Source organism: Arthrobacter sp. R1-13 (genome assembly GCF_054161475.1).
Window position 1 is genome coordinate 4,292,149 of sequence record NZ_CP096420.1, and the last position, 57,671, is coordinate 4,349,819.

Sequence of the window (57,671 nt, forward strand, 5' to 3'; positions counted from 1 at the left end):
GCTTCTGCGTTATTGAGGAAGCCGGTGATCCGCCCTTCGCACATAACGGCGATCCGGTGGGACAGGCGGAGGACTTCGGGCAGTTCCGAGGAGATCATGATGATCGCCTTGCCTTCGGCCGCAAGTTCGTTGAGGAGTTTGTAGATCTCGTCTTTGGCTCCGACATCGATGCCCCTGGTGGGCTCATCGAAGATGAGGATGTCACAGTCCTTCACGAGCCATTTGGCGATAACTACCTTCTGCTGGTTGCCGCCCGAGAGGTTGCGGGCCAGCTGCCTGATGGACGGCGTTTTGATCCGGAGCTTGCGGGCGTATTCGTCGGCGGTGCGGCGCAAAGCAGCGTCCTTGATAAAGCCGCCCGCCGAGTTCTCCACAAGCGAGGAGAGCATGATGTTTTCCTTCACATCGCGCTCCAGCATGAGACCCAGATGCTTTCGGTCCTCCGAGAGGTAACCGATGCCCAGCTTCGCCGCTACGGCCGGGTTGGGAATCTGGACGTCGGCCCCGTTCACTTTAAGGTGTTCGAAGCTGGCCTTGTCCGCGCCCACCAGTGCCCTCGCAACTTCGGTTCGTCCGGCGCCCATGAGTCCGGCAAATCCCAGGATCTCGCCCCTGCGGAGCGCGAAGCTGACACTCTTCAGGAGGGAAGAGGTAGTGAGCCCTTCAACGGAAAGTACGACGTCGTCCGCGTGGTCTGCAGCGTCGGCCGGCGGGCGCTGGTCACCGGAAATCGAACGTCCCACCATCAGCGAGATGACCTCCTGCATGCTGGTTTTTTCGGTGTCCACAGTGTCCACGTACTCGCCGTCGCGGATAACGGTAACGCGCTGGGAAATCTGCTTGAGTTCATCCATTCGGTGCGAAATGTAGATGACTCCCGTCTCCGGCGAGACAAATCCGCGGATCAGTTCATGCAGGGTGGCCACTTCGGCATCGTTCAGGGCCGCGGTGGGCTCGTCCATGATGATCACCTTGGAGTCATGACTCAAGGCCTTGGCGATCTCCACCATTTGCTGTTTGGCCACCGTCAGATCACCGCAGCGCTCCCTTGGATCCAGCTTGAGGCTCATCCGGTCGAACAGGTCCTGGGTCTTCCGGTTCAGTGCCCGCTCACTGAGCATCCCAAAGCGGCGGGGTTCCCGGCCGATGTAGATGTTCTGGGCGACGGTCAGGTCGGCCATCAGGTTGAACTCCTGATGGATGATGCTGATGCCCAGCTCCTGGGCATGCTTAGGTCCGGTAGGCGTAAAGGCCACACCGTTGAGTTCAAACGTTCCCTCATCCGGGACGTAGATGCCGGAAAGCAGCTTCATCAAGGTGGATTTGCCTGCACCGTTTTCGCCCACAAGAGCCAGCACTTCACCGCGCCGAAGGTCCAAATGCATGTTGTGCAGTGCCCTGACCCCGGGGAAGCTCTTCTCCACGCCGTGCACGGACAACAGTGGTGTCTGATTCGCCGTCATGCTTTCACCTCGTCCTGCCTGGTTAATGTTGATTCCGTTTCCGGGGTGGTTGCTTCCACTGACGATGCAGGCAGCCCGGAGTTTTCCAGTCCATAAGTACGGGCCGCGGTGCCTTCGAGGAAAGCGTGCCGCTCGGCGGGGCCCAGGTCGGCAGCCAGTTCGAGCAGTACCTCCACTGTGCGGCGGTAGGGCGCTCCGAGCGTGCTGACCGGCCAATCCATGCCGATCATCAGCCTCTCGGGTCCAAAAGCTACGAGCGCCTCTTCCCAAAGGGGACGTAATGCCTTGGCCGTGTATTCCAGTCCTGGCAAGTGCAGCCCCGAGACCTTGGCTACCGTGTTGGGCAACTCAGCCAGAGCCCGGAACTCGCGGCGCCAGCGCTCCAACTCACCGCATGACCCGTTGCCTCCGGAGGTGACGGTGCCCGAGAGCGGCGGTTTGCCTAGGTGATCCAGGACCACGGTGAGTTCAGGAAGGTCCCTGGCAAGGTCAACGGCACGCTGCAGGTGCCGGGGATAGGCGTCCGGGACGTCCAGGGTCAGTCCCTTGGCGGACAGCAGCTTCAGCGATTCCCTCACCTCAGGCAACTCCAGGAAGTCATCCCGCGGGTCGTTGTGGACGAGGTGGCGGACTCCACGGAACTTCGGGTTCTGGCCCAGCCGTTCCAGCGCGGCCTCCGCCTGCTCAGGCTGTTCCAAAGGGATCCAGCCGACGACGGCGAGCACCCAGTCGTTGCGGTCAGCTGCGGCCAGCATAAATTCTGTATCAGAGATGGCGTCGTCTGCCTGCACCAGCACCGCTCCGCTGACACCGGCGTCAACCAGTGTTTCCTGTGCCTCCGCTTCGCCGTAGCTGCGGAAGAGGGAACCATGCTGAGGACCGAGCCATGAGTACGGGCGCCGCGGCGCCCCTGGCTCGACCGGCTGGTCGGCGGCAGGTGGCAGTTCCCAGAGATGAAGATGCGAATCGATCATGCCGGGATCAACCTCCGCTGTGAAAGTTCCGCCCAAAGTTCCTCCGGGACCTCTTCTTCCATCCGATTGGCACTGTCTCGGATCTGTTCAGGCGACGTTGCCCCGACCGTCACATTGACAACGGCGGGGTGGCGCAGGCCGAACTGGAGGGCCGCCGTCGGCAGTTCCACTCCATAGCTGGCGCAGATGACTGCCAGTTGGCGAGCGCGTTCCAGCAGCTCGTGCGGTGCCTGCCCGTAGTTGTAATGGGCGTCAGCGGGAATATCCTGCCGGGCCAGTATCCCGGAGTTGTAGGCTCCGACGTTGACTACTCCGGTGCTCTTCTCTACGCATCGCTCCAAGAGGGGCACCTGGGGCTGCTCCAGAAGGGTGTACCGGCCGGCCAGCATCACGAGGTCCAGATCGGCAGCCTCCACGCATTCAAGGGCGGCTTCAGCCGAGTTGATCCCCACACCGATGGCGCGTACCAGCCCTTCAGAACGGAGCTTTTCAAGAGCAGGAAGTCCATCGCTGATTCCTCCGGCGAGGTCATGGATATCGGCATCGTGAAGGTAGGCGATGTCCACGTAGTCCAAGCCCAGACGTTCCAGCGATTCCTCGATGCTCCGCCGGATACCACGCTCAGTGAAGTCCCAGACACGCCGGCTCGCTGCGGGTACGTCAAAGCCCTCCGGGTCGCGTGGCACGGCCGCGTCGGTCTCACCGGCGGTCACACCCTGCTTTGGTACAAGGAGGCGCCCGACCTTGGTGGAGATGACGAATTCCTGCCTGGGCTTACCTTGGAGGAAAGCCCCGAGACGGTGTTCGGACAAGCCCAGGCCGTAGTGCGGGGCCGTATCGAAGTATCTGATGCCGGCGTCCCAGGCTGCCTGTGTGATCGCCCCGGCAGTGTTGTCGGACATTGCACGGTAGAGATTGCCAAGCCCGGCGGCCCCATAGCCCAGCCTGCCGAGTTGCAGGGGGCCGGCTTGCGGCCTGCCGGCTGCGGAAGAAAGGTTCGCGCTCATGGCAGCTCCCAGACCAGCGGAACACCTGAATCGTTGCCGGTGTAATCGTCTTCGATCTCCAGCAACTCAGCCATGCGGGCTTGCCACGCGAGGTTGACAGGGTGCTGGGCAAGGGCTTTACGCATGGCCTTGTAGTCCTCTACTTCCACCACATGAATCAGTTCCAGGCCGCTGCGCCAGATGCGCCAATTGGCGACGCCTGCATCCTTCAAGGCAGTGACCAGCTCTGCCGGGATGGCAGCGTGCGCGCCAGCATAGGCCTGTGCTGCTCCCGGCTTCAGCCTGGTGTGCAGAACGATAGTCTCAGGCATCAGCCGCGGCCTCTTTGAGAGCCAGCTCCCGCTCGGGGGGCAAGTGATCGGTCGGGTGGTGACCGGCAGGCTGGTGACCGTCCGCGGCGTTGCCGCTCCAGGTGGCGCCGTCGGGAAAGCTGAACGTAGTCAATGTTTGCCGGTGCATTTCCGCGCCGGCGCCGGGTGCTGAGGGCGGCCAGTAGCAGCCTCCGCGGACATCCACGGGGGTGATGAAATGCTCGTGGAGGTGGTCCACAAATTCAATCATACGGTCGCCCTTTTCTCCGGAGACAGCAATGAAATCGAACATTGAAATATGCTGAACGGCCTCGCAAAGGCCAACCCCGCCTGCATGCGGACAGACCCGGATACCGAACTTCGCGGCCAGCAGCAGGATGGCGATGTTCTCGTTCACTCCCGCCACCCGTGCAGCGTCAAGCTGGAGCACTTCGATGGCACCGGCCTGCAGAAGCTGCTTGAACATGACCCGATTCTGCACGTGTTCACCGGTGGCAACCGGGATTGGTGCAACACCCCGGGCTATGGCGGCGTGTCCCAGAATGTCGTCCGGGCTGGTGGGTTCCTCAATCCACGCGATGTCATAGGGTGCCAAATGTGCCATCCAGTCAATGGCTTCCTGAACGTCCCACCGCTGGTTGGCGTCGACGGCAATCTTGATGTCAGAACCCACGGCCTCGCGGGCTACACGCACACGTCGGATGTCATCCTCCAGCGAGGCACCCACTTTGAGCTTAATTTGGGTGAAGCCGTCAGCAACAGCTTCCTTGGCCAGGCGTGAAAGCTTCTCGTCGCTGTACCCCAGCCATCCCGGTGTTGTGGTGTAGCCGGCGTAGCCCTCGGCAAGGAGCCTGGCGTGCCGTTCAGCCCTGCCCGGCTCGGCACGGCGCAATATCTCCAGCGCTTCCTCCGGCGTCAGCGCATCACTGAGGTAACGGAAGTCAACCAGGGCTACGATCTCCTCCGGGCTCAAGGATGCCAGCAACTCCCAGAGCGGAAGCCCCGCACGCTTGGCCTTAAGGTCCCACAGGGCGTTCACCACGGCGCCGATCGCCATGTGCATCACGCCTTTTTCCGGGCCCAGCCACCGCAGTTGGGAGTCGTGGACCAGGAGGTTCCAGGTCCCGCCCATGTCCGCGAGCAATTCCTCGGCGTTCCGGCCCAGAATGTGGGGACGCAACGCGTCGATGGCTGCGGCCTCGACTTCATTGCCGCGCCCGATGGTGAACACGAAGCCGTGTCCCTCCAGGCCATCGCCGGCATCTGTGCTGATGATCAGGTAGGCCGCTGAGTAATCGGGATCCGGGTTCATGGCGTCGGAGCCGTCCAGTTCCTGGGACGTGGGGAAGCGGATATCAAAGGTTTCTACCGCCGTTATGACGCTCATAATGCTCCTGACTGTACAGCGGCCGGAAGGGGCGCTTCGTGGCCGACCGGGCACATCACCAAGCTGCCGGGTCGGGGATCTGGAATTAACCTAAACATCCGATGTTTCACTTGTCAATGGGTAACTATTGCGTAGTATTAGGGAAGGGCCGGAGCAAAAGCTCGGATGTTAGCGGCACACCTTGCGCCAAAAGTCAGAGGAGATTATGAATATCAAGCTGGTCCGTTTGGGCGAACCCGGCAAAGAAGAGCCGGCGGTGGTCACCACTGACGCCAACGGGGACGAAAAATACTTCAGCCTGGCGCCACTGACCCAGGACGTCGACGGCGTCTTCCTGGCAAACGAGGGCATCTCCCGCACTCGGCACGCCCTCGCTGCCGGGACTCTGCCTGAGATTTCCGCAGCGGGCCTTCGGGTCGGAGCACCGGTCGCCCGCCCCGGCGCCATCGTCTGCATAGGCATGAACTACGCTGCCCACGCTGCCGAATCAGGTGCGGCGCCGCCGGAGATTCCAGTGGTGTTCCTCAAACCGTCAAACACCATCAGCGGACCATTCGACGCTGCCCCCATCCCGCCGTCGTCCGCAAAATACGACTGGGAAGTTGAACTCGGAGTGGTTATCGGGCGGGCGGCCAGCTACCTTGCTGACCCCGCCGATGCCATGGATTACGTCGCAGGATATGTCGTCGCCAATGATCTCTCCGAGCGCGATTACCAGTTGCCCGGCGCGGCCGGTCAATGGACCAAGGGCAAATCCCTGCCAGCCTCCACACCACTGGGTCCCTGGCTTGTTCCTGCGGATGAGATCGATCCCGGCCGGCTGAGGCTGCGGTCCCTGGTCAATGGTGACGTCCGTCAGGATTCTTCAACCGCGGATCTGATCTTTGACGTGGCTACCCTGGTGCACCATCTCAGCCAGTACATGCTCCTGGAGCCGGGCGACGTGATCCTCACCGGTACCCCGGAGGGAGTGGCGTTGTCGGGCCGCTTCCCGTTCCTCCAGCCAGGGGATGTAGTAGAGCTCGACATAGAAGGACTGGGCCGGCAGCGCCAGGAGTTTTACCGGCAGGGTGCAGGGCAGTGACTACGTTAGGAAACAGTGCAGTGAACAGCGAATTTGAAGGCCTGGTGGCCCTCGTCACCGGAGGAGCGTCGGGGATCGGGGCGGCAGTCGCGGACAGGCTCGCGGCTGGCGGCGCCCAGGTAGCAGTCCTGGATCTGAATCCTGACGCCACGCCGCATTTCGGAATTGAATGCAATGTTGCGGACGACGCTTCGGTGCGGACCGCCGTCGAAAGCGTCACCGCCCGCTTCGGCAGGCTGGATATCGTGGTCAACAACGCGGGCATCGGAGCCATGGGTGACATTGCCGCGAACGGCGACGACGAATGGGCGCGGGTGCTGGACATCAACGTGGTGGGGGTCGCCAGGGTGACCCGCGCGGCCCTCCCCCACCTGCGCCAATCGCCTGCAGCAGCCATCGTCAACACCTGTTCCATCGCCGCCACCGCAGGGCTCCCCCAGCGGGCCCTCTATTCGGCATCGAAAGGCGCAGTCCTGTCCTTGACACTGGCCATGGCTGCCGATCACATCCGTGAAGGCATCCGCGTGAACTGCGTGAACCCTGGGACAGTGGACACACCTTGGGTCTCCCGGCTGCTAAGCCAGGCTGCCGATCCTGACGCCGAGCGGGCCGCTCTCAACGCACGCCAGCCGCATGGCAGGCTCGTGGCCGCGGAGGAAGTGGCTGAGGCTGTGGCTTACCTGGCAAGCCCCCGCTCGGGGTCAACCTCCGGCACGGCCCTGGCGGTCGACGGCGGCATGCAGGGACTGCGGCTCAGGCCGCTCAGCTGATCTTGCGACGATAGATGGTGGCCGCGAAGGTGTAGGCGACCACGAGAATCCCGACGAGCTACAGGGAGCAGCAGCCTCCGGACGCACTTTCCGCAGCGTCAGCCCACGTGCACCCAAGGTCGCTTGCTAACGTCAGGCTCCGCTTCGCGCAACACCTCGCGCGTGACGGGGGCAATCTCACCCTCGCCCAGGAACAGGAAGCGCAGCAGGTTCGCAACGGGGTTTCCTTCAGTCCAACGGAAGTAGACGTGCGGCATCAAACCTGTTGCGTCGCGGATATGGAAGAGTACGGAGGCGATGGTGTTGGGGACCACCGGGCCGTGGACCTCCAGGATGCGGTAGCCGTGACGGACAATCCCGCGGACGTGGAGTTCTGTTTCAAAGTCGGAGGAATCGTCAACGATCACTTCCAAGAAGAGGGCCTCGTGTGCCAGGGGAAGGTGGCTGACCTCGATAGCGGACCTGAGCTTGTCCCTGTACGCCTCGGCGGATGTCCGGAGCGGCTCGTGGGCGATGATCGTTATGGGCCCGTCCAGGTTGGAGGACATAAACTCCAGTGCCTCCTGGTCAAGGTGGACACGGGTGGCGTGCAGCTCGAAGGAACGACGGACACGCGATAGCAGGGACACAACGATGATGCCCAGGATGAACACCCCGGCGATCCTGATGCCTTCAGGCCGTTCAATAATGTTCGCCACGGTTGTGTACGTAAACACCACAGCGATGGTCCCGAAGCCGATCGTTTGTTTGCGCTCCTTCCGCCGCCGGGCGGAAAGGGTGACGGCCACTGCTGCCGAGGTCATCAGCACCAGCACACCGGTGGCGTAGGCGCCGCCTTGGGCGTCGACGTCGGCCTCAAAGAGGTAGGTGATCAGGAAGCCGACCAACGTGAACACCAGCACCAGTGGACGGACTGCTTTTGCCCACTCAGGTGCCATGCCATACCGCGGCAGGTACCTGGGGACCAGATTCAGCAGCCCGGCCATCGCCGAGGCGCCTGCGAACCACAGAATCGCGATCGTACTGATGTCGTAGACGGTACCGAATCCGAGGCCGAGATATTGGTGCGCGAGGTAGGCCAAGGCCCGGCCGTTCGCCTGGCCGCCGTCCTGGAATTCCTGCTCCGGGATGAGCACCACCGTGATGAAGCTGGTGGTGATGAGGAACGTGCTCATGATCACCGCGGCGGTGGTCAGCATCCGCCGCGTTCCCCGGATGCGCCCGGTTGGGTTCTCCTCGGTGTCATCCACATCTCCCCGGACCTGGGGCATGACGGCCACCCCGGTTTCGAAGCCGGATAGCCCGAGTGCCAGCTTCGGAAACACAATCAGTGCGACGGCGACGGCCATCAGCGGGTTGCCATGGGACGTCCACAGGGTTGCCCACCAGTCACCGACGGCGACGGGATGGTTGATGACGCCAACAATCGTTACTGCCACGACCACTGCATTGAGGCCCAGATAGATGATGACGAGGACGACGGCGACGTTGATGGCTTCCTTGAATCCGCGCAGGAACACCGCTGCCAGCAGAGCGAGCAGGAAGAGCGTGACGAGGACGTTCTGTCCATGAAGCCAGTCAGGGACGATCGGGTTCTCAATCAGGTGAGCGCTGGCATCAGCGGCCGAGAGCGTCATGGTGATCATGAAATCGGTGGCAGCAAACCCCAGGAGAACAAGGACGAAGAGCTTGCCGCCCCAGCGTGGCAGCAGGCGCTCAAGCATCGCGATGGACCCCTCCCCGCGAGGGCTTTCTCCGGCGACGCGACGGTAGACAGGTAATGCGCCGAAGAGGGTGACCGCTACCAGCACGAGTGTGGCGAGCGGAGAGATAACACCGGCAGCTAGGGCAGCAATGGCCGGCTGATAGCCAAGGGTGGAGAAGTAGTCCACACCTGTCAGGCACATCACCTGCCACCAGGGATGCTTCTTTTCCTGGCGCGAGGTCACCCCGCCTGGACCCTGGTGGCTGCCTTTACTGTCCTGGAGCCCGAACAGCAGCCAACTTTTCACTGCTGCTTTGCCCACCTGCCTGGAGGGCGAGGGGTCCGCCGGAGGCCTGCTCAAAGTGGTCACTGGTTTCCTTTCCGTGCGGCGCACAACGGCACCGCGACCGGAGCCGAAACTACCAGCGGCTTGGAACCGAAATTCCGGAAAGGGGATTTTTTTGATGAATCCTTTACGCCTGCATAATCAGAACACCGGTAGCCCGGTCAGGGCTCGAAGCGGTATCCCATGCCGGCCTCGGTGAGCAGGTGCGTGGGCCGGGCGGGATCGTCTTCCAGCTTGCGGCGGAGTTGTCCCATATAGACGCGCAAGTACTGGGTTTCACTCCCATACGCGGGACCCCAGATCTTTTTCAGCATCTGCTGCTGGGTGATAAGGCGGCCAGGGTTGCGGACCAGGAGCTGGAGAATTGCCCACTCCCGCGGAGTCAGCCGCACCAGTTCGCCGTCGCGGGTGACCTTCTGGTTAATCAGGTCAACACTGAAACCGCCGGCGTCAACGACGCTGACCTGTTCACCGCCGTCGGAGGCCGTGAGGCGCCGTTCCGCGACGCGCAGCCGTGCGAGGAGTTCGTCGAGGCCGAAGGGTTTGGTGACATAGTCATCCGCCCCGGCGTCGAGGGCTCGTACTTTGTCCTCGGATCCATGCCTGGCGGACAGCACGATGATGGGTGTGCCGGACGTGCGGCGGACCTTGGTGATGATGTCCACGCCGTTGATATCGGGCAGTCCCAGGTCAAGGACGATGAGGTCAGGATGGTGGTTTTCCGCATGCTGGAGGGCTGTCATTCCGTCCAGGGCAACCAGCACCTGATATCCCTCCGCCTGCAGGTTGACCTGGAGTGCGCGGAGCAATTGCGGTTCGTCATCCACCACAAGGACTGTTCTCATCAGGCACCTCCGGATTCGTGGGCGGTTGGTCCCATCGTCCCTGGCCCGGCAGAGGTTCCGGCCCCGGCAGAGAGGGGGAGGCGGATGATCATGGTGAGCCCGCCTCCCGGCGTTGGTTCTGCCGTTAATGTTCCGCCCATCGCTTCGGTGAAACCTTTGGCAACGGCCAAACCGAGTCCGATTCCGAGGCCTTCCGGTGCGTCGTCGAGGCGCTGGAAAGGCTGGAACATGGCAATGACGTCTGTGGCCGGGACGCCCTGGCCGTGGTCCACAATCCGCAGCTCACCGCACGGCCGGCCATCGACCGTGCCAACCACGGAAGCGCTCGAGGGTCCCAGGATGACGACGTCGGAGTCGGGCGCGTATTTGAGGGCGTTCTCCACGATGTTGGCGACGACCCGCTCCAGCATGCCCAGATCGGCGTCAACCGCCGGCATGTTCGGGGCCAGTTCCACCCGCAAGCGTCCCGCGGATATTCCCCGCAGTGAGTCTTCGATGGCGTCGCGCCAAGTGACTGGAGCGGTGTGGGGCGCGATCGCGTCGCTGGATATCCTGGACATGTCCAGTAGATTGCCGATGAGGGCATCCAAGCGGTCCGAGTACGAGTCGATCGTCTGCAGCATCTCGGCCTGGACCTCCTCGGGCAGCCGGGCGTGCTGCCGCTGGAGGGCGGTGACTGCCAGTTTGATTCCTGCCAGCGGTGTCCGCAGGTCATGGCTGACGGCACGCAGGATGGCAGTCCTGATCTTGTTTCCCTCGGCAAGCTTCGTCGTCTGCTCAAGGCTGCGCTTAAGCGCCTGCCGCTGTTGCAGCAGGAGAAGGTGGGCCCCGTGGGCTGACAGCAGGCGGCGCTCTCCCGCTGTGAGCGTTCGGCCGGAGACGACGACGGCGGTCAACGGATCAGCCAGTTCGGTAGTGTCAGTACTGGAATCCGGCGTTCCTGGAGGGAGGGGCGGGGACTCGCCTGCATAGGCCTTCAACTCCCACCCCTCCTGGCCCGCAGCGGCCCGTCTCGTGAAGAGCCCAGCGGACCGGACACGGAAGGTTTCCCGGACTTTTTCAAGGAATGCCCCGACGGTGTCGTCGGCAAGGAGGGCACCGCGCGCCAAATCAGCAAGAGTGGCGGCCTCCGCACGGGCGAGGGCAGCCTCACGCGAGCGTTTCGCGGAGATGCCCACCACCAGGGACACCGCCACTGCCACCCCCAGGAACACCCCAAGGGCAAAGAGGTTCTGGGGATCATCGATGCTGAACGTGCCTACGGGACCCGTCTCAAAGTAGTTGATCAAGAGAGAATCCAGAATGGCGGCAACCACTGCCGGCCACAGGCCTCCGATGAACGCCACGGCAATAACGCCCGTCAGATGGACCAGAACGTGTGTGGCAAGGTTCAGCTCCGGACCAAGGGACATCAACGCGGTGGCCAGGACCGGCAGAAGAACCGCCAGCACAAAACCCAGACCCGTTCTGGTCCGGCCCAGTAGTCCGGGCACCCGCCGTGGCAGCGACCGCGGAGCCCAGGGATGCGACACCATGTGGACATCAATGTCACCTGAGTCCCGGACCACCTTGGCCGCCACGCCGCCGCCCAGGAACCTTTTGAAACCGCGGGAAACGCCCACCACGATCTGGGTGGCGTTCACGTCTCGGGCAAACTCAAGCAACCCGTCGGCCGGGTCATCAACGGCCAGGGTGTGGTAGCTTCCGCCGAGTTCTGTCACCAGGCGGTGCTGGATCTCCAAGTCATGCAAAGATGCTGTGGCAGCACCGTCAGCACGGCGGGCATGAACCGCCAGCAGATCGCCGCCGCTGACCCTGGACAGGATTCTGGATGCGCGGCGGATAAGTACTTCCCCCTCGGGGCCTCCGCTGAGTCCGACAACCACGCGTTCGCGTGCGGGCCAGCTGGTGCGGATGCCCTCCACCTCCCGGTACTTCGCGAGTCCTTCATCCACCCTGTCGGCAAGCCAGATGAGGGCGATCTCCCGCAGGGCCGAGAGGTTTCCGAGCCTGAACTCGTTAGCGAGCGCAGTGTCGATCATGTCCGGCGGATAGACGTTTCCTTCAGTCAACCGCTGCCGCAACAACTCGGGTGAAACATCAACCAGCTCGATCTGGTCGGCCCTCCGCACCACCTCATCGGGCACCGTTTCCGGCCGGGGAACCTCGGTTATGGCGGCCACCACATCACCTAGCGACGTCAGCTGCTGGATATCCACGGTCGAAAGGACATCGATGCCGGCGGCCAGGAGCTCCTCCACGTCCTGCCAGCGCTTTTCGTTACGGCTGCCGGGCGCGTTGTTATGACCGTACTCATCAACGATTGCGACCTCCGGATGGCGGGCCAGGACGCCGTCGACGTCCATTTCCGCGAAGTCCGCATCCTGTTGCACACCCCCTGATCCGGCAGCGGCCGGTATGACTTCCAGTCCGGACAAAAGCTTTTGCGTCTGCGGCCGGCCCTTGTCATACGCGATGGCCACCACAACATCCCGTCCGGCTGCCAGGAGCTGGTGGGCTTCCTGCAACATGGCATACGTTTTGCCGGCACCTGGAGCTGCGCCCAGGAAAATGCGAAGAGAGCCCCGTGACATCCTCACATTCTGTCAGCCTTGACCAGGGGACGTGTCCGTTTCTACGGCCTGAGGAGGTTGCAGGGCCATGGTCTCAGCACCGAAGCTGCCGAGCAGTTGAAGGGAATCGGCCGACGCCGACCCCGGCTTTGCGGAAAACACCCGCAGCACCTGATCCGGATCGTCCAGGCGTGCCAAATCTTCGAAGTTCAGTTCCAGGTCGCCAACGATCGGGTGGTGGAGGCGCACTACGCCGGCCGATCCTTTGGCGACCCGGTGCCCTGCCCACCACTGGCGGAAGTGCTCGCTGCGTACTGCGAGTTCGCCCACGAGCTGATTGGCCCGGGGATCGTTGGGATGGCGTCCGACATCCGAGCGGAGAGTTCCCACGGCTTCGGACGCGACCGCCTTCCAATCCCGGAATAGCTCCCGGGCGGCGGGCGCGAGAATGAGCCAGCGGGTGAGGTTCCGCTCCGTTTCCGGCATGGCAGGGAAGTCGGCAAGCAACAGGAACGCAAGAGGATTTCCGGCCAGAACATCGGTCCGGCGCCCCAGGACCAGGGCGGGCACATTCCCCACGGCATCGAGAAGCTGCAGCAGCGCAGGCCGAACGCCCTGTGCCGGTATCGGCGAAGACTCCTCACAGTTCTCGAGAAGGTCAAGCATGTGCGCGTGTTCGCTGGGATTCAGCCTCAGTGCCCGGGCTACCGAATCCAGCACCGCCCGGGAGGGATGAATATTCCTGCCCTGTTCCAGCCGGGTGTAGTAGTCAGTGCTGACATCGGCCAACCGCGCGATCTCCTCACGCCGCAGGCCAGGCACACGGCGGGCTCCGGACGTCGTGCTGATTCCGGCTTGCTCCGGACTCATCCGTGAGCGCATCGCCTTCAGGAACTTTCCAAACTCTACGCTCTGACCCATGGTTTCCATTGTCCATGGTCGGATCCGTGATGCGTGTAGTTACAGGAGGAGGCAGGGCGACCGATTTGGTCACCCTGCCTCCCCTTGCATGCTGCGCTGTCCGCGCGCCCGTCCTTCGGGCTACCTGTTGCGATGGAGTGCGGGAACGGCAGCACGCGCACCGGACCACGAGTCCGGCAGCAGTGGCGCCGGTCAGAGTTTGTCAGACCGGACTGCGAGTACCGGGCAAGTGGCGTCCAGCAATATGCGCTGAACAGTGCTTCCCAGGATGAGCTTGCCGACCATCGACCGGTGCCTCAGGCCGATGACAATCATTTCGGCGCTGCGGTCTTGTGCGATCTGGATGACCGCGTCCCCCGGATCTGCGAGGACCGAGGATTCGATGGTCAGGGCCAGCCCGGCCTCGGTCAGTCGGCCGTCCAACTCCTGCAGTTCCTGCTCATCCAGGTCGTGGTGGCCACGGCCTACATTGACGATGAGCAGGTCTGACTTCCGCAGATGGGCTTCCTTGATCCCCTCCGTCAGCGCCTCCCTGCCTTCGGGAGCGGGTGCATAGGCTACGAGTACGGTCATTTTTTATTCTCCAATGGCTTTCGATGTGCCGTGCGTCGGATGCTAGACGAATGTGTTCAGCCATCCCTGCGGAAGGTCTATTGGCAGCAGAGAGGGTAGTGCCAGGAGTACGACGTACAGCACCAGGGTATAAACGACGGCGGTCTTGACGCGGGCTCGCGCCACGGTCAGCAGGAACGCGGGGATGAAGATCGTGACTGCAACCAGGTATCCGAAGGCGGCGGTGAGAGCCAGGAAGCCTGTCATCCATAGGAAGGTCTTCAACGCGAACTTTGCGTCAAGGGTCCAACCTGCCTTCGTGGTCTGTGTGTCAAGGATCCCCTCTGGCTCCGCAGCAAGGGTCGCATCTGCCTTCGGGGTTCTGTCGCGAAGCCTTCTCCGGGTCTCAATGAAGAGCAGGATGCCGGAGAAGATCAGGCCTCCGGTGCTCACCAACTGGGGGACCAGCCTGGCTTCCGGTGAGAATGAGAACGACGCGACTAAGGCCGCGGCGAAGGCGACGAAGAAGATTCCTGATGCTACGAGGGACCAGGTTGAATTCTTCAGCGGGGCTTCGTCGTCCTCGGGCTGCTCGTCCCGGTGTCCGTCGTCGACATTGGTGTGGCGACGGGCGCGAATGAACTTAGTGAACGCCCAGATCATGGGCAGTATCAGGATTGCCAGGAAGAACAGTACACCGGGGCGAGCCATCCAATCGAAGCCTTCGTACAGGCTGTCGGTGAGGAAATAGTAGCGTTCCAGCGGGATTGCCAGGACGAAGCCGATCAGGAATGGTGCCCGGGGGAAGCCTGTCGATTTCAGCAGCCAGCCGAATGCGCCGAGGACGATCATGATCCAGAGGTCGCCAAGCTGGCCGCCTTCTTGGAATGAGCCCAGGAGCATGATGGCTACAAGGCCTGCCGCCAGTACAGCGAAGGGGACCTTTGTCAGCTTGGCGAGCTGCTTGACGCTGAGGAAGCAGAGCAGTGCGCCAAGAACGGAGGCGATGGCGAAGGACCAGACGATCAGGTACATCAGATCGAGGTGCTCGGTAATGATGGAAGGGCCAGGCTGGATGCCGTAGGTGAGGAGCATTCCCAGGAGCATCGCGGAGGGGACGCCGCCGGGGATGCCGAACAGCAGGGTGGGGATCAGGTCGCCGGCCTCCACGGAGTTGTTGGCGCTTTCGGGGCCCACTATGCCGCGGGGGTCGCCCTTGCCGAACTGCCGCTTATCCTTTGCCGTCGCCACGGCCTGGCCGTAGGCCATCCAGGTTCCTGCCGTGGCGCCGACGCCAGGCAGGACGCCGGCCCAGATGCCGATGAGTGCTCCGCGGATGACCTGAGTCCAGTGGGTGAGCCACTCTCGGATGCCTTGTCCCCAGCCGCCGCCGAGGGTGATGATTTGCTGCTGACCACGGCGCTGGCTGGCGCGGGACGCAATTTCCGCCAGTCCAAAGACACCAAGGGCTACAGCTACGAGCGACAGGCCGTCGCCGAGGAACAGACTCCCGAACGTAAAGCGCTCCTCCGCCGTAGTCGGTGACGTCCCGACCATCCCGAGGATCAGGCCAAGGAGGCCTGCGGAGACTCCCTTGATGATATTTCCGCGGGAAAGGACGGCGGCAAGAGCCACACCGAGGACGGTCAACATGAAGAGCTCCGGACTGGCAAAGGAAAGGACCAGAGGCCGGGCCAACGGGATGGCCAGGGTCAGACCGACTGCGCCGATGATGCCGCCGGCCATGGAGGACAGGAACGCCAGGGTTAGGGCCCGCGCCGCTTGTCCTTTCTTTGCCATGGAGTAACCATCGAGCATGGTCACGCTGGCTGAGGCGGAGCCGGGGGCGCCGAGCAATACCGCCGAGACGGTGTCTGACGTATGAACTACGGCGAGGGCGCCGATCAGGAGTGCCAAAGCCTGGGGCGGTTCCATTCCGAACGTAATGGGCAGCAGGATGGCGACGGCGCCTGTGCCGCCGAGGCCGGGGATGAGGCCCATGATCAGACCGGCGACCGTGCCGATCAGGAGCATGATGAGCAGGGAGGGGTCAGCGAGGGATGCCAGCGCTGCCATTGCGGAGTCAAGCATGATGCTCCTTATTCAACGTGGATGTCGTATTTGCTCGCGAGCAGCCCGGTGACATAGGACCGGACGGAGCCGCTGACTTTGTAGGCGTCCCTGACGCGGTCGGCTACGCCGGCGTCCGCAACCAGGGGGTAGCCGCCGAGCACTTTGGCGGCCTTCTTTTGGAATTCTGCATCTGCACCGAGTTTTTCGCTGGACTGGCGCAGCAGATCGTAGGCGTTCCCGGGGGTCTCTTGCGGAACCCAAAGCCCTTTTTGGTAGGTGTAGGTCAGCCCGAGCAGGGTCTTGTAGGCCTCGTACTTTTCGCCCGAGGGTTTCTTACCGTGGAGCGTTTCATAGGCTTCTGCCACTGTGGGCACGTCGGGGAAGTTGGGGTCACGGATGACGTCTCCCGCTTCGTTCACCTGGCCGAAGGACATCAGGACGACGGCTTTGCCTTCCTTGACAATGCCTGCGACGGCGGAGCCGTAGGCTGACGTTGTCTGGTAATCCAGGTCGATTTCCCCGCGCTGAAGTGCCAGGTTGACCGGTCCCCGGCCCTCGAACCCGAAGGTGCTTGTCACGTCGGCTTCGAGCAGGTCGAAGGCTACCAGGGTGGTGATGTCGAGGCCTGTGGCACTGATACCACCGAACTCAAGCGGCTGGTCCCTGTTAATCAGGTCCTCCAAACCCGCCACCCCTGCTTCGGCACGGGCGTAGATGACTCCGCCGGTGCCGTTCACAACGACAGGCTTAAGGTCTTCAAAGGAGTACTTCACCGCCGAGCGTCCCAGAACCCACGGCACTACGGTGGAGGCCGTGCCAACCAGGATCTCGGTGCCATCGGTCTTGGCTGAGCGGGCGAACCTGTTAGTGCCCAGAATGCCTTCGCCGCCCGCGTCGTTCACGGGTGCAAAACCAGGCCGACCTGGAACATAGTTGGTCAATTCTGTGCCGATGAACCGAGCCCAGGTATCTGTTCCACCGCCTGAAGCCAAGGGAATCAGGAATTCGAGGGTTTCGCCGCTAAAGTCGCCGTCGTCGGTGCTGGAGGGCGGGTTCAGCAAGCTTCCGCCCAGGACGGTAGTTGCAGTGCCCAGCAGCGCGAAGGCGCCTACGGCTGTGAGGATGGTGCGCCGGGAGTGCTGGGGCGGATCAGGCTGTTCGCTCGGCTCGGCTTGCCCATCGGTACCTTCCGGAGCGAGCCCCGGCGGTTCCAAGGATGACATTTTGCTCGTCATTGAGAAATCCTTTGGTTAGGGCCTACCTCAATGCAACACCACTCCGGCAGCAATAAGAGGACAGCCTGTTATTTTTGTGTTCCGCTACCAGGACTCTGGTAGCAGCAGTTCGGCGTCCGCGATGAGGCGGGCACTCCGAATGGTTCCGACGACTGGCACGCCGTCGCGAATTTCCGCCCATGTCTGGACGATGCCGGCTGGAGTGCGCATGATCAGCCCGGATGAAGGATCAGTTGTGAGGAGGTCTCTGACCACTGTGCCTTCTTGCTGCGCGGCCATGGTCAGTGCGACGCTCCCCGTGATGGCCAAGGCCGGATGGAGCCTTCCCATGGACAGCATCCTCACGTTGAGGTCAGCTTCATCGTCCTGGGACGCTTTGCCCACCAGAGCCAGCTTCGGGATCGCCCGAGCGGCTTCAGCCCGTGTGGCCGCAAGGCCCATGCGTACCGCGGCGTCTCTGCGAACGTCGTCCAAATGCACAAGGAGTGCAGCCTGGCTGTCGATGTCCGCGGCCGTCTCTGTACCGCTGAGGCCGATAGATTCAGCGTCCAGAATGATCAGGGGAGCTCCTGCATCGATGAGCGTGGCCGAAACTTCACGCCCATCGAAGGTCACCTTCTCCACGGGTTCGCCGGTGGGAAAGAGCTTTCCTGTGGTCTTCCCGGCCGGGTCCAGGAATCCCATGCCCACCGAAAGCCCGGGGAACGGAACGCCGGGAATCAGTTGGGTGCCCGGATCCTGAAGCTGGCCGTCCGGCGTCGGAACCCTCTGCAAAATTAGCTGATCAGTGTTGGTGTTCAGCGTCCGGACCGACGTGTTCTCCTGGCCGGGAGCCACCCAACCTCGCTGGATTGCGTACGGTGCGACTACGGCCGAGCAGTTGCCGCAGTTGCTGCCCCAGTCCACCCGCTGCTCGTCAATGGCCACCTGTGCGAACGTGTAGTCGACATCGGCCTCGTCGCTGAGGGAGCGGGACAGGATGACGGCCTTGCTTGTGGTGGACGTTCCGCCTCCGACGCCGTCGACCTGACGGTTATCGGGGCTGCCGAAAAGACGCAGAAGAACTTCGTCGACGCTTTTCCCGGGGACCTGGAGATTGTCCCACTCAAACACCCAGCATTTGCTGGTTCCGCCCCGCATCCACGCTGCTGGGATCCTGAACATAATTGCTGCCACACCTTCCTTAGCCCTTCATTTGGGCTTGTGAGCCTGTCGGCTGGTCTCAGTGTGATCCGTCACTCGTATGAATTACAAACGCCAGTTTGTGCACCTCTATGCACTTATACTTCAATCATTAGGTTCGCAGGAAGGCTCATGTGGGCGACTTGAAACGCCTTGAGGAAGATTCCTCCGATTTAACCTGCGGGAGAGCGGCATGCATGAAGCATGCGCATAGGATTGTGCAGGGGGAGTAAGAATTACTTCAAAGAGGGGCGGGGCTTGTGCTTAACATTCGAAGACTTGAATTGCTGTTGGACGTAGTCGAACTTGGATCGATTACCGCTGCTGCAGAAAAGCACGTGTACTCCCCGTCGGGAGTGTCACAGCAGCTGAGGCGTCTGGAAGCCGAAATCGGGCAGCCGCTTCTTCAGCGGCAAACACGCGGGATGGTTCCCACGGATGCCGGGCATGTCCTGGCTGCACACACGCGCCGTATCCTGCGGCAGATGGCTGCCGCTGAAGCGGATCTGGCAGAGATCGCGGGTCTCCACCGTGGCAGCCTCACGATGGGGACCTTTCCCACTTTGGGAGGTTCCTTCCTGCCGCTCGTGATCAGCCGGTTCAAGAAGGAGTACCCGTCGATCGAGCTGCACGTCCGCAGCAGCCGTTTCGAGGACCTGGTTGAAATGCTGGAAAACGGCCAGGTTGGGATGTCGCTTCTCTGGGACTACGAATGGAATCGGATCAGCCCTGGGGATTTTGCCCTGACTACTGTGTTCGAGGACGCCACTGCGCTTATCGTCGGCAAGGACCACCGGCTTGCGCGTCGGAAGCAAGTAGACATGGCAGACCTTGCCACAGAAGAGTGGATCGTTCGCGGTGATGCCCATCCGGTGGTCGAAGTACTGCAAAGAAGCGCACGTGCTGCGGGGTTCACTCCACGAATCGCTTTCCAGGCCAACGACTATCAGGAGGCTCAAGCCATGGTCAGTGTTGGCCTGGGTATAGCGCTTGCTCCGCGAACCGCCGTCGTAAATAAGCATCCCGGTGTCAGCATAGTTTCCCTCGGTTCGAGCGCCCCGTCCCGGAGGGTGCTCCTCGCGCACCGTCACGACAGGGTAAGGGCCGCCGCGGAAATGGCCTTCCAGGCAACGCTCCTGGAAGTCGCCAAAGACACGACCGCGGACTTCCGGTGAAGGAATGCTGGAACGTCCAGCGTGACGGGTGGCCCCTGTGGGTATCGTCAGCAGTTCCTGCGCCGCGTCCATAAGATGGCTCAGAAGGTCCCGAGCAATCTGCCACGCGACCCCGATCAACCATGGGATCTCCTCACCCGGGCGCTACCGATATTCCGGGCGCTACCGACGGCGCAGGAACCAGACTGTCCCGCCGCCCACACCAGCACCCAGAAGCATAAGGCCCCCTCCCATGGCGATCCACAGCCACAGCGGCACCTCGTCAGATGACGGTTCAAGGTCTCCAGTGGAAGCGGCACCTGCAACCGGGCGAGTGCCGGTGGTAACCGCTGCGCTGACCGGGGAAGCCTCTGACGCAGTGGCAGCCAAAGACCCAGCGGGCAGGCATCCGGCTGTGGGATTACCCAGCCCGGCTACAGAGCCCGCAACACGCTCCCCCGCAGCGGGAGCTTCGCCGTTGCCAACCATGACGCTGACCAGCTGCGTGTCCGAGCTGCGGCTGCCGTTCGCGAGTGTGGCTGACTGAGTCATGGTGAGTCTGTATTGACCGGCCGCGGTGAACGCCCAGGTGGCGTGCGCGTGCACGCCTGCCGGCACTGATAGGCTCCGCCCCGGGCTGAGGAGCTGGACGGGTTCTCCGAACGCGCCGAGTTCATAGATAGTCACAGCACCAGGGCCGCTGACATTATCGAGCGACCAGGTCACAGGCCCCACCACATCGGAGCCCAGCGATTGGGTGTTCCACCCCAGCCATGGAAGGCCTGCCGCCTGCGTCTGCGGCAACTGGTACACGATGGCTCCAGGTGTGCCGAGGAAGCCGAATGCGCCCTCCGGTATGCGGGTGGCAGCACTGGCTCCCACATTCAGGACAACCTCGCCCGGCTCCCGCCAGGCCGGCACGGCGGTGGTTCCGTCCTTCAGAAAGGAACGTAGGCGCCCGTCAATCACGCGGGTCGCATAGTCCACGTGCCCGGCCGAGATCACTGCCGCACCGGTAGCGATCCCGGCCCCGGCTGATGTGCTGGCCTTGCCAGTTTCGGGTTCCTCCAGCCAACCGGGCAGGGCACCGCCCGCCTTCGCAGGCGCACCAGGCAGGCAGACCGTGCCGGGTCCCACGGGGCTGCCCGCAACCGCCCTGCCCCCTGCCGCACCCGGCACCGCACTGGAAGAGACGATCGGCGCGGTTTTCACGCCACCGTCGATTGTGTCGATGGACTTCCCCGCGAAACAGTCGCCGGGATCTACCCTCGATACCTCCACGGACTCACCCACGGCCCACGCGACGGTGAAGTCACTGCTGGCACCCGTGGCTGCAGTCCGGTTAAACGCCATGCAGTACACCCCCGGCTTAGAGAACACCCAGGTGCCATGCTGGTGCACGCCGGCCGGGATGGTGAACTGGTTCGTTCCGTCCGTGGTGTTGAACTTCATCGCGGCAGCGCCGAACGTACCGAGCTGGTACAGGGCCATCTTCCCGGGTGCCGCATCCTCGCTGCCTGTGGTGCCAAGCTTCTTGAGCGTCCATGTCACGTCCCCGGCTTCGGGGACCTCTTCTGTGGACCAGCCGGGCCAGATGAGCCCTGCCTCTTCGCTTTGCCCAAGTACATAGGCAGTGGAGCCTTCGGTGCCGATGAACCCGAACGGCGAGCCAGCTGTGACAGGTCTGCGGGCCGCATCGCGGACCTGCAGGACGGTCTTGGCAGGGTCCCGATAGACGACGGTGCCTTGGCTGGAGTCCTTAACCTGGGTAGTGAACATGCCGCCGAGCTGTCGGCTCGCCAGGTCAAGGTGCCCGGCACCGATGACGGTCACGTTGCTGGGCTGTGTGCCCGTGCCGGGATCCGGCGTCGGTTTGGGCGTTGGGGCCGGGGACGGCCCGGTGCCGGTTCCGCCGGACCCGCAGGGTACGACGGCGTCACGGTTGACGTAGTCAGTCTCCCCTGGCGTAGTGCTCCCTACCGCGATGGTGAGAGTCGTCGTCGTGCTCGAGGCTGCCGCCGTTACACCAGGAACAGCCGAAAATGTCAGTGGGACGCAGTACACGCCGGGCGCAGAGAAGCTCCACACGAGCATGTTGAGCGAGCGCGGGGCGAGGTCCGCTTGGGTCCGCCCTGCTGAAGGATCGGAAGACAGGACAGCGCCGGTGGAGCGCTCCGCTGTAACAGTTCCCGGCCCGATTACGGTGCCCAGGCTAACCCCGGCCTCGCCCACGATCCCCGCCGGATCGAGCCGGTCCGTTGAAAAGCGAAGACCGGGCGCACCCCATGCGCCGTCGGGTCCGAATACATAGTTGGTGCCGTTCCGGACTGAGCTCGAGATGACGATCCGGCTTGGATCGACGTCCCGGGCAGACGCCGTGGTGGTGGCGTGGACGCGAGCGCCCACTGCAATTTTTCCTTCATCGAGACGCGGTTCCAGTGCCACGAGCCCGGTGTCCGCCACTTTGCGGGCGGGCTCCGTTACAGCCACAGGCTCCTTGCCGTGTGAGAGCATGGCCAGGCCGTCGAGCCCGGCGGGGCGGTCGCACGGGACTTGGTCCTTGGCCTTGGCAGGATCGCCGACCCAGACGGTCAGGCGGGCGTCCTGGCCCACGCGTGTGCCGTCACCCTTGAGCATCTTGGCGTTGATGGCCAAGCAGTATTTGCCCTCTGCGGTGAATGCCCAGGTGAAGTGGCGGTGGTTAGCTGGCCCCACGGAAAGGCTCTGTGGCATCCCGCTGCGCGTGGACCAAAGGAGCGAGGAGGGATCGAAGCGTTCGGTCACAGCCCGGCTGTCGTAGAGGGCGAACGAGCCGTCTGCGGGACCACGGACCTCCATCAGGCTGAGGTCCTGTGACGCGTAGGGGCCCATAGACCCCGGCACGAAGTCCTGTCCGCTCACACCGGGCCAGAGGTGTGTTCCGGAATTGCCTCCGCCTTCGCTCCAGAACCAGAGAGGGCTGCCGGCTGGTGCTATCGCTGACAGGTCCGAGGCTGCGCTGGGTGAGGGAACTGTGGTTTGCTCGAGTCCGGAAGTAACAACGTCACGGAAGGGAATGCGGCCGTAGGTACCGGCGTCGATGAGCAGGGCAAGTGACCCGCCGTCGTTGGCCAGCGGGGCGCGGACGTCAACGTGGCCGGTAGCGAAGACAGTCACCGGCTTCTCAGCGGGCCCGCCCGTGCCGGGGCCACCGTCACCTGGGACAGGATCAGGCCTGCCTTCGGCGCTGCACATTGGAACCGTTGCCGGAAGGTCCCCGGCCACCACCGTGTAAGTTGCTGTACTCGGAGCAGGCTGATTGCCGCTGCTGCGCAGGACGGGTGCCATCTCGATGGTGAGGCAATAGACGCCCGGAGCGCTGAAGCCGGCCTGAAGTGCGTAGATGGAGTTGTTCGGGCTCATGCCGAGCCGCGGTTGTGCGGGGTCAGAGCGGAGCGTGCGGGTGTCCCATCCTGCCGACGTCGCTACCCCGCCCGGGCCCCGCCCCGTCACCGTCGCATGGGCGCCTTCAGGCGTGAAGGCCCCGGTCAGGGCAAGGTACCCGTTCGTGCTGGGTCTCAGGTCTGTGGTGGCCGTGGAGCGCCGGTTGATCTCCGCCTGCGCATCCGGAATCATGAAGTCAGCCTGCCCATTCAGCAGGTGGGTCTGGAGGAAGAGCCGCGCGTTCTCCCCGGTCGCGTAGTCCACCGGCGTGAGCCCGGAGGTGCCTACTGTCCCGTCCAGGGCCATTCCTGGTGTGGTGTAGGTGCCATCATCCGCGCGATCCGCGGCCGGGATGTTGAGGACGGCGCCTCCGGCCGGGAAGAACTGCTGGCTCCGGTAATCGCCGTTGAAACCCGAGCCCCAATGCTCCGTGTCCACACCGTAGCCCGGCGTGATCGTCTCAACGACAAGCGGGTTGCCCGCGAACGGGTTGATCTTGGGCGCAAGGCTCACCCGGCCGTGGTCGAGGACAGGAAGTTCGCCCGCGCTCGTGCGCACCGTCCGCAGCGCGGAGGACTCCGAGGATTCGCCCTGCTTTACAGTTGCAGTCGGCCCAGTCGCGGAGGAGGAGTCTGCGCCCAAGGCTGGGTCTGTCGGGCTGAGCGGTTCGGACGCTGCCGGGGCCGGCGCGCTCGGGTCGACGGAAGGCGCTGGGGCAGGAGCCGGGCTTGAAGGTTCAGGGGCGGGATCTGCGTCCGGGGCAGGAGCCGGGCTTGAAGGCTCAGGGGCCGGATCTGGGTTTGGGGCTGGAGCCGAGTCAACCGGTTCAGGCTCGGAAGCAGTCGCCGTGGGCGCGGGTGCAGGAGTCGGCTCGGTGGCCCACGCCGGGACCCCCGCGACGGAGCTGAGCAGCGCGGCGGTCAGGAGGGCCACGGCGGGAGCGGTGCGGAGCGGTCTTAAGCGGGTCACGTTGCGGCTTTCCAGGGTGCGGTGGGTGCGGGTGGGATTTGGGGCGGGATGCCCAGCGGGTGCCGGGATGAGAATCCCGGCACCCGCCGTCGACTATTTGGTGACGATCTTGTAGGTCAGCGGATCGGACGCAGCTACCTTGCCCTCAACGTTCGAGGCCTTGATGGTCACGTAGTAAGTGCCCGCCACGGAAAAGGTCCACTTCGGGTGGACGTGGAGCGCCTCCGGAGCCGTTACGTCTGCCACCCTCGCGGTGTGTGTGGTTCCCGAGGAAACAACGTTCTGGGTCGAATCAAACACAACGCTTACGCTGCCCGGGTTCCCGGACGCCGGGACAACGCTGTACGCGATGCTGTCACCGTTGACGAGAACACCCTCGGCGCCAATCCCCTCAGGTGCTTCCGAGCCCGACAGGGCGAAGCCCGCGAGGAGCTGGGACGGGTTGGAATCGTTGGCCTTGATAACCCACGAAGAGCCCTCACGCTGGGTCACGACGACGTCGACCACCGGTTCCTTGGTGGGAGACGCCGCAACCTGGGCAGCCGTGTAGTACGCGCCCGTGTACTCATGGTTGAGGCCCAGGATGAGCTTGTTGGCGGTGGGGTTGATGCTCGCGCGGGCAATGTCAGCATGCCCTTGTGAGACGTAGTACGTCGCGGCATTAGCGGCCGGGACCCCGAATGCGAGGACCAGGGCCGCGACGCCGGCGGCCACTGACCCGGCAAGCCCGAGGGACCTGCGGGGCCTTACCTTGGCTGTGGCGGTGTGTGCTCCGGGCGTTGAGGGTGAGACGACGGAAATAGAAGAGTGCAGCATGGGCACCTTTCTGGTGCGAGGTGGTGTGCGGACGGTGGATGACCATCCTTATTGAGAATGATTCTCAAACAAGCTGGACCCTACTGGTTTACGCCGCCTTAGTCAACTGAGCCGGCTCAGACACTTGATAAGGCGGGTTCGGCGTCTTGCGGTGGACCAGGCGTCGGAGGACTCCATGCCGGGGCGCCGCAGCCCATGCCGCGACGAACAGTCCGGTGGCCACGAGCACGATCGTCCCGCCGACGGGCAGGTCCCAGCTCCATGACACATAGAGGCCCACTGCTGCCGCGCCTCCTCCGATGAGCGGCGCGAGGAGCATCATGCGGCCCAGGCTGTCTGTGAGCAGGCGCGCGGTTGCGGCCGGTGTTATGAGGAGGGCGAGGACGAGGATGGTACCGATGGTCTGGAGTGAAAGGACCACCGCGATGGTCACGAGCACATAGAGTGCCATGTCGAGCCACATCACCGGCAGACCCGACGCGCGAGCCATGTCTCTGTCGATACTCACGGCCACGAACTCCTTGTGCAGCGCCGCAAGAACGCCGAGAACGAGGACCGTCCCTACAGCAACGGTGATGACGTCCTCATCAGGGATCCCCGTGATCGAGCCGAAGAGGAAGGACTCAAGCGAGCCGGAATAGCCTGGCGCGCGGCTCACCACGACGATACCCAGAGCGAACGCCGCGGCGAAGAACACACCGATGACCGAGTCCTCCCGCAGCCGGCGGTGCTGAGTGAACACCGCGATCAGGAGTGCCGTGACTACTCCCGCCACCGCTCCGCCGAGGATCAGATTGCCTTGAAGGACGAACGCGACAGCGAGGCCCGGAAACACGGCATGCGAAACGGCATCCCCGATAAACGCCATGCCCCGCAACACCACAAAGTTACCCACGATCCCGCACAGCACTGACGAGGCGACAGCCACGAGCAGCGCGCGCGGCAGGAAGGCGAGGTCCGGGTTAGCCAGATCGGCGAGGAAATCAGCGAAGGACATCAGGCACCCACCATTTCGGTCTGCTCGGCAGTCGGCACAGCCTGCGGTCCAGACCCGGACCTTGGCCGCGACGCGGTCCCTGGCAAGGGCTGCGCGCCAAAGGCCCGCATCCACCCGTCAGTCGCTACGACCTCGGCCGGCGTCCCGTCGGCTACGACGGTCCGGTTCACCAAGCACAGGCGCGTGCAATCCGCAACGGCGCCGGCCAGGTCATGGGTTGCCATCACGATGGCCGTTCCTTCGGCAGTCAGTTCCCCGAAGAGCCCGGTGAGAAGCTGTTGGGTGGGGATATCCAGGCCAGTGAACGGCTCGTCGAGCAGGAGACCCTGTGGCGCCAGGGCCAGTGCGCGGGCCACCAGGACGCGTTGCTTCTGCCCACCAGAGAGCTCCCCCACCGTGCGGCGGTGCAGATCGGCCAGCTGCACACGGTCGAGCGCAGCGTTGACAGCGCGCCACTCCTCCAGGCCGGGGCGCCGCAGCCAGCCCAGGGCTGCAGTGCGGCCGGTCATCACCGCGTCCTCGACCGTGATGGGGAATTCCCACGCAAACTCGTGCTTCTGCGGCACGTAGCCAAGCCGCTGGCGGCTCCGGCCGATACGCGCCGCGCTGACGTCCACATGCCCCTTCGAGGGCTTCACGAGCCCGAGGATCGAGCGCAGGAGTGTCGTCTTACCCGCGCCATTGGGCCCTATGAGCCCCACGAGTTCGCCGGCCCTGACCTGTAGATCCACGCCCGTGAGCACCTCCCGCCCGCTGAGTCGCACGGCAAGGTTCGCGACGTCGATCAGCGGGCCTCTGGGGCCAGGAAGGTTTGGTCCTGCCGCGGCATTCCCGGAAGCCAAGGCGCTCACGCCCGCGTCTCCCCGGCTTTGGCGGGCTCCCGTTCGGGCCCGCGGGTATGCGCAAGCTCCGCCGCTGCGGCAGCCTTGGCGCGTCGTCCACGCACGGCCGCCGCGGCGACAATCAACCCAATTGCGAGGATTCCGACGGCACCCACCCCCGTCATCGCGGCCGTCACGGCTTCTGCAGGAAGGCCCAACGGCCCTGTTCCCGCCACTGTCGCTGATGCGACCCCATCCTGCTTGCCCTTCATTTCCGCCGGAGGCTCCTCGGCCACAGCTGCGGGAACGGCGTCGAACACTGCCTGTGTGTCCGCCGAGTCGCCGACGGCGAAGCGCAGAACCTTCCGGTCCACCAGGGGAGTTCCGTCGGAGAGTTCAGCGGCGAACTCGACCGTAAGCAGGTACGTTCCCGGCTCGGTAAAGATCCAGTTCCCGTGGGTGTGGACGTTGGTGTCCATGAAGATGTCCTGGAGCCCGGTTTCACGTGAATCCCACAGCACCTGCGGAGCCGTAAGGTTGCCGCTCTGGAGGTAGAGCAGGAGATCGCCGGGGCCCTCCACGTCCACAAGTGTGAAAGCGATCTGCCGCCTAACACCCTCTATCACGCCCGCATCCTGCGTGTTCCAACCGATCCAGACTACTCCTGGCATCTCCGTCTGGGGTACCACATGGACGGCCTGCCCCGCGGCTTTTCCTACAAACGCGTAGGCGGGGTCATCCGGCATGGTCAGTTCGGCGGTATCGCGAACGTGGAACACTACATCGTCCGGCTCACGCCACACTGATGGCTCGATAGTGCCATCGCGAACCTGGACGCGCCACGCACCGTCGACGAAGCGAGGAGCGAGGTCGATATGCCCCCGGTCCACCACCACACGGCCGTCGGGCGGCGCGGGCTTGGCAGCATGCGCAACAACCCCCATGCCCGGCGCAAACAGGGCGGTCCCGCCGGCCAGGCCGCTGGCGAGGACAGCCACGAGCAGCAAGGAGAGGAGATGTTTAATGCTTTTCATTGGTGGTGCTTTCCGGGTTAAGGCAGCGGGAGACGGAGTCTGCAGTTGCGCGCATCATCGCTGCATAGGTGTTGACGGTGGAGTCGAACGTGTCACCGTAGATCGGGCAGACGGCCACGCCGGCATCCCGGGCGATCGAGGTCAATGCCGAGGTTCGGGTGAGAAGGTTGGGCTCGAGAAAGACGGCCGGAACCGCCAGATTGCGGATGGTCTCGGTGAGCTTGCGACGATCCTGGACGCTCGGCTGGACAACGGGACTTGGCGTAACAAAACCTGCGACTGTCAGGCCGTAGGCGTCCGCGAAGTAGGCGAAGGCGTCGTGGGTGGTTACGAGCTGTCGGCGCTCCCGCGGGATCGCACTCATGCTCGCGGCGATCTCGGCGTCGAGCGCATCAAGTTCGCCGGCGTAGCGGGCAGTGTTGGCGTCGTATATTGCTTTGCCATCCGGGTCGCGCAGCACCAGCGCATCCCGAATTGTCAGCGCGTAAGCTTTCGCATTTTTGACGTTCTGCCACAAGTGTGGATCAAGCTCGCCATGGACGTGTTTGCCAAGCACCGCCTGGGGCAGCTGGTAGAGGCGGTCGCCGGGGCTGCCCAGAAAGCGGTAACCGGGTCCGCTGGGGATCTCCTGGATGGCTTTATTGGGGACCTCAATCACGGTCGATTCCGGATCGTAGCTCATCCGCTCCCCCTGCTGTCCGTGGACATCGCCGTAAAGATCGAGGTGGCCGGCGTCGAGGTCCACGGAGACATCGGCATGGCCCCCCTCAAGGACGGTCACGGCATCCGGATCAACCGCAGGGTTAGCACGGGCCAGCGTCCTCGCCGCCGTCTCGGGCGCCACTCCGACCGCGAACGTGTACGTCGACTCACCGACAGGCAATGGCCTGGCCCCGGCTTCCCTGCGGACAGCCGCGGCGAGCGTGAGCCGGTAGACACCGGGAGCTGTGAAGGCCCAGCTCATATGCGAGTGCGCATTGGGCGGCAGAACGGCAGAATCGGCACCGATCCGATCTGAGTCAATGAACATGCGGCGGGCGCCGAGTGTCTCGGTGGTGTAAGCGACCAGCCGGCCGGGCCCTTCGACCGCGGCCGCGCGGAGCTCGACGTCAGACCCAGCTGTCGTCCCAAGTGCCGCACCACTGCCGCGCGTCCGGATCCCGAGCCACACCGTATCCAACGTGAGGTTCTCGATCAGGGGGATGACTTTGCCACCACGCTTGTCGGCCTCCTCGCCCAGGGCCAGGTTGCCGACACCGGGCCGCAGGTTCGCCGCCAAAGCCTTGATGATGCGGTGCTCCTCGAGGAGGAGTCCGTTCGAGAGCGCCAGATCCGCATAGGCGATGGAACGCACGTCGCGCAGACTGGGCTCATAGGAGTGAACGCTCGCGCCTGGAGGCACGAGCGAGGTCACCACAGCCCGCTGCCCCGCTACATTCTGGGCGATATCAGCGATGATTCCCGTCGTCGCGATGACCTTTAGCCGCGGGTCCTGGACACTGAACTGCACCGGGGGCGCGCAGCCCGTGAGGAGCAGACCCACAAGGACAGCGAGCACGGCGACCGGTGCGGCAGGGGCGTGGCGAGGTGAACGGGCGATGAGGGGCACGGCTGCTTTCGGTCAAAGGGGAACTTCTCGACTGTAAAGCACATGATAATCATTCTCAACTACTGACGATGCCCAATTGTGCCGAGGGTAGGTTTCCGAGTCCTAGGAAGAGCAGGAACAGGCAAAGGGGTTTATCCCGAGGCAGGAAGCACTTAGGTTGGAGACAACCTCCGCAACCGCAGTGCTATCCGCTGCGCGCGTGGGGAATGACTGTTCAATTCAAGAGAGCGAGCTTCAACAGTATGGAATTCCGGTATCTGGGCAACAGCGGCTTCAAAATCTCCGAAATCACGTTCGGCAATTGGCTCACGCATGGCTCACAGGTGGAAAACGACGTCGCCGCCCAGTGCGTACAGGCGGCTTTGGATGCCGGCATCAGCACTTTCGACACCGCTGACGTCTATGCGAACACCGCCGCAGAAACCGTCCTTGGTGAGGCGCTCAAGGGTGAACGGCGCGAATCCCTTGAAATCTTCACAAAGGTTTTCTGGCCCACCGGCCCGGGCGGGAAGAACGACGTCGGGTTGTCCCGCAAGCACATCATGGAATCGATCAACGGTTCCCTAAGCCGGCTGCAGACGGACTACGTGGACCTCTACCAGGCGCACCGCTACGACGTCTCCACTCCCCTCGAGGAAACCATGCAGGCGTTCGCGGATGTCGTCCGGCAGGGCAAGGCACTCTACATCGGCGTGAGCGAATGGAATGCGGAGCAGATCCGGGCTGGCCATGCCCTCGCGAAAGACCTTGGCATCCAACTGATTTCCAACCAGCCGCAGTACTCCATGCTGTGGCGGGTCATTGAGGAAGAAGTTGTTCCGGCGTCGGAGGAACTGGGCCTGTCCCAGATCGTCTGGTCACCGCTAGCGCAGGGCGTGCTCACTGGAAAGTACCTTCCCGGCCAACCGGCGCCGGAGGGCAGCCGGGCCACCGACGGAAAGGGCGGGGCCGACATGGTCAAGGGCTGGATGAAGGACGACGTCCTCACCGGTGTGCAGAAGCTGAAGCCCATCGCGGAGGAGGCCGGGCTGACCATGGCGCAGCTGAGCATCGCCTGGGTCCTGCAGAATCAGAACGTTGCCGCCGCCATCATCGGCGCTTCCCGCCCCGAGCAGGTGGAATCGAACGTCAAGGCCGCCGGCGTAAAGCTCGAACCGGCCGTGATGAAGCAGATCGACGACGCCATCGGCTCCCTCGCCGAGACGGATCCGGCAAAGACCGTCTCCCCGAACCTGCGCGACGCATAGAAAGGCCGAGGCCGCCACTGCCGTTGGCTACGACGGTGGCGGCTCTTGGAACGGCCTTTGGAATGAACCCGGGGTCAATTCGACATCCGTGCAGCTGATGTTCACGTTACTGTCACCTGCCGCTGATAGGTTCTGCGGATGAACCAGCTACTGCCTGAGCCTCAGTCCCTGATGGTGAACGATCTCTCTGACCGCGCTGGATACGACGATCAGTTCCTCGGGACCCGCGTTCCCCTCCCCACTCTGGACGACGTCGCCACTGCCCTGCTTCCGTACACCCACTTCTCAGTCCTGATGCGGTTGGATAAGCGGCTGGCGGCCGTAACGGCGCTCGGCATTGACGGTGAGAAGCTGATGGACCTGGACCGCGAGGGAATCCAATGGAGGCTGGACCCGCGTTTATCCGAGGACCAGCAGACAGGCGAAAGGGTTTACGCCCGCAACGACATCGACCGGGGTCACCTGGTCCGCAGGGCCTCGGCTGTGTGGGGAGAGACCCTGGCAGAAGCCTCTACGACCAATGAAGACACCTTCCACTACACAAACGCTGCGCCACAGGCGGCCAGGTTCAACCAGGGCCTGGAGCTTTGGCTTGGTCTGGAGTCTTACCTGCTGGACAACGCAGCCGACAACCGCCGGCGTCTCGTCATCTTCACAGGTCCCATCTTCAGCGAGGCCGATCCCGTATACCGGGGTGTCGAGATCCCCTTGCAGTTCTTTAAGGTCGCCGTCTTTATTGAGAGCGGCGCCTTGGCTGCGACGGGGTACGTTGTGGACCAGTCACCACAACTGGCAGACCTGCCGGATATGCCGCGGCCCGGGGTCGAGGAGGACGCTCCCCCGCTTGGACCGTTCCGGACGTTCCAGGTACCCATCCGGGATATCGCTGCCTTGACTGGGCTGGAACTCGCGCACTTGATCGCGCTGGACCGGATGCCCATCGCGGCTGCGTTGCCGTCAGCCCGCACAGGTTCTGCCTGGCGGCGCCTCCACTCCCCGGAAGACCTTGACCTGGACTTCGATTTCCCGGCGTAATCAACCACCGGGAAACGTCTCCTCCACGCCGGCGTCACTTCCGTTCGCATATGCTCGAAGGGCACTCATTGGCTCAACGACGAACCACGCGGGAGACACCTCATGACCACTTGGCGGATCAGGGATTTTCATTCGGCCGACCTCGACGGGATCCTGCACCTGTGGGAATCCCTCAAGGCCAGCAACGTCGAGCCCGTCTATGCCCTGTCTGAAGTTCTGGCTTCCTGCGAGAAGGACTACGCCGTAGTGGCGGTGCAGGGCGAGCAAGTGGTGGGTGCCGCCGTCGGACGCGCCGCCCATGACCAGGGCTGGGTGGTTTTCCTGGCCACCCTTCCCGAATTCCGCGGCCGGGGAATCGGCACGTCACTGCTGGCCGCCGTCGAAAACCGGATGGCGCCGCACGGGCTCAACAAGCTCTCCGCCTTGATGCCGGAATCCGAGACCCGTGTGGAGGCTTTCCTCAGCCGCGGCTTCCAGCTCAAGAAGAACCTGCGATACTTTGAGCGCAAAATTCCGGTGGCGCGGCAGGAACTGGAGCCGTTGGGCCTGCTGGGCGGCCGGGTCCTGGCCCGAAACCTCTGGGAGAACGTGGCCGGCATGCACAACGAGAAAGAACTGCTGGAGCGGCGGCTTGTCCTGCCGCTGGCCGAGGCCGATCTCGCTGACGAATACGGTGTGGTTCCGCCGCGGGCAGTGGTGTTGTTCGGGCCTCCTGGTACCGGCAAAACCACGTTTGCGAAGGCCATCGCTTCCCGCTTGGAGTGGCCGTTCGTGGAGGTGTTCCCGTCCCGTCTCGCCTCGGATCCCAAAGGCCTCGCGGGTGCACTGCGGGAGACCTTCCTGGAGATCGCGGAACTCGAACACGCGGTGGTGTTCATTGATGAGGTGGAGGAGATTGCCGCCCAGCGCTCCGGCGAACCTCCGTCCCCGCTGCAGGGCGTCACCAACGAACTGCTCAAGATCATCCCGGCCTTCCGCGAACAGCCCGGCCGCCTGCTGGTCTGCGCCACCAACTTCATCCGGGCCCTGGACAGTGCGTTCCTGCGTCACGGCCGGTTCGACTACGTCATCCCCATCGGCCTTCCAGACCGCGTCGCACGGGAGGCCATGTGGCAGCGCTTCATCCCTCCCACCGTGGTGGACGACGTCGATATCGAACTCCTCGTGGACCGCACGGAAGGCTTCTCGCCGGCGGACATCGAGTACGCGGCCCGCAGTGCGTCCCAGCGTGCGCTCGAAAAAGCAGTGTACGACGACGGCGGCCTCGCTTCCGGCGGAAGCGCCTCGGTCCGGGAGGCCGTCCGGAAGGGTCCCGCCACGCAGGACTACCTCGACGCGATCGGAGAAACGCGGACCACCGTCAGTAAAGAGGTCTACGCTGAATTCCTGGAGGACATCGATTCCCTCGGTCGCGTATAGCAGGAGGCGCCTTTATGGCCACGAACCCACTCGGACATGCACTCATCCGGATGGGAGGCCGGGATCCCGGGGAGAAGCACAGGGCCGCTACTCCACTGGAGCTCTTTTTCGATCTCACCTTTGTGATTGCCTTCGGCGTGGCCGGCAGCCAATTTGCCCATGAGATTGCCGAGGCCCACTTCGTTGCAGGCCTCCTCGGTTTTGGATTCGCCATGTTCTCGGTGATCTGGGCCTGGATCAACTTCAGTTGGTTTGCCAGCGCCTACGACACCGACGACTGGATTTTCAGGGTTGTCACCATGGTCCAGATGATGGGCGTCCTGATCCTGGCCATGGGGATCGAGCCGATGTTTCACTCCCTCGTTGAGGGCGGCCATGTTGATAACGCGGTGATGGTTGCCGGTTACGTGATCATGCGGCTGGCCCTCGTCTCCCAGTGGCTGCGGGCTGCCAGGCAGGATCCGCAAAGGCGGCAAACCTGCCTCAACTACGCGAAGTATCTTGTGCTGGCACAGCTCGGCTGGATCGTGGTGATGATCGTCCAGGCCGACATCCTGACCACTTTCCTGATGATGGTGCCGCTCTTCGTGTTTGAGATGGCCACTCCTTCCCTCGCGGAACGGAAGATCAGGACACCCTGGCACGCGCACCACATAGCGGAACGCTACGGCCTCCTGGCCATCATCGCGTTGGGCGAATGCCTTATCGGAGCCATCGAAACCTTGCGTGCGATCGTTGCGAACCATGGATGGAGCCTGGACGCTGCCATGGTGGGCTTTGCCGGGACTGCGATCGCCTTCGGAATGTGGTGGATCTACTTCATCCTGCCCGCCGGCCAGTCGCTGCACCTCCAGCGGCACCGTTCTTTTCTTTTCGGCTACGCCCACATGCCGATTTTTGCCGCGATTGCAGCGACTGGCGCCGGTTTACATGTTGCCGCCTACTTCATTGACCACGAGGCCCATGTCAGTGCCGCCGTTGCGGTAGCCACCATGGCCGTTCCTGTTGCGCTCTTCAAGCTCTCACTGACGTGGCTGTACAGCGCCATGCTGGGCTTTGACCGGACAATTGTGGGCGTGGCAGCCGTAGTGGTGCTTCTGCTTGGCCTCAGTGTGGGGCTGGCTGCCATTGGCGTGGCCGTTCCAGTGTGCATGCTGGTGATTTGCGCAGCTTTGGCTGTCTCGGTTGTCGTTGAGGAACATCCTCGAGCGAAGGCGGCCCATTGCCGGAAGGTTGCACTGGAGCGGCTGCATTCAAGGGTGGCCGCAGCCGGTAGCTGAGCGTAGCTTGTGAAGAACCAGCCACTTCCCGTCAGGAGCCCCAAATGACTGAGAAGAAAACCGTCGGCGACCTGGCCGGCTTTGGCTCCGATGATCTTGCCCTGGCCGGAGGAAAAGGCGCTAACCTCGGCGAACTGCTGCGGCAAGGATTCCCGGTGCCGTCAGGTTTCGTTGTCACCACCGATGCCTATGCCGCCCTTCTTGAGGAAAACGGGCTGGGCGCCAAGCTGGACACGCTGCTTGCTTGGTTGGAAGATGCCGGGGCGTCCGGGGCACAAATCCGGGACCTGTTCAGCCAAGCGAAGATACCGGACGCTGTCCGCTCGGAAATCGTTGAAGCCTACACTGCAATGGGAGACGGGCCAGTGGCCGTGCGTTCAAGCGCCACGGCTGAGGACCTGCCCGGAGCCGCTTTTGCCGGTCAACAGGACACCTATCTGAACGTCGTCGGCGAAGAAGCGCTTCTTCAGGCCGTGTTGGATTGCTGGGCCTCTCTCTGGACGGACCGGGCCATCTCCTACCGGCAGCGCCAGGGGATCGACCAGGGGCAGGTTGCCATCGCCGTCGTCGTTCAGGAGATGATTCAGGCGGAGACCGCCGGGGTCATGTTCAGTGCAAATCCGGTAACCGGCGAGCACGGTGAGATCGTCATCGACGCGAGCCCCGGTCTCGGCGAAGCCGTGGTTTCGGGGCTGGTCACACCGGAGCACTACGTCCTGGACAGTGCAGGGAAGGTCCGCGAGTTTACTCCCGGCGGCCACCAGTTGAGCATACGTTCCCTGGCGGGCGGAGGCACGGAGGAGAGTGCCGGCACCGGCACCACCCGTCCGGCCCTCTCCGACGGGCATTTGGAGGAGCTGGCCAGGTTGGCGCTTCGGGCCCAGGACCATTTCGGCCGCCCACAGGATATGGAATGGGCTGTGGCGGACGGGCGTGTCTACCTACTGCAGTCGCGGCCTATGACAGCCCTGCCTCCGCCGCCGCTGCGCCTCAACCGTTTCCAGCGGGTGATAGGCCCCACCTTCGTGGAGATGTTCCAGATACGGCCATATCCGCTGGACGTGTCGGGCTGGATGCAACGCGGAGTCCTGGCCATGCTGCGTGGCATGGCTGGCAGCGTCGGCGTTGTTTTTCCCTCGGTTGAGAAGTTGCTGCCCGAGGAGGGCGGCGTGGTGCTCCAGTTGGTTCCTCCGGTGCCGCACCCGACGCTTCGCACCCTCGCCGCCCCCATCTCGGTCGCCCGTAGGGCCCGCCGGTTCAATCCCGTTCACTGGACGGAGGACAGCAGGTTCTCCGCGTTCCTCGAGGGCGTCCGGCGTCTCAACGCGCAGGATCTGCGGCCCTTGACGTGGCGACAGGTGGTAGGCGCCGCTGAGGACGCCTTCGTCACGCTGCACGGGATCACCGACTTGCGGATCTCTTACCTGCCGGGCGCCTTTGTTCCACAGCTGAAGCTGCGGCCCATGCTCCTGGTGCTGGGCAAGAGGCACCTCGGCTCAGCACTTATCGCAGGAGCGGAAACACGCACCAGCCAGGCAAACCAGGCGCTGGGGGACCTGGCCGCCCGGGTCCGGTCCCATCGCGGGCTGATGCTTGCCTTCGCTGGGCCAGGTGGCCCGGGCGAACTGTTGGCGAGATTGGAATCGGAGCCGGAATTCCAGGATTTTTATGCCGATTTCCAGGCTTTCCTGGCCGAATACGGGCACCGGGAAACCGTGAGCATCGTGCTGAGCAGCTCACCAACGTGGTCAGATGCCCCGGAAGTCGTCCTCGGGCTGATCACCTCGATGCTGGGCGAGCGAAGGCAGACCACCGACCAGACCGGGGCGGCGCTGGCGGAACTCATGCGGCACCCGGCCCTGCGGATTCCGGCCGTGGGCAGGCGCGTGCTGTCCGCCGTTGACGCCGCCAAGGTTGGCATTGCCTTGCGCGAGGACACCCACTTCTACGCCACCATGGTGATGCCCCCGCTGCGCCGTGCACTGCTGGAGCTGGGCCGGCGGCTTTGCGACGCGGGCGTGCTGGCAGAACCAGAGGAGGTCCACCACCTCCGCTTTGAGGAACTGGCGGGAATGGACGACGGCGGCGCGCTGCCCGCCGTCGAACGCGAACGGTACCGCCGGCTGGTACTGGCCAGGGCGGCCAAGCGCCGGGAGCTGGAAGGGATTCCGCTGGTGGATCCGGCCGCCTTGTTCGGGCACAAGCGCCGCGTTCCGGGGGCACTTGTGTCCGGCACGCCCGCCAGCCGGGGTGTGGCCACCGGAACGGTTCGGATCATCCGCGGGCCGGACGAATTCGGGTTGCTGCGCACCGGTGAGATCCTCGTCTGCCCCTACACCAACCCGGCCTGGACGCCATTGTTCCGGAGGGCAGGCGCCGTGGTGGTGGACGCCGGCGGCATCGGCTCCCATGCGGCGATTGTGGCCAGGGAATATGGAATCCCCGCTGTCATGGGCACCGGCTCGGGAACCAGCTCGCTGATCAATGGGCAAAGCGTGCAGGTGGACGGAACTCTGGGGCGGGTCACGGCGGCCGGCCCCGAGTCCGGTCAATTCAACATGTAGTTCCACGCCATTGAGGTAGCATCAGCCCCATGCGCGAGACGCCCCAACCGAGCAACGTCTACTTGCTGGTGCTCCACACCATCCGCTGCATCGGTTTCGCGAGCCTCCAGCGCATAGCTGATACCGCCGGGCTTTCTGAACCCGAGACCGAGTCGCAACTGCTGGACCTGGCTGTGGCCGGTCTGGTGACCCGCGTTCCTGGCCATTTCGGCGGGTGGGGCCTTACGGAAGCCGGCCGAACCAAAGACGCGGAGTTGGTAGCCAGCGAGCTCGCAGCGGCCGGCACAAGAGAAGCTTTGACGCAGGCGTATGATCGGTTCCTTGTGCTGAACCCGGAACTGCTGGACCTCTATACCGCGTGGCAGACAATACCCGGTGACGGAACGCTCAAGATGAACGACCACAGCGACTCCGGCTACGATGCGCGCGTCCTGTACAGGTTCGTGGAGTTCCATGCCGGCGCCGGCGTTGTCTGTGCGGACCTGGCCTCAGCGCTGCCCCGATTTGAGCGGTACGCCCTGCGGCTCGGGGACGCGATCAAGCGCAGCAAGTTCGGCGATCTGGACTACGTGACGGACAGTCCGGCCTCCTATCACTCCGTCTGGTTCCAGCTGCACGAGGACCTGCTTTCCACCCTCGGTATTCCGCGTTTCTGAGACGACCGTTCTAGAGCAACTTGTGATTACTTTTGGTCAGCGAAAAGCCCCGGCGTGAACGCCAGGGCTTTTGAAGAGTTGGAACAGAAGGCGCCTCGGAGTACATGAGGCTACGGCTTTGAGTGCTTGGCCCCCGCGTAACGGAGGGCTACAGAACGCCATAATGCGTTGCGCCGTTTCTTGAGTTCATTGGCCAGTTCGCGTTGGGCCAGAACTTCTGCCTCCTTCCGAGCACGCGCGTAGCGTGCCAGTAGGGCTTCATACTCGGCCGTGTCGTTTCGGTTGCCTTGAACTTTAGTCGCGTGAAGAGTTTTCATGGACTAGTCCTTTCACCTTGGCTATCAGTGTTACACATTTTGCGGCGCTGGTAACTCGGTAAGACCTGAGTCTTGAGCCAATATTTCCGCTGTAATGATCAGCCATGCCATGAGCCGAAGCATCTTCTCGTCTTCCGCTTCAAGCGTTTCACCATCGAGTGCGTTGACCGACAGCATGCCATAGATATGCTCTGGCGTTGCCACAGGCACAGTAAGAAACGCCTTGTAGTCGCGGGGCTTGTCAGCGACCAAGCAGAACTTAGAGATCTGCTCAGGATCGGTCACATCCGGGCAGAACATGGTCCCACGGGCCAGTATGGTCTGAACCACCGCTGTGCCCTCCGGGTCCTTTGAAGATTGGGTAAATTCTTCACGTGAGTTTCCTCCGGTCATGTCCGCTTTGACCAGTTTCGCCCGCGCCCCGCGTCCTCCTCGCAACTGGTAGTAATTGGCACGGACATGGCCGCCATTAGAATTCGTGGACAGGAAGGCCCGGCAGTGCGCAAGAACATTACCTATGAGTTCAGGAGGGGTCCCCGTACCGGCAATCTTTACTTCGAGGGCCTTCGCTAGCTGCTCTAGGTTCGGCGGAATAGTTTCCGTGATGGCTAGGTAGAAATCGGCACGCGCGCCCTTATATGCATCCGCTGCCTCTTGGACAAAGATCGCTTCACGCCTCTTGGAGAGTTTCTTCTCCACGAACGCGGAGGCCCCGGCCAGCACGCAGGAGACCACAAGAAGAACGATCAACCACCTGTGCAACGGCTCCGTAGGGGGCGGATTCCTCTGAAGCTGCAGGGGTACCCAGGCAATTCCAATGCCACCAATGATGGTCAGCCCAACATGCCACCAATGGCCGATGAACTCGCCAACGATTCCCCCCAATTCTTTCACTTGCTCAGCCTACTCATGTCTCTTGCCCGTTCCGCTCGAATCATGGGGATGACACGACAGGACTAAGCACAACATCGTCGGCGTCCATGGATTCGCAGACGCATCGGAGTATCCCGGCGCGCACGCCGCGGGCCCTCTTGGGAAGATGAATCGCTGCCGGCAATGCGGGCTGCCGCTGCTACTCACAGCGATCGGACCGCCCCTTTGCCGGCCCACGCGCAGAGGGAGGGGAGGCTGTGGCCTCCCCTCCCTCGTTGCTTGCGGGGTCAGGATGAGTCGTGCATCCGTACTACGTCATGAAGAACCACAACGTCACTTCAGTGCCGTCACCCGGATGCGGTCGATATTTGGTGCGTATTTGGACCTCAACAGTTCCGGAGCGGTGGCTGAAAGCAGTTCGGTGCTGTTGTAGTTCGGCAGCTCCTGTGAGGAGAACCTGATGGTGTTCGTTCCTGCTTTCAGCTCCACGGGAATTGTGAGTTCCCAGAAGTTATCCGCGTGGAACGAGTGGGGGAACCAGCCTCGCTTCGTGGTTCCGCCGTTGACCTGGATTTCGGCATGGCGTGCCAGCGGGTCCGGGTTGTAGTGCGTGGCGGGTGACTGCTCCTGGTTGGAGTAGCGCACGGTCAGCGCGTACGTGCCGGCCACGGGTGCCTGGACGTTTCCGAAAGTGAGGGTGTTGGTGTTGTTGGGATCACCGCCAACGTTCGTCACGGCCTTGCCGCCCGAGGCCAGCAGGTAGTTGGTGATGGCGGCGGAACCGGAGAGCGTAGCTGTCTCCGCTTCATAGGCAGTGGAATTGAGCTTCCCGGATGATGCCCCAGTGCGGACCCGGTCCACGTAGAGTGTGCCCGAATCAGCTGTTACCTGCACCTTGTTGATGCCTCCTGCGAGGAACACCGGCTTGGTGAGCGGCCCGGTGATTCCTTCGGCCACGTTCTGGCCGTTTACGCTCATGTTCGCAGTGCCGGTGCCAAGGATGTCCACGGAGAGCTCCGCCTCGCCGTCGACTGCAGAGTAGACCCAGAACGTGGCGCTTTGGCCCTGAGTCATGCGTGCCGTACCCGAACCGGAGACCCCGGTACGGGTGTAGTCGGCAACTGCCCCCTTGAGGGTTGCGTTTTCGCCTTCATATATGGCCTGTCCCGCAGCTGGGTTTTTCAGGGTGAGGTCGATCTTGTCCACAATGGCGTCGCCCTTGGTCCCCTTGGTTCCGGCCAGGTTCTTAGCAGACAGGGAAATGGTGTGTTTCCCGGCGGTCAGCTTGACCTTGGTGTCTGCGTGGTCCCAGACCACCCACTTGTAACCCAGCGGGAGGTACATTTCCTGCTCGGCTCCGCCGTCGACGGTGAGGAACACGTTTGTGGGCCCTTGTTCCTGAACCGCCCCATAGGTGTTCAGGGAGTTGGCGAAGACGCTGAGATCGTAGTCTCCGTTCTGTGGCACCGTGACGTCGAAGTTGAGCTTGATGTCTGACCCCGTGCGAAGGCCGCCGACGTTGTAGTTTCCTGAGGTGTAGAACTTAGAGACGGCCGACGGCGTCCCTTCCGGCCCGTTCTTGCTGTATCCGGTGCCGGTGAAGGCGGCGTTCTCGGCCTCGTACGTTCCCTTCCACAGCGAGGTTGCGGGGGTGCCGGTGGAGGCTTTCCCGCCGGGGCTGAGGATGATCTCGTAGGAGGAGTCAGCGTTGAGGGCGGGCAGGTGCGCACCGAAATCGAAGCCGATCGAGCCGTTGGTCACCGGGAGGTTCAGCTGGCCAACCACCGACGGCTGGGCCGCATCACCCAACTGGCCGCTCCAGCCGATCTCCCTGACCAGGGCGTGCACGCTGCTGCCGAACACTGCCGGATCCACTCCGTTGACCTGCACATGCTGGTTGCCGCTGGTTCCCCCAAGGAGGATGCGCGATTGCGCCTTCGCCTTGTCCAGCGTTGCCACGCCCTGAAGGGTGTAGCTGACGTCGGGCTTGGGCGGGGTGACCTTCACAGTATCCCCGGACATCTGGGCGTAGGCGTTCAGGAGCCACCACTGGCCGTTGGCGCGGTTCGCCTGGACTGCCGAGTCGCTGAGGTTGCCGTCAATGTTCCAGTAGGCGATGTCGCCGTCCACCTTCGAGTCCTCAATGGCGGAGAACCACTGGATCATCTGCCCCGGCACTGACGTGTGGTAGTTGAAGGCGTATTCGTTGAGATTGATCGGCAGATGCTTGCCCGCAAGGGCGGTGCCGGCGAACGCAGTGTTTTCCCAGCCCCGGTAACGGGCAACGTTGCTACGGATGGATTGTGGAGCGCTGAGTTCATGCCACGTCATCACGTCCGGCACCGTTCCCGCCGCCACAGTGTGCTGAAGGAAACCTTGCACCTGGTTGTAAAGCGTGCTGGTATTCGGGCCGGCGATCCGGGCCGTCGGCATCTTGGCCCTGATGAGTTTGTACGTGTCATCCCACGCCTTGAAAAAGTACTGGGGATCGTTCAGCCAGCTGATGTTGTTGTAGCTCCACGTGCTGGTGCCGAACATGTTCCCTTCGGGTTCGTTGTACGGCACGAAAACAATATTGTCCCGGTACTCGACGGGAAGTTGCAGCACCTGGTCAACCTGGGCAGCAACCTTGGCCTTGTAGTCGTTCAGGCGAGCTTCCGGCGTGCTCCCGGGCCATTGGTAGGGGAAGCCGCGGTAGATGTCGGTCATGTAGATATAAACATCACCATTGGAGGCATCAGCAAGAGGCTTGACCACTTCCAGGGCGTCGGCTCCGGGGTGCTGGGGTCCGTCCTGGGCCTTGGTGGAGACCGTGCGCAGTTTGATGGCTTCCAGGAGATTGGCTGAAGGCAGCCCCTCGCCGTACACGCCGTACAGGGTGCCTGAAGCTCCGCCGTGGAAGGGGCCGGTGCTGGTTCCCAAGTCCACCGTGAAGTCCGCCCTCGCCACCGTGTCACCGGCCAGGGTGCGCACCTGCTCCGGGCTCAGCGCCTGGGAATAGACTCTGAAGTCATCGATCGCGCCGTCGAAAAAGGGGTGCCCTCCCCAAAACGCCTTACCCAAGGCTCCGGACGTGGTGTTCGTCGCGGAGTACATCTTCGCCACCAGGTCCACAGTTGCCGGCTTCGTCCCCAGACTTATGCCGTTGAGGAAGTACGTGATGGTTTGCTGGTCGATAGTGGTGGTCACGTTTACCCAGCTGCCAATCGGGATCTTGCTGCTTCCTGAAACACCGACTTCGGCCGTCCCGTTGACAGGCTTGATCGATGAGCGCGTTTTGGAGTCTCCCGCGAACGACGGCGTCAGGAACGTCGCGTTGTTCAGGTCCTTGCCGAGGCCGTACAGCCACTGAAAATCAGCCCCGCCATCCCACTTCATCCATGATGACACCGTCATCGCCGTCGCGCTCTGAAAGAGCCCGTTGGGCACTGTGACGTAGGGCGCCGTCGTCGAACCTGCCGCACCGCCGGGGAGGCTGATAGCCCTCGTGCCCGGTGTGCGGCCGTCCACGAACGTGGCGTTGGCTACGTTAGCGATCGCACCGTTGAGGTGCCTGGTGGACAGGTCCGTAACCGTAGAGCCAGCCACCTGGTTGGCTTCGAAATCGTAATGGAGGATCAGGCTCTCATCGGGAAGAGGCACATCAGCCGCGGCCACCATCATCGGGGCCGGGGCAGCTTGTGCTCCCGCAGGGGCAAAGAGGGTGAGTCCTCCACCGACACATAATGCGCCGGTGAGGGTGGCGGAGATGACACGGCTGGGGAGTGGACGTTGTTGTCGTTTCACCGAGTATCGCTTTCTGGGTTGGGGACAGTCGTTGGGTCCGCAGCGCTGGGAAACGACGTCGTCATCAATCCTGCTAGGCAGCTCGTGAAGTGACGTCGTAACGCTGTCGAACCGGTTCGAGCAGTGTACATACGCATGATGGGGGCCACAAGAGTTTGGCCCAAATCGGCCCCTTCCCAAGCTTGTTGGACCTAATGAGACGCTTCCGGGGGCCAATTTCAGGTATTTCGACTACACGTCATTGCCAGAACCAAAAATGGAGGCTACATTTAGCGAACCGATTCGACTCAGGAGGACCCTTGGCAACCATTGGTGACGTGGCACGTGAGGCTGGTGTCTCGCGCAGCACTGTCTCATACGCCCTTTCGGGGAAACGCTCCATCTCCCCGGAGACCCAGGAACGCATACGGGCGGCAGTGGAGAACCTGGGCTTCACCCCTAACGCCGGAGCGCGGGCACTGGCGAGCCAAAAAACCATGGTTCTGGGGCTTCTGCTTCACTTCAACGCTGACGAGTTCGCGCCGGCAATGATGCAATACGTTATGTCAGTGTCCAGTGCGGCACGGGAGCGCGGCTACGACATCCTCATGATCACCGAGGACGACGGCGCCGCGGCCCTCCGTAGGGTGACGGAGTCGAACATGGTCGACGGAGTGGTCCTCCTGGACATCCACCATTCCGATCCGCGGATTGACGTGATGAGGTCCGTGCGTCAGCCCGGCGCACTCATTGGGCTTCCCGGTGAGCCAAATGGCCTTGACGTCTTCGATCTGGACTTCGGAGAGGCAGCCAGGGTCATAGTCGACAACCTGTACGGGTTGGGGCATCGAGACATCATGCTGCTTTGCCCGCCAAAGCATGTCTTTGACCGGGGTGCAGCATATACATGGCGTTTCCGGGATGCGGCGCAGGAGCGTGCAGCCCGCTACGGCATCCACTTGCACACGTACTATGGCGAATCACGGCAGCCTGCCATTCAGACCAGCCTCGAGGCAATGCTGAGTTCACGGCCTGATGCGACCGCATTGATTGTCCACAACGATGCCACCATCGCAGCGCTGCCCGCGTTCCTCAGCAATCGTGGCATGTCTGTTCCATCCGATCTGTCCGTAGTCAGTCTCTATTCCAAGGAGTTCGGCCGGGACTTCTCACTCCCGTACACCGCCGTCGAGACTTCCCCTGGCGAACTTGGCCGGATGGCAGTCGAACGGCTTGTTCAAAGGATCAACAGTCCCGACCAGGCTGGCGAACCACTCGTCCGCTTCGTCGCCCCCGAGCTCGTGGACCGGGGCACGGTCCGCTAGCCAGTACAGACACGTCGTGGACTTCGCAGGGTCCGCGAGCTACTCCCGCACAGCCAAAAACAGCCCCACGCCCAGCTACCGCATACCCAAAATCCCGTTCAATCCCAACACCTGCACGTTTTTCAGAGAGGATCACCGTGTTTTACAAGAAATCAATGCAAACCAGATCCGCCGCTGTCCTCGCCTTGGCCGTTCTGGCCGGTGGCGGGCTGGCAGGCTGCGCTTCAGGTCCATCCCAGGCTACGTCTACAGCCAGCAGCGAGTTCACCTTCTGGGATCCATACCCCCAGTACGATGCCTCATCCGCTTGGGCGGGATCCATCGATAAGTGTGGTTCGGAGGCCGGAGCCACCATCAAGCGGACTGCCTATGACACCAGCGATCTGACCAGCAAGGCCCTGCTGGCCGGCCAGCAAGGCTCTTCACCCGATGTTCTGCTGGTGGACAATCCGGTGGTTTCCACCCTGGCCGAAGCCGGCGTGCTGACCTCAGCCAAGGACAGTGGCCTGGACGCTTCCCAGACGCAGGCGAACCTCCTGGCCGCAGGTGAAATTGACGGAGACGTTTATGGCGTTCCCATCGGGGCAAACACTCTTGCCCTTTACTACAATCCAAAGGTTCTTGAGGCAGCCGCCGTCGACCCGGCCTCCGTGACTGACTGGGCGTCCCTGAACGCAGCTCTTGAAAAGGTGAAAGCGTCCGGCAAGAAGGGTATTACGTTCTCTGCCGTCGGAACTGAAGAAGGAAGCTTCCAGTTCCTGCCGTGGTTCTGGGGCTCGGGAGCACAGCTCGATGACCTTTCCTCGAGCGACGCCGTATCCGCCCTGGCTCTGTGGACGGACTGGATCAAAGAAGGGCACGCTCCCAACTCGGTTATCAACAACACCCAGACCACAAGCTGGCAGGAATTCATGGCAGGCGACTTCGCCTTCGCCGAGAACGGAACCTGGCAGAAAGCAGACGCCGCGAAGGCCGGCTACAAGGTCATGCCCATCCCGGCTAAGTCCGGCGGCGCCGCGGCAGCCCCGACCGGCGGAGAGTTCCTGACTATCCCTGTCCAGAAGGAGACCGCACGGTACGAAACGTCCAAGAAGATCATCGCGTGCCTCACGAATGCCTCCAACGTGGTGGCCACCGACAACACATTGAACTACATCGCGCCCACCGAGGAAGCCCAGAAGGAACAGCTGGCAGCCGACGCCACGCTCAAGCCATGGATTGACGCCGTCGCCGCCGCCAAGGGGCGCACCAGCGACAACCTGGGCACCAATTACCCCAAAATCTCAGAACAGCTCTGGACGGCTGTCCAAGCTTCAGTGACGGGATCCGCCAGCCCTCAGGATGCAGCCAAGACCGCACAGTCGGCCGCGGCCGCCGCAACAAAGTAGCGGTTACGACGTAGCGGTCCGGGCGCAGGGATCCAAGTAACCCTGCGCCCTCGCCGCCCGCGTCAATGACTGCACCTCAACAGAAGGAATCACCATGTCACCCGTGAACATCGGGACCGCACCGCGGGAAGTACTCCCGGCCGTCGTGACAGCCGACGCCGTGGATACCCGCGCGCGGCGGGCTGCGGCGTCGACCCGCTGGTCTGCGGCAGCCTTCCTGGCACCCCTGCTGCTCTACTTGGCCATCTTTTATGCCTACCCGCTCTACCGGAACATCGAACTCAGCCTCAAGGCCTATACCGTCCGCAGCTTCGTCCAAGGTGACGCCCCCTTCGCCGGGTTGGACAACTACATCGAGGTCTTCACGTCACCCACGTTTGGACCGGCCATTTCCCACACGGCCACCTTCACAGTCGTCTCGATTGTCTTCCAGTTCGGGATAGGCCTGGCGCTGGCAGTGTTCTTCCACTCAGGGTTCAGGCTCTCCGGCACGCTGCGGGCCCTGTTTCTGGTGCCCTGGCTGCTGCCGCTGATTGTCTCCGCGTCCACCTGGTCCTGGATGCTCAACAGCGATTCGGGCATAGTCAATGCGGCCCTCATGGCGCTGGGGATGCCTCAGATCAACTGGCTCACCTCCCCTGACTGGTCCCTTGTGGCTGTTCTCATCGCCAACATCTGGATCGGTGTGCCATTCAACCTTGTGATCCTCTACAGCGGCCTGCAGGGAATCTCCACCGACGTGTATGAAGCCGCTGCCATCGATGGAGCCAACGCCTGGCAAAAGTTCTGGCGCATCACCCTTCCGCTGCTGCGGCCGGTTTCAGCCATCACCATCCTGCTGGGCCTTGTCTATACCCTCAAAGTCTTCGACATCATCTGGATCATGACAAAGGGCGGTCCGGCAGGTTCGTCCACCACCTTGGCAACCTGGACATATCAGCTGGGCTTTGGCTCGGTCCTTCCCGACTTTGGTCCCGCAGCAGCCATTGGAAACCTCCTGATCGTGCTCGCGGTGGTCTTCGGCTTCATCTACATCCGTGTGCAGAGCAGACAGGAAAATCAGTGAGTACCCGCCGCTTTTCTTTCAAGACCATTTTCGGAATTGTGCTGACCGCAATCATGCTGTTCCCGGTTTACTGGATGATCAACGTCTCCCTTACTCCCAGCACTGATATGAGGAAATCCCCGCCAAGCCTGTTTCCCGTGGACGTGACTTTCGAAGGCTATTCGGCTGTCCTCCAGCAGCAGATACCTTTCCTGGGGACCAGCCTCATCCTGGGGCTGGGCACAGTGATCCTGACTGTTGCTGTGGCGGCCCCGGCTGCCTTTGCACTGGCCAAACTGCGGCCCCGCGGAACAGGGCTCCTGAATTTCCTCATGCTTATCGCCCAGATGATTCCGGCCATCATCATTGCCATGGGCTTCTACGCCATCTACCTGGGCATGGGAGTTTTGAACACGCTTCCAGGGCTGATCGTGGCCGACTCGACCATCGCAGTTCCGTTTGCCGTGCTGATCTTTTCAGCCTTTATGTCCGGAATCCCCGATGAACTGCTGAACGCTGCAAAGATCGACGGCGCATCAAACTGGCGCACTTTCCGCTCCATCGTTATGCCGGTCAGCCGAAACTCAGTGGTTACCGTTTCGCTGTTCGCCTTCCTCTGGGCCTGGTCCGACTTCATCTTTGCATCGACCCTGAATAACGGCGGTGCCCTGCGGCCCATCACCCTTGGCATCTACGCCTACATCGGGAACAACAACCAGCAATGGAACGCCATCATGGCAACAGCCGTGGTGGCCTCCATCCCGGCAGCCGTCCTGCTCGTGGTGGCGCAGAAGTATGTCTCAGCAGGTGTCACGGCCGGCGCCGTCAAAGACTGAATCAGTCCCCACCGCCCCTCGCCTGGCTAGCGGCCGCCACAACCGTTGAGCCACCCATTACCGTTGACAGGAATCACCATGCCCAAAAACTCCCGTGTCGCCTTCGACATAGACCACATCCCCTTCAGCACCCGCGGATCATGGCTGAATCTGTCGCGGGTCATCGGACTCCACAAAAGTGCACCGGACATCCATCTCGTAACCCATCAAAACGGCCACCAGAATGGCCTCACAGGCGTTCTGGGGCTGACACCGCGCCGGAACGGAGGCAAAGTGGATGCCTCCATTGAAGCCAATAGCTCACTGCTCTCATGGGTCGACGGCGGCGCGAAAGTTGACGCCGTCTTCGACGGCCCTGAAATCCTGCGCATCTCCGGGCAGGGATTGGCCATGCGCCTTGAAGACGCAGCCGCAAGCCTCACTCCCTTTACCGGGACGTTCTTCTACTACGACCCTGCCAGCAAAGGGTGGTGCTTCACCTCCTACGAAACAGGCTTGAGGTACAGGATCACGGTCTTGAAAGGCGCACTCTCCGCGGTCGGCTCGGAAACCTTGGGCCAGGCCAAGCGCTGGGTTGAAGTGAGCGCCTCAAACGGGACGTGGGAAATCGCCATCGATGAATTCCGTACCGCCAGGGAGCCGCTGGTGCTTCAAACGTCCTTCGAGGAGGCCATCGAAAAAGCCGACGCCACCTTCGCAGGCTACTTGGACCGGATTGCGTCATGGCGGAACCAGGAGACCCCCGCTGCTGCCCTTGCCGCCTACGTTCTCTTTTCAGCAACGGTCAGCCCCCTGGGATTCCTTCATCGCGAGTCCGTGCTGATGTCCAAACACTGGATGGACAAGGTCTGGAGTTGGGACCACTGTTTCAACGCGGTGGCCCTGTCCGCCGGTTTTGCGGAGGAGGCGTGGGACCAGTTCCTGGCCCCCTTTGATCACCAGACGCCCGAGGGCGCGCTCCCCGACTCAATCTCCCACTCCGAGCTTCTGTACAACTACGTCAAGCCGCCGATTCACGGATGGGCCTACTCCAAGCTCCGGGAGAGCCTCCCCGTGATCGACGGCGACCTCCTGACGGAGATCTATGATGCCCTGTCGCGATGGACAGGGTTCTGGATCAGCCACCGCACAAGCCCGGGCCGCGGGCTCCCCTACTATCAGCATGGCAATGACAGCGGGTGGGACAACTCGACGACGTTCGATAAGGACCGGCTCATTGAGTCACCGGATCTGGCCGCCTTCCTGGTCTATCAACTGGACGTCCTCATCGAGATTGCCCAGGAACTGAACACGGGTGAGGAAAGTGTTTGGCGCGGCCACAGGGACAAGATTTTCCAAGGACTGATGGAACTCTGGGACGGGGACGCCTTCCGGGCCTACGCACCGTTGACCGGACGCTGGAGTACCTCCACCAGCCTCCTGAACCTTCTTCCGCTCCTGATCTCAGACCGGCTTCCCGCCGAAATAGGCCAAACCATGGCGGTCCGCCTCACCGAACACCTCACTAACTGGGGACCGGCAACCGAGCCTCCAACTTCCCCGCTCTACGAGCCGGACGGGTACTGGCGGGGACCCATCTGGGCTCCGTCAACCTACCTCATTGAAGACGGATTGCGACGAGGCGGCTATGTGGACCTGGCCAACGGAATCAGCACCCGGTTCCGGGCTCTTTGCGAAACCAGCGGATTCGCCGAGAATTTTGACGCCCTGACCGGTGAAGGGCTAAGGGACAGGGCCTACACCTGGACCGCGAGCACTTACCTTGCCCTCGCTGCCGATGCCGTTCGGCGTTCAGCGGAAGCTCAGGTCTCAGCAGCAGACGCCCCGGACGAGTTGTTTGTCGATGCGAAGTGACTGAGACCTGATCAACACGCGGGCCGCGCTTAGGCTGGAGAGCCGTCGTCGTCCATGGTGACGATGATCTTGCCTTTAGCGCGGCCCATTTCCAAAGCCGCAAAGGCATCGGAGATCCTTGAGAGCGGATAGGTGCTGTCAACTACCGGCCGGACTTTCCCCTCGTCCACCAGCCCGGCCAGGAACCGGAGATCATCACCGCTTGCGTGCATGAACAGGTACCTGTACGAAACCCCGGCCCTCCAGGCGCGCAGCCGAACCCCCAGGCTGACAACCCAGAACAGGATGGCGACAGCCCGGGACGCGTGGAGGTCCTGGAGGGCTGTCTTCGGCTCGGGGATACCGGCCACGGAGACAATTCTGCCGCCGCGCCGGAGGATGCGAAAGACGCGCGTCAACGTCCGCCCACCCACTGCATCCAGAGCGGCGTCGAAGCCCTCGAGCATGTGCGCGAAATTCTCCCGCGTGTAATCCACCACGCGGTCAGCGCCCAGCTCCCTGACAAGGGCATGGCCGCGGGGAGAGGCAGTGGTGGTCACCTCGGCTCCGAAGTACTTGGCGAGCTGTATTGCAAGGGTCCCCACTCCGCCTGCCCCACCGGAAATGAACAGCCGGCTTCCCGGTTGGATCCGCAATTCGTCCCGCAACGCCTGCAGCGCCGTGAGGCCGGCAAGCGGGAGGCCCGCCGCTTCTGCGAACCCCAGCGATTGAGGCATCAACGCCACAAGCTCTTCGGGGACACAGACAAACTCGGCGAAAGCACCCAGCCCCGGTGCGTCAACCCGCGAGTACACCCGGTCCCCGGCGGTGAAACGGTTGGCGCCCGACCCGGCCCGCACGACAGTTCCGGCCACCTCGCAGCCTGCAATGAACGGCAGCCTGGGCCGGAAAAGGAGCCGCAGCTTCCCCTGCCGCATCTTGTAATCCACCGGGTTGAGGCCCGCTGCCCGTACCTTGATGAGCATATGCCCTGGCCCGGGGACCGGCGTGGCAACATCGCGCAGCGCCATGGCTTCCGGCCCGCCATAGCGGGTGATCACATAAGCGCGCACTGTCCAGCGCTTCTGTCCCGTACGGCGCTACTGTCGGTCGCCCTGCCGGGCTTCCGCGGCCGTTGCGTCCCTGGAATCCAGCTCATCGGCTTCAAGATCCAGTGAGGCGCCATCACCGGGTCCGTACGCCAGCGACGTGTAGTCGGTGTCGTCGTCGGCATCCAGCAACTCGTCGAGTTCATCCAGGAGCCAGGGGTTGATGCGCTCGAGGATCTTGCGGACTTCGGCCTCGGGGACCGCCGAATAAAGGACCGGCCGCGCATCCTTGTACCGTGTGACAGGCGGCTTGTCAGGCCACTTCTCAGCAAGAGCTTTGACCCTTTCAGGAAGGGAGTTGTGGGCGTTGTCGGCGATCTTCACGAGGGTGGCGTCGTGATCTTCGGCGATGAACCGGATCCCGGCCTGGTAGTCGTCGGGATCGTCGTGCAGGCGTTTGGTGACGCGTTCGATGATGGCAACAGCCCGTTCGGAGACTCCCATGTCCAGTAGCGCCTGCCGGGTGATGGGGGTGTCCTCAGCAATGTCGTGGAGATACCCGGCGATCCTGATGTCGTCGTCGAAGTCCGCGAGCGCATCGCCCACTGCCAACACATGGTCGCGGTACGGGCGCTTAAGTTTGTCTTTCTGACGGTTGTGGGCAACCTCGGCAAGGACCATGGCCGTCTCAACTGTGAATCGTGGTTCTGGCATGTCTGTCATCCTCTACTCGGCAGGCGGCCGGTCCCAGTCCGGAAGGCCGCACTCCAGCGTAGCCCCTGGTTCCTGGTCCAGCCGTTGCCCGTAGCCCCCGGCTCCATGGCCCAGCGCGAGGATGGCCTGCCAACGCACAATCGAGGGGGTCAGCGGTGGCCAGTCTCGGGTTGAGGAACAGCGGGCTGACCACCTGTTCTGCATGTTACACAGAACGATACGGGGACGCGAAACATCGGGCCCGGATGCTCAGTCTCTCCTCAGCTTTGTGTGAGTGGGGTATTTGAGGATGAGTAGCCAACACCCCTCCCCAATGACCTGCACTGAAATCCCTGCTTTAGCGGATCCTGCTTTAGCCGATCCTGCTTTAGCCGATCGGCCAGATCCACGGCTCCCGTGGCAGCCTCAGAGGGTCAAAGACACCCAGGGCCTGATCCAAGGACCCGGCCGGAAGCCCCAGCGACTCCAGAAGCATGTCCCGGACCATCTCGGCTGAGATACCCTTCTGTGCCAGGTCGCTGAGCGTCACTGCACCATCGCGCTTTGCCAGCCGGGCGCCGTCGGAATTAACCACCAGCGGTACGTGCGCGTAGTCCGGGACGGGCACCTCAAGGAGGGATGCGAGGTACGCCTGGCGGGGCGTGGACGGCAGCAGGTCATCACCGCGGACCACCTGGTCGATGCCCTGGGCGGCATCGTCCACTACCACTGCCAGGTTGTACGCGGTGACGCCGTCATTCCGGCGGAGTACGAAATCATCCACGATCCCCGTGTAGCTACCATGCAACATGTCCTTCACGGTCCACTCGTCGGTCCAGGCACGCAGGCGGATCGCGGCCGGACGGCTGGAGCGCCGGAATTCCACCTCAGCACGGGACAAATACCGGCATGTTCCCGGATAGGCACCCTGCGGAGCGTGCGGAGCGGAGGGTGCTTCCTGGATCTCACGCCGCGTGCAGAAGCATTCGTAAGTCAAGCCCGCCGCGGTGAGCCGGGCAATCGCCTCCGCGTAGACCGGCTCGCGCTCGGTCTGGCGTACGACGGCGCCGTCCCACCTCACGCCGATTGCGGCCAGATCGCGGAGCTGCTCTTCTTCAGCTCCTGCCCGCGCGCGGTCGAGGTCTTCGACCCGGACCAGGAACTGCCTGCCGGTGGACCAGGCAAACATCCAGGCGAGGATGGCGGTGCGCAGGTTCCCCACGTGGAGTTGGCCCGAGGGGCTCGGGGCAAAGCGACCTGCTGACGTCATGCCTCCAGCCTAGGCGCAGGATGGAGAAGCCTGCATGCACACAAGAGCCCCTCAGCTACCGCAGGATTCCATGGAACCGGCGCCGGTGGCTCAGGGGCTCTTGTCGTGAAGGGTCCGGACGCGTCTTTCCTGACCCACGTAAAGCTTGTGGAAACGATGTGTGCTGGCGACGATGCGTGAACAAGTGTCAATCAGCGGCTTCCTCCTTGCGGGAGGCGTTGTCCGGGGGCCGGGTGGTGTACCGGCGTGCCCTTAGCCTGTCGGATTCGGCGGTGGCCTCCTCCTTTATTGCCACCATTTGAGCAGAAGCCATACAGTTGGAGCAACAGGTGCCCTTTAGTCTGGTCAATTCGATCAATTTTATACATCAATCGTCGGCAGGAGTGGTCAGATTGCAGGAACTCGATTCCACGGACCGCCGTATTCTCGCCGCTTTAGACGAAGATCCTCGCTTGCCCATCATGGTGCTCGCCCAACGCCTCGGCCTCGCGCGCGGAACTGTGCAGTCGCGCCTTGAGCGGTTGTCGACGTCGGGCGCTCTTCGCCCGAACAGCAGCCGTGTTCTTCCTGCCGCCCTCGGGCGGGGTGTTGCAGCGTCCGTGAGCGCCGAATTGGACCAGAGCCACCTGAACGAGGCGATTGCCGCCCTGCGGGAGATTCCTGAAGTACTCGAGTGCCATGCGCCCGCCGGGGACACTGACCTGCTGATCCGGGTGGTGGCCTCGAGCCCTGACGACCTCTACCGGGTGTCCGAGGAAATCAGGCTGTGCCCGGGAATCGTGCGGACCTCCACCAGCATGTTCCTGCGGGAAGTCATCCCGTATCGGACCACAGGGCTGCTCGAAGGTTGAACCGCTACGGATAGCTGCAGCGCGGTCACTCCCCGCCGAGCTGTTTCCAGTCCTGCTCCCACAGTTTCCGCATCTCGTCGTCCTTGCGGAGTCGGCAACTGCCTCAGCTGGCCGCCGCCACCCACACACCTATTAACCACGTGCTTGCGGCCAGGCACGCAAGACCGAACTCCACCAATATGCCTAATCCTGTGGCCTTGAGCGCTGCCCAACTGGTGGTTACTGCAGTTCGGAACTTCCGAGTCCGGTGGAATTCGCTCAGTAGCAGGCCTGCGGCGAAGCCCACAAAGAGCCCCACTACGGGGATCACGAACATCCCCACAACGGCCAGGACCAGCCCGACGACGACACTCCGGTTGGGAATCCGGTGCTCCCTGAGCTTCCGCCCGGTCAGAACGGCGCTGGCCGCCATGCCGGCAAGGACGAACACCATTCCGATCCCGAACACCACCCAGCCGCCTGCGCCCGCCCCGCCCCAGATGGCCCAGGACAGCAGGCTCAGGGCAATCAGGATGCTGCCCGGCAGTACGGGAATCACCGTTCCAGCCACTCCAACCAGAATGGCCAGGCCGCAGAGTATCGTCACGACGGTCTCGGGGTTCATGGCCCCAGTCTAGGACGCGAACGGCGAAAGGCTGGTTCCTGGAGGCACCGCGGGGAGCCTGCAGGAACCAGCCCGGTCCCAAAGCGCGACGGCGGTACCTCCCTTTCGCGTGCCGGGGAGATACCGCCGTCGTAATGCTGGGTGTTGCCTTGTTGCGCCTTACTCGGTGACGGCCGCCGCTACTGCTGCTGATACTGCCGGGGCAACCCGGGGATCCAAGGGGCTGGGCACGATGTAATCTGCGGACAGCTCCGGCTCGGCGAGCTCGGCAATGGCACGTGCAGCGGCAAGCTTCATTGCAGGCGTAATCCGGCGGGCACCGGCGTCGAGCGCCCCACGGAAAATTCCGGGGAACGCGAGCACGTTGTTGATCTGATTGGGGAAGTCACTCCGGCCGGTGGCCACCACCGCGGCGTACTTGGAGGCGATCTCCGGCAGTACTTCGGGGTCCGGGTTGGAGAGAGCAAACACAATGGAGCTGTGGTTCATCAGCTTCAGGTGTTCCTCGGCCAACTGCGATGACGATACGCCGACGAAAACGTCCGCGCCGAGGAGGGCCTCTGCCGGCCCGCCTGACAAGGCGCGCGGATTGCTCTTTCCGGCCAGCTCCGCCTTCTTGCTCGAAGGGTTTGCCGCGATGTCCGCCCGGTCCTTGACGATGACACCCCGCGAGTCCAGGACCACGACGTCATCGATGCCTGCGGCAAGGAGGATTTCTGCAACTGCGATTCCGGCAGCGCCGGCGCCGGATACGACAATCCGCAGGCCCGCCAGTTCGCGTCCGGTGACTTTTGCGGCACCCGTGAGGGCGGCCAGGACCACGACGGCGGTGCCGTGCTGGTCGTCATGCATCACGGGGCAATCCAATGCCTCAATGAGCTTCTCCTCCAACTCGAAGCAGCGCGGTGCTGAAACATCCTCGAGGTTGACGGCACCGAAGCTGGGGCGCAGGCGCACCAGCGTTTCCACGATCTCGTCGACGTCCGTGGTGTTCAGGACGAGCGGGATGGAGTCAAGGTCACCAAAGGCCTTGAAGAGAGCTGACTTGCCTTCCATGACAGGCAGTGAAGCGCTGGGGCCGATGTCGCCGAGACCCAGGACGGCTGTTCCGTCACTTACAACTACGACGAGGCGCTCAGCCCACGTCAGGGTTTTTGCGAGCTTCGGATCGGCGTGGATGGCCCGGCTGACCTGAGCCACCCCGGGGGTATAAGCGATTGAAAGGTCACGCTTGGTGGCCAGCGGGACGGTGCTGGCTATGGACAGCTTGCCGCCCCGGTGGGAAGCGAAAATTTCCTCTTCGCTCAAGGTCGCGGCGGATTCAAGGTCGGTGGGAGTGGTCGTTTCAATGGACACGTCGTTGTCTCCTGGTCTAGGCCGTGGTCGCACGGGATAGGGAAGGCTCAAGCGCGAGCCGCTCGAGTTGGGCAGATCAGCGAAGTCCATGACCGATCCAAGGGGTGGCTGGACCGCCGTGTCTCCTGCGGGAGGAACTGCTTGCCCCTCCGGTACTGCCATGGTAAATCGCCGGGCGGGGTCAACCAGACCACTCTTGGGCCCAGTGCCCGGATTTAGGCATGGCTAGTCTGCCCGAGTGATGGAAATTACTGTCTTATGTCTCGATTGTGACTAGCCGGTCTAGACCACGGCCTGTAACGAACGCGTCCCTGCCAAGAGGGAACAGGCCCTCTTCAGATCCTCTTCGGCCTCAAAAAGGGAGAGTCTGCGGCACCGGACAGCCTGCACCAGCCCAGTGATTGTCAGCAGGAGGATCCGGGACTTCGCAACATCACCGCTGGCCACCGTCACCGCGTGCTCCGCAATTGCATCGATTTCCCGCAACAGGTCGGTGGTGTCCCTGTCCTTCTGGTAGCTGGTCCGGCTCAGGCACTGCTCCACCGCCGGCTGCATGACACGCATGTGGAAGATCTCCATGCTGACGCCGACCAGGGCATGGACCCGGACGTTGCCTTTTCCCGGCCAGCTGCCCACCTGCAGCTCGCCGAGCTGTTTCCGGTACAGTGCCAACATCAAATGGGTGGCGGAAGGAAAATAGCGGTACAGCGTGCCCAGCGGGACGTCAGCCTTTGCAGCAACTTCGGAAAGAGTGATGGACTCAAGCCCTTTGCGGGCGAATCCGGCAGCTTCATCCAGCATCCGGGCGTAGCGCAGCTGCTGGCGCGGGAGCAATGGCGGAGCGGCCATGGGTGGCAGATCTGAATTTAGTTCAAGCATCAGCACGTTCCGGGAGAGGGCTTTTTGCAACCGCAAAGCAGGCCCCCGGTCACCGCACTGCAGCAGCAATTCGCTGACAACTATACGGCACGTAACTTTGTCTTATTCAGTAAAGGCGACGACCTGGCAACCCGTCGCGGTGTGCGCGCCTCCGCTATTGAACGCCCTTGATCTTGACCACGAATACTGCACCGAGGAGCCCAATGAAGGCAGCCGTACTGAAGAGTGTCACGTAGCCGCCCAGGTACTGGAGAGAGACGAATGCAATCACCGGGGCAACCACCTGAGGGAGTGAGTTGGCCACGTTGATCACCCCCATATCCTTTCCGCGGTCTACGGCCGTTGGGAGAACCTGGGTCAGCAGGGCGAAGTCGACGGCGAGGTAGGCCCCAAAGCCGATCCCCAGGACGGCGGCGCCCACCAGAGCACCCGTCCACACCGGGAAGAACGCCATGATGAGGCCGGCCGTGGCGATGGTGGCAGATGAGCCGATCACAAACGGCTTCCGCTTGCCCACGCGGTCACTCCATGGCCCGGCAAGCACAGCGGTAATCATCACCATCATGGCGTAAATGCCCGTCAGGATCAGCACACCGAGGGCCGGGTCCTCGTGCTTGATGATGTCCCGCAGGAAGAAAAGCAGGTAGATAATGGTGGACTGATTCCCGACGTTGACCAGAAAGCGTGTCAGCCAGGCCCAGGCGAAATCAGGATGCCTTACCGGACTGATCCAAAAGCCCCGCAAGAACCCAAGCCAGGTGAATACCGGCCGGGCGCTCAGCGGCAATGCCGGGTCGTTCCTGTTAAAGAGGTACGGAATGACGCTCAGAATCAGCGCGCCCGCACACAGCCAGTAGCCCACCATGTAATTTCCCGAGACCACGGCACCAAAGACTGCCCCCAGGAGGATCCCGGCAGTCTGTCCCATGGCCGCGAGTCCGCCCACCCCGCCGCGCTGGAAGACTGGAACCCTGTCCGGAACTGCCGCCGTGATCGCAGCATAGGCCGCGTTGGCACCCAGTTGAACCAGGCACCAGAACAGCACCAGAAGAGCGACGGCGGTGGCGCCGGACATAGCCAGCAGCGCGGCTGTCGCAAGGATGGCACCTGCCAGAACCCACGGCGAGCGCCGGCCAAAACGGGAGACGGTGCGGTCGGACAGTGCCCCGAACAGCGGGTTGGCAACCAGGGAAACAGCGGCTCCACAGCCAGTGACGAGCGACAGGATGGCTTCCTTGTTGGCGGCATCGATCCCGATGGCGTGCTGGCCGATAAAGACGTTAATAGGGCCGAAAAACGCCGCATTGATCCCGACGTTGACCAGGACCAGTCCTGTCACCCAACCGGGCGTTACCTTCCGGGTTGGCTCCGCGAGCGCGGCTCCGGCCGGCGGCGCCCCCTCGGCCTCAGGCGTCATGCCAGGCGTTTCGGAAAGGCTCATCTCGGTTCCCCCTGGAAGACACGGACAGTGTGAGTTCAGACTATCGTGGGCAGCAGCCATTCAGGCGATCCCTTCAGCCCCAAACCGGCCGGTAAACGAACATCATCTGAACCAAGGAGAAGTCATGACCGACACATCAGTTGCCACTGCCGATCTTTATGACGAACGGGGTGAAGACCTGGCCTCCGTCTCACTGCAGTTCCAGTCCCTGGGTGGCCACACCCATTTCAGCGGCCCTGTCCGCACCATCAAATGCTTCGAGGACAACGCCCTCGTCAAAGAAGTCCTTGGCAGAGCGGGAGACGGGGCCGTGCTTGTGGTGGATGGCGACAGCTCGCTGCGCACCGCTTTGATGGGGGACATGATCGCGGCGAGCGCCGTTCAGAACGGATGGGCCGGCGTCGTGATTAACGGCGCGATCCGGGATCGGGAGGCTATCGCGGAACTGCCACTGGGTGTGAAGGCGCTGGGCAGCAATCCGCGCAAAAGCTCGAAGACCGGCGCCGGAGAGACCGACGTCGATCTCCTCATCGACGGCGTCACCATCAGGTCTGGGGCGATGATCTGGTGCGACCCTGATGGCATCCTCGTAGAACGCTGACGGGATGAGGTGAAGATGGAAATCCCACCCTGTCATGACACTGCCAAATCTTCATATCAGGAAAATTCCTTCATTGGGGAACAACCAGGGCAG

45 protein-coding genes (1 of these 45 running past the window's edge) are annotated in these 57,671 nt (G+C 62.9%); 16 read left to right on the forward strand and 29 right to left on the reverse strand.

Features of this window, described 5'->3' with window-relative positions; all coding sequences use genetic code 11:
- The 5 genes in view from M1D88_RS19870 to M1D88_RS19890 are tightly spaced (each overlapping or abutting the next) and all read right to left on the reverse strand, a layout consistent with a single transcriptional unit that may run on beyond the window.
- On the reverse strand, positions 1–1,463 hold the 5' portion of the coding sequence (locus M1D88_RS19870) for a sugar ABC transporter ATP-binding protein (protein WP_458112426.1). The gene continues 70 nt to the left of window position 1, outside the view; only the first 1,463 of its 1,533 coding nucleotides appear in the window; the start codon lies at positions 1,461–1,463; its stop codon lies beyond the left edge, outside the window.
- Positions 1,460–2,437 (reverse strand): amidohydrolase family protein, encoded by a 978-nt coding sequence (locus M1D88_RS19875; protein WP_458112427.1) that lies wholly within the window; start codon positions 2,435–2,437, stop codon positions 1,460–1,462. The genes M1D88_RS19870 and M1D88_RS19875 overlap by 4 nt, the downstream gene beginning before the upstream one ends.
- The gene (locus M1D88_RS19880; RefSeq protein WP_458112428.1) at positions 2,434–3,444 is read right to left on the reverse strand and encodes an aldo/keto reductase; all 1,011 of its coding nucleotides are present in this window, start codon (positions 3,442–3,444) and stop codon (positions 2,434–2,436) included. The genes M1D88_RS19875 and M1D88_RS19880 overlap by 4 nt, the downstream gene beginning before the upstream one ends.
- Positions 3,441–3,755: an L-rhamnose mutarotase gene (locus M1D88_RS19885; protein ID WP_458112429.1), complete on the reverse strand. Its 315-nt coding sequence runs from the start codon at positions 3,753–3,755 to the stop codon at positions 3,441–3,443. The genes M1D88_RS19880 and M1D88_RS19885 overlap by 4 nt, the downstream gene beginning before the upstream one ends.
- Entirely contained in the window at positions 3,748–5,142 is a 1,395-nt protein-coding gene (locus M1D88_RS19890; RefSeq protein ID WP_458112430.1) for an L-fuconate dehydratase, read from the reverse strand. Before M1D88_RS19890 ends, M1D88_RS19885 begins: the two co-directional genes overlap by 8 nt.
- Positions 5,143–5,347: 205 nt before the next feature.
- On the opposite strand from M1D88_RS19890, the gene M1D88_RS19895 reads away from it, so the two are divergent.
- Positions 5,348–6,226, forward strand: coding sequence for a fumarylacetoacetate hydrolase family protein (locus tag M1D88_RS19895; RefSeq protein WP_458112431.1), 879 nt, complete (start codon positions 5,348–5,350; stop codon positions 6,224–6,226).
- Between the two features lie 20 nt (positions 6,227–6,246).
- The gene (locus M1D88_RS19900) at positions 6,247–6,996 is read left to right on the forward strand and encodes an SDR family NAD(P)-dependent oxidoreductase (protein WP_458112432.1); all 750 of its coding nucleotides are present in this window, start codon (positions 6,247–6,249) and stop codon (positions 6,994–6,996) included.
- 98 nt (positions 6,997–7,094) lie between these two features.
- Here M1D88_RS19900 and M1D88_RS19905 read toward each other — a convergent pair whose 3' ends face one another.
- The 8 genes from M1D88_RS19905 to M1D88_RS19940 form a co-directional block, all read right to left on the reverse strand.
- Entirely contained in the window at positions 7,095–9,071 is a 1,977-nt protein-coding gene (locus M1D88_RS19905; protein WP_458112433.1) for an amino acid transporter, read from the reverse strand.
- A gap of 137 nt (positions 9,072–9,208) precedes the next feature.
- Positions 9,209–9,892 (reverse strand): response regulator, encoded by a 684-nt coding sequence (locus M1D88_RS19910; RefSeq protein ID WP_458112434.1) that lies wholly within the window; start codon positions 9,890–9,892, stop codon positions 9,209–9,211.
- A complete protein-coding gene (locus tag M1D88_RS19915; protein WP_458112435.1) occupies positions 9,892–12,486 on the reverse strand; it encodes a DUF4118 domain-containing protein in 2,595 nt (864 codons plus the stop codon). Before M1D88_RS19915 ends, M1D88_RS19910 begins: the two co-directional genes overlap by 1 nt.
- Positions 12,487–12,498: 12 nt before the next feature.
- Positions 12,499–13,386 carry a helix-turn-helix transcriptional regulator gene (locus tag M1D88_RS19920; protein ID WP_458112436.1) on the reverse strand — a complete coding sequence of 296 codons (888 nt, stop codon included), beginning with the start codon at positions 13,384–13,386 and terminating at the stop codon, positions 12,499–12,501.
- A gap of 192 nt (positions 13,387–13,578) precedes the next feature.
- Positions 13,579–13,959: a universal stress protein gene (locus M1D88_RS19925; RefSeq protein ID WP_458112437.1), complete on the reverse strand. Its 381-nt coding sequence runs from the start codon at positions 13,957–13,959 to the stop codon at positions 13,579–13,581.
- Between the two features lie 42 nt (positions 13,960–14,001).
- Positions 14,002–16,029, reverse strand: coding sequence for a tripartite tricarboxylate transporter permease (locus M1D88_RS19930; protein ID WP_458112438.1), 2,028 nt, complete (start codon positions 16,027–16,029; stop codon positions 14,002–14,004).
- An 8-nt stretch (positions 16,030–16,037) separates the two neighbouring features.
- Entirely contained in the window at positions 16,038–17,246 is a 1,209-nt protein-coding gene (locus M1D88_RS19935; protein WP_458112439.1) for a Bug family tripartite tricarboxylate transporter substrate binding protein, read from the reverse strand.
- 84 nt (positions 17,247–17,330) lie between these two features.
- On the reverse strand, positions 17,331–18,410 hold the full coding sequence (locus M1D88_RS19940; protein WP_458114585.1) for a PrpF domain-containing protein: 1,080 nt from the start codon (positions 18,408–18,410) through the stop codon (positions 17,331–17,333).
- Positions 18,411–18,688: 278 nt separating this feature from the next.
- Here M1D88_RS19940 and M1D88_RS19945 point away from each other — a divergent pair, with 278 nt between their 5' ends.
- A complete protein-coding gene (locus tag M1D88_RS19945) occupies positions 18,689–19,603 on the forward strand; it encodes a LysR family transcriptional regulator (protein WP_458112440.1) in 915 nt (304 codons plus the stop codon).
- A gap of 162 nt (positions 19,604–19,765) precedes the next feature.
- Here the strand turns inward: M1D88_RS19945 and M1D88_RS19950 are convergent, their stop codons facing one another.
- The 6 genes from M1D88_RS19950 to M1D88_RS19975 all read right to left on the reverse strand — a co-directional run bounded on the left by M1D88_RS19950 (position 19,766) and on the right by M1D88_RS19975 (position 29,251).
- A complete protein-coding gene (locus M1D88_RS19950; RefSeq protein ID WP_458112441.1) occupies positions 19,766–23,974 on the reverse strand; it encodes a TIGR03773 family transporter-associated surface protein in 4,209 nt (1,402 codons plus the stop codon).
- 93 nt (positions 23,975–24,067) lie between these two features.
- Positions 24,068–24,790, reverse strand: a complete 723-nt coding sequence (locus M1D88_RS19955) for a TIGR03769 domain-containing protein (RefSeq protein WP_458112442.1) — start codon at positions 24,788–24,790, stop codon at positions 24,068–24,070.
- A gap of 88 nt (positions 24,791–24,878) precedes the next feature.
- The gene (locus tag M1D88_RS19960) at positions 24,879–25,790 is read right to left on the reverse strand and encodes an anchored repeat-type ABC transporter permease subunit (RefSeq protein ID WP_458114586.1); all 912 of its coding nucleotides are present in this window, start codon (positions 25,788–25,790) and stop codon (positions 24,879–24,881) included.
- Complete coding sequence (locus M1D88_RS19965) at positions 25,787–26,638, reverse strand: anchored repeat-type ABC transporter ATP-binding subunit (RefSeq protein ID WP_458112443.1); 852 nt, start codon at positions 26,636–26,638, stop codon at positions 25,787–25,789. Before M1D88_RS19965 ends, M1D88_RS19960 begins: the two co-directional genes overlap by 4 nt.
- Entirely contained in the window at positions 26,635–27,642 is a 1,008-nt protein-coding gene (locus tag M1D88_RS19970) for a choice-of-anchor M domain-containing protein (protein WP_458112444.1), read from the reverse strand. Before M1D88_RS19970 ends, M1D88_RS19965 begins: the two co-directional genes overlap by 4 nt.
- Complete coding sequence (locus M1D88_RS19975) at positions 27,629–29,251, reverse strand: anchored repeat ABC transporter, substrate-binding protein (RefSeq protein ID WP_458112445.1); 1,623 nt, start codon at positions 29,249–29,251, stop codon at positions 27,629–27,631. The genes M1D88_RS19970 and M1D88_RS19975 overlap by 14 nt, the downstream gene beginning before the upstream one ends.
- Positions 29,252–29,493: 242 nt before the next feature.
- Between M1D88_RS19975 and M1D88_RS19980 the strand changes: the two genes are divergently transcribed.
- The 6 genes from M1D88_RS19980 (at position 29,494) to M1D88_RS20005 (ending at position 37,452) form a co-directional block, all read left to right on the forward strand.
- Positions 29,494–30,498, forward strand: a complete 1,005-nt coding sequence (locus M1D88_RS19980) for an aldo/keto reductase family protein (RefSeq protein WP_458114587.1) — start codon at positions 29,494–29,496, stop codon at positions 30,496–30,498.
- Between the two features lie 138 nt (positions 30,499–30,636).
- On the forward strand, positions 30,637–31,533 hold the full coding sequence (locus tag M1D88_RS19985) for a DNA/RNA non-specific endonuclease (protein WP_458112446.1): 897 nt from the start codon (positions 30,637–30,639) through the stop codon (positions 31,531–31,533).
- Positions 31,534–31,635: 102 nt separating this feature from the next.
- Positions 31,636–32,952 carry an ATP-binding protein gene (locus M1D88_RS19990; protein ID WP_458112447.1) on the forward strand — a complete coding sequence of 439 codons (1,317 nt, stop codon included), beginning with the start codon at positions 31,636–31,638 and terminating at the stop codon, positions 32,950–32,952.
- 14 nt (positions 32,953–32,966) lie between these two features.
- The gene (locus M1D88_RS19995) at positions 32,967–34,232 is read left to right on the forward strand and encodes a low temperature requirement protein A (RefSeq protein WP_458112448.1); all 1,266 of its coding nucleotides are present in this window, start codon (positions 32,967–32,969) and stop codon (positions 34,230–34,232) included.
- Between the two features lie 44 nt (positions 34,233–34,276).
- Complete coding sequence (locus tag M1D88_RS20000) at positions 34,277–36,796, forward strand: PEP/pyruvate-binding domain-containing protein (protein WP_458112449.1); 2,520 nt, start codon at positions 34,277–34,279, stop codon at positions 36,794–36,796.
- 29 nt (positions 36,797–36,825) lie between these two features.
- Positions 36,826–37,452 carry a transcriptional regulator gene (locus M1D88_RS20005; RefSeq protein WP_458112450.1) on the forward strand — a complete coding sequence of 209 codons (627 nt, stop codon included), beginning with the start codon at positions 36,826–36,828 and terminating at the stop codon, positions 37,450–37,452.
- Between the two features lie 110 nt (positions 37,453–37,562).
- Here M1D88_RS20005 and M1D88_RS20010 read toward each other — a convergent pair whose 3' ends face one another.
- The 3 genes from M1D88_RS20010 to M1D88_RS20020 all read right to left on the reverse strand — a co-directional run bounded on the left by M1D88_RS20010 (position 37,563) and on the right by M1D88_RS20020 (position 42,428).
- Positions 37,563–37,769: a hypothetical protein gene (locus M1D88_RS20010; protein WP_458112451.1), complete on the reverse strand. Its 207-nt coding sequence runs from the start codon at positions 37,767–37,769 to the stop codon at positions 37,563–37,565.
- A gap of 30 nt (positions 37,770–37,799) precedes the next feature.
- Positions 37,800–38,663: a GAF domain-containing protein gene (locus tag M1D88_RS20015; RefSeq protein ID WP_458112452.1), complete on the reverse strand. Its 864-nt coding sequence runs from the start codon at positions 38,661–38,663 to the stop codon at positions 37,800–37,802.
- A 312-nt stretch (positions 38,664–38,975) separates the two neighbouring features.
- Positions 38,976–42,428 carry a LamG-like jellyroll fold domain-containing protein gene (locus M1D88_RS20020; RefSeq protein WP_458112453.1) on the reverse strand — a complete coding sequence of 1,151 codons (3,453 nt, stop codon included), beginning with the start codon at positions 42,426–42,428 and terminating at the stop codon, positions 38,976–38,978.
- 299 nt (positions 42,429–42,727) lie between these two features.
- Between M1D88_RS20020 and M1D88_RS20025 the strand changes: the two genes are divergently transcribed.
- From M1D88_RS20025 to M1D88_RS20045, 5 genes are all read left to right on the forward strand, one after another.
- Positions 42,728–43,732: a LacI family DNA-binding transcriptional regulator gene (locus M1D88_RS20025; protein WP_458112454.1), complete on the forward strand. Its 1,005-nt coding sequence runs from the start codon at positions 42,728–42,730 to the stop codon at positions 43,730–43,732.
- A gap of 155 nt (positions 43,733–43,887) precedes the next feature.
- On the forward strand, positions 43,888–45,120 hold the full coding sequence (locus M1D88_RS20030) for a sugar ABC transporter substrate-binding protein (protein ID WP_458112455.1): 1,233 nt from the start codon (positions 43,888–43,890) through the stop codon (positions 45,118–45,120).
- Positions 45,121–45,214: 94 nt separating this feature from the next.
- Positions 45,215–46,186, forward strand: coding sequence for a carbohydrate ABC transporter permease (locus M1D88_RS20035; RefSeq protein ID WP_458112456.1), 972 nt, complete (start codon positions 45,215–45,217; stop codon positions 46,184–46,186).
- A gap of 53 nt (positions 46,187–46,239) precedes the next feature.
- Positions 46,240–47,001 carry a carbohydrate ABC transporter permease gene (locus M1D88_RS20040; RefSeq protein ID WP_458114588.1) on the forward strand — a complete coding sequence of 254 codons (762 nt, stop codon included), beginning with the start codon at positions 46,240–46,242 and terminating at the stop codon, positions 46,999–47,001.
- Positions 47,002–47,079: 78 nt separating this feature from the next.
- On the forward strand, positions 47,080–48,855 hold the full coding sequence (locus M1D88_RS20045) for an amylo-alpha-1,6-glucosidase (protein ID WP_458112457.1): 1,776 nt from the start codon (positions 47,080–47,082) through the stop codon (positions 48,853–48,855).
- 29 nt (positions 48,856–48,884) lie between these two features.
- Here the strand turns inward: M1D88_RS20045 and M1D88_RS20050 are convergent, their stop codons facing one another.
- The 3 genes from M1D88_RS20050 to gluQRS form a co-directional block, all read right to left on the reverse strand.
- Positions 48,885–49,907: an NADP-dependent oxidoreductase gene (locus M1D88_RS20050; RefSeq protein ID WP_458112458.1), complete on the reverse strand. Its 1,023-nt coding sequence runs from the start codon at positions 49,905–49,907 to the stop codon at positions 48,885–48,887.
- 27 nt (positions 49,908–49,934) lie between these two features.
- A complete protein-coding gene (locus M1D88_RS20055; RefSeq protein WP_458112459.1) occupies positions 49,935–50,597 on the reverse strand; it encodes an HD domain-containing protein in 663 nt (220 codons plus the stop codon).
- 367 nt (positions 50,598–50,964) lie between these two features.
- Positions 50,965–51,846, reverse strand: a complete 882-nt coding sequence (gene gluQRS / locus M1D88_RS20060) for a tRNA glutamyl-Q(34) synthetase GluQRS (RefSeq protein WP_458112460.1) — start codon at positions 51,844–51,846, stop codon at positions 50,965–50,967.
- A 392-nt stretch (positions 51,847–52,238) separates the two neighbouring features.
- Between gluQRS and M1D88_RS20065 the strand changes: the two genes are divergently transcribed.
- Complete coding sequence (locus tag M1D88_RS20065; RefSeq protein WP_458112461.1) at positions 52,239–52,697, forward strand: Lrp/AsnC family transcriptional regulator; 459 nt, start codon at positions 52,239–52,241, stop codon at positions 52,695–52,697.
- A 103-nt stretch (positions 52,698–52,800) separates the two neighbouring features.
- On the opposite strand, the gene M1D88_RS20070 is transcribed toward M1D88_RS20065, so the two are convergent.
- The 4 genes from M1D88_RS20070 to M1D88_RS20085 form a co-directional block, all read right to left on the reverse strand.
- Positions 52,801–53,301, reverse strand: coding sequence for a DUF456 domain-containing protein (locus tag M1D88_RS20070; protein WP_309107448.1), 501 nt, complete (start codon positions 53,299–53,301; stop codon positions 52,801–52,803).
- 159 nt (positions 53,302–53,460) lie between these two features.
- On the reverse strand, positions 53,461–54,657 hold the full coding sequence (locus M1D88_RS20075; RefSeq protein ID WP_458112462.1) for an NAD(P)-dependent malic enzyme: 1,197 nt from the start codon (positions 54,655–54,657) through the stop codon (positions 53,461–53,463).
- 282 nt (positions 54,658–54,939) lie between these two features.
- Positions 54,940–55,536: a TetR/AcrR family transcriptional regulator gene (locus M1D88_RS20080; RefSeq protein ID WP_458112463.1), complete on the reverse strand. Its 597-nt coding sequence runs from the start codon at positions 55,534–55,536 to the stop codon at positions 54,940–54,942.
- A 154-nt stretch (positions 55,537–55,690) separates the two neighbouring features.
- A complete protein-coding gene (locus tag M1D88_RS20085) occupies positions 55,691–56,977 on the reverse strand; it encodes an MFS transporter (protein ID WP_458112464.1) in 1,287 nt (428 codons plus the stop codon).
- A 124-nt stretch (positions 56,978–57,101) separates the two neighbouring features.
- On the opposite strand from M1D88_RS20085, the gene rraA reads away from it, so the two are divergent.
- Positions 57,102–57,578: a ribonuclease E activity regulator RraA gene (gene rraA, locus M1D88_RS20090; RefSeq protein WP_458112465.1), complete on the forward strand. Its 477-nt coding sequence runs from the start codon at positions 57,102–57,104 to the stop codon at positions 57,576–57,578.
- Positions 57,579–57,671 lie beyond the last annotated feature (93 nt).

Excerpts from the sequence above, each read along its gene's own strand:
- M1D88_RS19935 (WP_458112439.1), bottom strand. The coding sequence starts at position 17,246 with ATGACGAGCAAAATGTCATCCTTGGAACCGCCGGGGCTCGCTCCGGAA.
- M1D88_RS19930 (WP_458112438.1), bottom strand. The coding sequence starts at position 16,029 with ATGCTTGACTCCGCAATGGCAGCGCTGGCATCCCTCGCTGACCCCTCC.
- M1D88_RS19970 (WP_458112444.1), bottom strand. The coding sequence starts at position 27,642 with ATGAAAAGCATTAAACATCTCCTCTCCTTGCTGCTCGTGGCTGTCCTC.
- M1D88_RS19880 (WP_458112428.1), bottom strand. The coding sequence starts at position 3,444 with ATGAGCGCGAACCTTTCTTCCGCAGCCGGCAGGCCGCAAGCCGGCCCC.
- rraA (WP_458112465.1), top strand. The coding sequence starts at position 57,102 with ATGACCGACACATCAGTTGCCACTGCCGATCTTTATGACGAACGGGGT.
- M1D88_RS19925 (WP_458112437.1), bottom strand. The coding sequence starts at position 13,959 with ATGACCGTACTCGTAGCCTATGCACCCGCTCCCGAAGGCAGGGAGGCG.
- gluQRS (WP_458112460.1), bottom strand. The coding sequence starts at position 51,846 with ATGACGTCAGCAGGTCGCTTTGCCCCGAGCCCCTCGGGCCAACTCCAC.
- M1D88_RS19895 (WP_458112431.1), top strand. The coding sequence starts at position 5,348 with ATGAATATCAAGCTGGTCCGTTTGGGCGAACCCGGCAAAGAAGAGCCG.
- M1D88_RS20040 (WP_458114588.1), top strand. The coding sequence starts at position 46,240 with ATGCTGTTCCCGGTTTACTGGATGATCAACGTCTCCCTTACTCCCAGC.
- M1D88_RS19980 (WP_458114587.1), top strand. The coding sequence starts at position 29,494 with ATGGAATTCCGGTATCTGGGCAACAGCGGCTTCAAAATCTCCGAAATC.
- M1D88_RS20000 (WP_458112449.1), top strand. The coding sequence starts at position 34,277 with ATGACTGAGAAGAAAACCGTCGGCGACCTGGCCGGCTTTGGCTCCGAT.
- M1D88_RS19915 (WP_458112435.1), bottom strand. The coding sequence starts at position 12,486 with ATGTCACGGGGCTCTCTTCGCATTTTCCTGGGCGCAGCTCCAGGTGCC.
- M1D88_RS20070 (WP_309107448.1), bottom strand. The coding sequence starts at position 53,301 with ATGAACCCCGAGACCGTCGTGACGATACTCTGCGGCCTGGCCATTCTG.
- M1D88_RS19910 (WP_458112434.1), bottom strand. The coding sequence starts at position 9,892 with ATGAGAACAGTCCTTGTGGTGGATGACGAACCGCAATTGCTCCGCGCA.
- M1D88_RS20035 (WP_458112456.1), top strand. The coding sequence starts at position 45,215 with ATGTCACCCGTGAACATCGGGACCGCACCGCGGGAAGTACTCCCGGCC.
- M1D88_RS20085 (WP_458112464.1), bottom strand. The coding sequence starts at position 56,977 with ATGAGCCTTTCCGAAACGCCTGGCATGACGCCTGAGGCCGAGGGGGCG.
- M1D88_RS20030 (WP_458112455.1), top strand. The coding sequence starts at position 43,888 with ATGCAAACCAGATCCGCCGCTGTCCTCGCCTTGGCCGTTCTGGCCGGT.
- M1D88_RS20080 (WP_458112463.1), bottom strand. The coding sequence starts at position 55,536 with ATGCTTGAACTAAATTCAGATCTGCCACCCATGGCCGCTCCGCCATTG.
- M1D88_RS19995 (WP_458112448.1), top strand. The coding sequence starts at position 32,967 with ATGGCCACGAACCCACTCGGACATGCACTCATCCGGATGGGAGGCCGG.
- M1D88_RS19940 (WP_458114585.1), bottom strand. The coding sequence starts at position 18,410 with ATGTTCAGGATCCCAGCAGCGTGGATGCGGGGCGGAACCAGCAAATGC.
- M1D88_RS19990 (WP_458112447.1), top strand. The coding sequence starts at position 31,636 with ATGACCACTTGGCGGATCAGGGATTTTCATTCGGCCGACCTCGACGGG.
- M1D88_RS20055 (WP_458112459.1), bottom strand. The coding sequence starts at position 50,597 with ATGCCAGAACCACGATTCACAGTTGAGACGGCCATGGTCCTTGCCGAG.
- M1D88_RS19875 (WP_458112427.1), bottom strand. The coding sequence starts at position 2,437 with ATGATCGATTCGCATCTTCATCTCTGGGAACTGCCACCTGCCGCCGAC.
- M1D88_RS19985 (WP_458112446.1), top strand. The coding sequence starts at position 30,637 with ATGAACCAGCTACTGCCTGAGCCTCAGTCCCTGATGGTGAACGATCTC.
- M1D88_RS19920 (WP_458112436.1), bottom strand. The coding sequence starts at position 13,386 with ATGGGTCAGAGCGTAGAGTTTGGAAAGTTCCTGAAGGCGATGCGCTCA.
- M1D88_RS19890 (WP_458112430.1), bottom strand. The coding sequence starts at position 5,142 with ATGAGCGTCATAACGGCGGTAGAAACCTTTGATATCCGCTTCCCCACG.
- M1D88_RS19885 (WP_458112429.1), bottom strand. The coding sequence starts at position 3,755 with ATGCCTGAGACTATCGTTCTGCACACCAGGCTGAAGCCGGGAGCAGCA.
- M1D88_RS20010 (WP_458112451.1), bottom strand. The coding sequence starts at position 37,769 with ATGAAAACTCTTCACGCGACTAAAGTTCAAGGCAACCGAAACGACACG.
- M1D88_RS20045 (WP_458112457.1), top strand. The coding sequence starts at position 47,080 with ATGCCCAAAAACTCCCGTGTCGCCTTCGACATAGACCACATCCCCTTC.
- M1D88_RS19955 (WP_458112442.1), bottom strand. The coding sequence starts at position 24,790 with ATGCTGCACTCTTCTATTTCCGTCGTCTCACCCTCAACGCCCGGAGCA.
- M1D88_RS20005 (WP_458112450.1), top strand. The coding sequence starts at position 36,826 with ATGCGCGAGACGCCCCAACCGAGCAACGTCTACTTGCTGGTGCTCCAC.